This is a genomic window from Paraburkholderia sp. BR13444 (assembly GCF_040948755.1).
Taxonomy (GTDB): Bacteria; Pseudomonadota; Gammaproteobacteria; order Burkholderiales; family Burkholderiaceae; genus Paraburkholderia; species Paraburkholderia youngii.
Window position 1 is genome coordinate 282,748 of sequence record NZ_JBFPKM010000005.1, and the last position, 56,371, is coordinate 339,118.

Genomic DNA, 56,371 nt, shown 5'->3' on the forward strand with positions numbered 1-56,371 from the left:
ACGGTGCAGGTGCGTCTGCCGGACCGCGAAGACCGCGCGAAGATTTTCCGTTTCTACGCGCAGCGGCTGAAGTCGAAAGCGACGGATATCGACTACGACCAGCTCGCGCGTTTGACGACTGGACTGTCGCCGGCCACCGTCGCGATGGTCGTGAATCAGGCGGGGCTGATCGCGCGCAAGGCGGGCGATAACGAAATCTCCGCGAAGCACTTCATGGAAGCGATCAAGATCGCGCGCATCGGCGACGTGAGCGGCGCCGAGCGCGCGCTCACCGAGGACGAGCGCAAGCGCATCGCGGTGCATGAGGCGGGTCACGGTCTGGTCGCCGCGCTGCTGGGCACCGGCGTGCTCGAGGAGGTGACGATCCTGCCGCGCGGCGGCGCGCTCGGCGTCGCGCTGATCACGAAAGCGCAGGACAAGCACCTGTACCGCGAAACGGAGATCCGCAATGAAATCCAGGTGCTGCTCGGCGGACGCAACGCGGAGATTCTGATGTTCTCCGAAGCATCGAGCGGCGCCGCATCGGACTTGCAGGAGGCCTCGCGTATCAGCCTCGACATGGTGTCGAAGTTCGGCTTCAACAGCGACGGCGATCTGTTCAGTCTCGCGGCGCTGCCGTCGCAGTACGCGGGCCTGCAAATGAAGAGCGCAATCGAGCATGCGAACGTGCTGCTCAAGGAGCTCAACGAGCTTTGCTACAAGCTGTTGCACGCGTACGAGCCGGTACTGCGCGACATTTCAGAGCAGTTGCTCGAGCATGAGACCGTGCCCGGCGATACCGTCTATCGGCTCATTGCCGAGCACAAGAGCACGTTGAAGATCGTGCATGAGCCCGCGGCGGCTTGACGGTCGCTTCGAAGCGCTACGCGAGGTGGGACGGTCCCGCATCGGGCACGCCCGGCGGCGCATCGGTATCACCTGACGGGTCGCCGCCCCCTGGGCCGGATTTGTTCGGGTCGGGTTCGGGGGTTTCGCCTTTTTTCGGCAGAGGCTGGTCGAGGCCCGGTTCGACCGGAGTGGGGAGTGCATCGCCGATGGGCTTCGAGACCTCGGCGGGTGGACTGCCGGGATCGTCGTTCGCCGGGCGATCGGGCTCGCTCGGGGAGTTCGCGGTGTTCGACACGATGCTCTCCAGTTGCTGAAGATAAGCCCTCGGGCAGCAATGCGCGTGCCACGGTCCCGTGGCGGAAGTTTGAAGCAGGCGCGCTTCTATCGTTTGGCCGGTTCGGTCCCGCGCAGTGCCTCAGGTGAGGGGCGGCCGGATGGTGAGGCCGAACGATGGCGTGATCCGCGTAGCCGCAAAATCGGCGCCTCGATCAGCCGCCACGACAGCAACGCGATGCCTAGCGAAATCGCAAACGATGCGACGATGCCAAGCATATGTGCCCACATCGGCACGGTGCCGCCGAACAACGCTTCGGCGTGACGGTTGCGCGTCAGATCGGGGATCAGGTTGTGATACAGATAAAAGCCGTAACTGATGCGCCCAAGACCGGCGAGCCAACGCGTCTGCAGCAGACCCATCACGGCAGCATTGCGGCAACACGCAATCGAAGCCACTAGCGCCGCGATACCGATCCCGTACATTGCGCTGATCGCGGTAAACCGCAACGGATCGTCGAGCGTGCTCCATCCCGGTTCGGCCGCGCACAAACCGATCACGACGAGACTCAGCGCGAACAGCGTCAGGCCATGACCGAGCCAGGCACGCACGCGGCCGCGATCGTCCGCGATCACCAAGCCACCGATACCACCTAACGCGAGCAGCCAGACATTGCTCAACGGGTGCGTATAGATCGCGATCTCATCCCAATGCGCGGCACGCATCGCGAACAACCCAGCAAGGCCGAGGGCCACGATCGCCCAACATGCCGCTCGATGTCGCCGCGCGGCAAGCAGCAGCAAAAGCGGCGCAACCACGATATAGAACTGCTCCTCGATCGCGAGGCTCCACAAGTGCGAATAGCGGCCCGGCCAGTAGCGCAGCACCGAGCCGATCCAGAAGTTGGACAGATACGCAAAGTGAAACGGCATGCCGCTCGCGAGTTCCGGATTCGCGAGGCCGAATGCCATCAACCCGCACATCACGACGAGCATCAGGTAATAGATCGGAAAGATGCGCACCGTACGACGAAACAGAAAGCGTGCGAGTTCGACGCCGAAACGGCTGTCGCCCGATTCGATGCGCGCACGTTGCGACGACAGGATGCCGATGATCAGAAAGCCGCTCAGCGCGAAGAAGATCCACACGCCGAGATGCCCGATTTCGCCGATGCCGCCGAATAGACGATGCTGCAGAAACACCATGAGCACGGCGATCGCGCGCAGCCCATCGAATCCGGCAATTCTGTTTTTCATAAACCTCTATTCGCAAAACGGCTGAAAAGCACGAAAACATCGTACGGGGAAAAAATGCGAAAAAAATCGCAGCGCGCGTTCGATGATTTTTTTTCGAGGCTTGCGTTCGCCCATCAATGCGGGCGTCCCTGTTTCGTGCATCAAAAGCCGCAAAACTTTCCGCGCGTTCGTTAAAGACGCACCGAGTATTACCAGTCGCCAACGACTCGATTTCAGATAGGTGATGCGGGGAACGAATTAACCTTTTGCAGTTCGCACGGCATTGGCCGCTGACGCGTGGCCATTCACGTTCTTGCGTGCCGTCGGCGCGCGCATTCTTCGAGAAGACGAATGGAAACATCTGGCCGTGGTCGTGGACGATCGGTCGAAGTCGATTTCTTTCGCGGTATCGTGCTGATCGTCATCGTGCTCGATCACATTCCCGGCAGCACGCTATCGCATCTGATGCTGCACGCGTACGCGTTGTGCGATTCAGCCGAGGTGTTCGTGTTTCTCGGCGGCTATGCATCGGCGGCGGCGTATACGGCGGTGCTTTCGCATCGCGGCGAACACGCGGCGCAGCTGCGTTTCGTCAAACGCTGCTGGGAAATCTATCGCGCGTATCTATTGACGGCGATGCTGATGCTCGTGTCCGGCGCGGTTCTCGCGCGGCTCGATCTGAATCGGGCGATGGTAGAAATGACCGGCTGGCCACCTTTTGCGTTGCAGCCGTGGCGTGAGGCATTCGACATCGCGCTGCTACGACGGCAGCCGTATCTGTCGAGCGTGCTGCCGATGTATGTGCTGTTCGCGCTATGTGTGCCGGTGATGGTGCCGCTCGCGCGCCGCTCGGTATCGCTTGCGCTTGCCGTGAGCCTCGCGCTGTGGGCCGTCGCGCGGCCGCTTGCCGCGTTATTCAGCATTGACGATGTCGCCGGCTGGGCTTTTAATCCATTTGCGTGGCAGCTGATGTTCGTGCTCGGCATGCTGTGTCGTATGCAGCCGATCAGCGAACGTTTTCATGCGAGCTGCGCCGCCCGGTGGCTCACGCGCGTCGCGGTCGTTGCGGTGCTTGCCTTCGCGATCGTCAAACTTTTCGTGCTGACGCAGCCTTTGCCCGGCACGCACAAACAGAATCTTTCAGTGGAACGTGTGATCAATTTCATCGTCATCGCCTGGCTCGCCGCCCAGTTCGTGCGGACGGGCAGCATCGCGTGGCTCGCGAGGCGGCTGCCCGTCGTGGTGACGGTCGGGCGCGCCGGGCTCGTGTGCTTCGTCACCGGCACGCTGGTGTCGTTGATGATCGACACGGCGACACCGCACACCTTTCATGGTTTTCGCGCGGTGCTGGTCGGGCTCGGCGGCGACCTCGCGGCGATCGGCGCGCTGCTGACGATCGCGCGCGGGTGGAGCGGCTGGAAGGGGCAGCAGCCGCGCGCGCAAGCGAAAGGCGCGGGTTGCGGATGACACGACGCGAGCGCCGTGGGCGCGTCACGACTACGATGCGCACCACGCGCAAGCTCGTTGGACTCGCAACCGTGATGAGCGTCGTGGTGCTCGCGTGGCTTGCGATACATCGCACGGCCGCACAGGCCAAAGAAACACCGTTCGCGATGCACTGCGCGGAGTTCGCGGGCGCGGTGCTGTCGCCCGAACTGATCGAGATGCCAACGGCCGGCGCGCTGATCGAAAGTGCGGCGATGATCGGCGCGACCGCGCAGGGCAATCAGCAAGGCGGCGAGTATTGCCGCATCACGGGCCGCATCAAGGCACTGAATCCGACCACACCCGACATCCGCTTCGATCTGAATCTGCCGCGCCGCTGGAATGGCCGCGCGTTGCAGATCGGCGGTGGCGGGTACAACGGCGTGGTCGTCAGCGGCATTGGCGTGATGCCGTTCTCGCCGGATCGCGCGCCGCTCGCGCAAGGCTATGCGACGTTCGGCGACGACTCGGGGCATGTCGGCGATTCGTCGCTCGCGGAGTTCGGTCTCGTCGATGAAGCGGTGACCAACTTCGGCTACGCGCATCTGAAGAAAACCCACGACGTCGCGCTCGCGCTGATCGCGAACGCGTACGGCAGGCCGCCGCAGCGCATGTATTTTGCCGGCGGCTCGACGGGTGGCCGCGAAGGCTACACGGTGATGCAGCGCTTTCCCGACGACTACGACGGCGTGATCGCCAATTCGCCCGCGCTGAATTTTTCCGGCGTGCGGCTGCTCGGCGTGAAGCTCGGCCAGGCCGAATATGGCACGCCGGGTGGCTTCGTGCCAGAGGCGCTGCTCGAAGCCGTCCATCAACGCACGCTCGAGGTATGCGACCGGCTCGACGGCACGGAGGACGGCATCGTCAGTGATGTCGAAGCGTGCCGCGCGCACGAGGCGCAGATTATCGATTCGCTGCGCTGCGCGCTGCGCCCTTCATCGCACGATGCGTGTCTGACCGACGCGCAATTGGCCACCTTGCTGGTGATGCGAGATGGACTGTCGCTGCCGTATCGGCTCGCGTGGGGCGTGAGCGGCTATCGCGGCTACAACGTGTTCCAGGGCACGCAACTGACCGGCGCGCTCGGGCTCGCGCATCAACCGCGGCGTCAGCCGGTGCCGACGTTCCGCGCGAACGGATATCTGTTCGCGCAAGGCGACGGCTATCTGCGCTACTTCGTCGCGCGCGACGCGCAGTTCGATTCCTTGACGTTCGATCCGCAACGGCCCGGCAAATATCGCTCGCAACTGATCGCGCTGTCGGCCACGATCGGCTCGATGAACCCGGACCTGTCGCGCTATATCGCGCGCGGCGGCAAGCTCATCACGCTGCAAGGTCTCGCCGACGAAGTGATCAGCCCGAACCAGACGATCGCGTATCACGACGCGCTGATCGCGCGTTTCGGCAAGGACGAGGTCGATCGTTTCATGCGGCTCTACATGGTGCCGGGCTTCCAGCATGGCAACGGCGTGTTCGTTCCCTCGGTCGATCTGCTCGGCGCGCTCGACGCGTGGGTCACGCGCGGGGTCGCGCCGGAAACGCTGACGGCCACCGATCTCGCCGCGGCGACGAATGGACGTTCGCGGCCGCTGTGCCGCTATCCCGCGTTTCCGCGTTATATCGGCAAAGGCAATGTAAATCTGGCGAGTAGTTTTGTCTGTGCGCAGCCTTGAGGTATGAGTGGTCGCAGCGCCTGTGTGGACGAGCGGGCCGCACAGGAAAACGGCGACGCGGCCACTCGACGCCGCGTCGCCCGCTGAAGCTCAACGGCCGTTACTGCCCGTTCTGCATCCTGCCGTTGTTCATGTCGTTATCGTTGTTCATGTTGTTGCCGGTTCCGCTGCGCGTGCCGTTGTTCATGTTGTTGCCCATGCCGCCGGTCGCCGGGCTATTCGGGCTCGCGCCGGTACCGGTGCCCATCCCGCCGCCGGTGCCGGTCACACCCGGCGAACCATAGCCGGAGCCGGTGTTGCCCGGCGTGCGGACCGAGCCCGGGCCAACACCCGGAGTGGCCGTACCGCCCGCGCCGCCCGTCGTGCCGCCACCGGCGCCGATGCCGGTGCCCCCCGCGCCACCGCCACCGCCGCTCGTGCCGCCGGCAGCACCGCCGCCCGCGCCTCCTGCACTACCGCCGGCGCCCGCGCCGCCAGCACCGCCCGCCTGCGCGTATATGCCACCCGACAACGCCATCACGAGCGCGGAAGCAAAGATCGTCCTGGTCATGCGTTTCATGATTCACCTCCACGAAAAGGGTTGGTGTCATGTGAACCTCGCAAGGGGTGTGCCTCGGGGTTCATCGGCCGATGATCGACGAGACCGCCGCGATGGCGCGCTGCACGGTGCAACGCAATGGCCGCATCGGTCCGCGGCTCGCCTTCATCGAACGGGGTCCGGGAATTGCTGATCTTCAGGAGGCGTTGACCGACGGTTTCACGAGCCGCAACGGATTGGGCGTGGGTCTGGGCGGCGCGCGGGCATTCTCCTACGGACACGCCTTTTCATGACCGATGCAAACGCGAATCTGATCCTCAACGTCGACGATAACGAAGGCGCTCGTTACGCGAAAACGCGCATCCTGTCGCGCGCGGGCTTCGTCGTGATCGAGGCCGGCAACGGCGCGCAAGCGATCGAGCGCGCGCGCATTTCGCAGCCGGACCTCGTGCTGCTCGACGTCAATCTGCCCGATCTGAACGGCTTCGAAGTGTGCCGACGCATCAAGGCCGCCCCCGAGAGCTCGGGCGTGCTCGTGATCCACACGTCGGCGGCGGCGGTGCAGAGCATGGACCGGGTGCGCGGCCTCGAAGGCGGCGCGGACAGCTATTTGACCGAGCCGGTCGAGCCGGCCGAACTGATCGCGCAGGTGCGCGCGCTGCTGCGCGTGCGCCGCGCGGAGGGCGCGTTGCGCGAGAGCGAAGAACGCTTCCGGCAGATGGCCGAGAACATCGACGACGTGTTCTGGATGCTCGACCCGTCGAGCGCCCAACTGCTGTATGTGAGCCCCGCGTATCGACGTCTGTGGGGCGACGCGGCGCACGAGCCGACGCCGAGCGGGCGCCACTGGGCCAACCACATTCATCCGCAGGACGAGGCCGCGGTCGAGGCCGCGTATCGCGCGCTCGCGACCGGTGTCGCGTATGAGATTGAATACCGGATCGTGCGGCCCGACGGCGAGACGCGCTGGGCCGTCGAGCGCGGCTTTCCGGTGCGCGACGCGCGCGGGCGCATCTACCGGCTCGCCGGCATCGTCAACGATATTTCGGATCGCAAGGCCAACGAGATGGCGTTGCGCGACGCCGATCGCCGCAAGGACGAGTTCCTCGCGATGCTCGCGCACGAGCTGCGCAATCCGCTCGCGCCGATCCGCAACGCGATCGAACTGCTCGACCCGAGCCGTGCGCCGTCGCAGCAAAGCTTCGAGGCGATGCGCGCGGTGATTGGGCGCCAGGTCAAGCATCTGAGCCGGCTCGTCGACGATCTGCTGGACGTCGCGCGCATCAGGCAGGGCAAGATTACGCTGCGCCACGGGATCGTCGAGCTGGCCGCCGCGCTCGAAGCCGCGATCGAAACCGTGCGGCCCGCGTTGAATCGCAAGGGCCATACGCTCACCACCGATCTGCCCGGCGAGCCGCTGTTCGTCGTCGGCGACGGCGTGCGGATCGCGCAGGTGCTCGGCAATGTCCTGTCGAATGCGGCGAAGTACACGCCGCAGCGCGGCGACATCCGCATCGAAGTCCGCGAAGCGGGCGATGACGTGCTGATCAGCGTACGCGACAACGGCGTGGGCATCGGCGCCGAAACGATCCCTCACATCTTCGATCTGTTCGTGCAATCGGAAATCTCGATCGAACGCTCCGAAGGCGGCCTCGGCATCGGCCTGCCGCTCGCGCGTACGCTGGTCGAGTTGCACGGCGGCGGGATCGAGGCGTTCTCAGCGGGACTGGGGCGCGGTAGCGAGTTCGTCGTGCGTTTGCCGCTGACGCGGCTTGCCGACGCCGAGCAAGCGTCGACGGGGGCGCCCCAAGCCGTGCCGAATCACGGCGGCCAGGCGCTGCGCGTGCTGCTCGTCGACGACAGCGTCGATGCGGCGCTCGCGTTGTCGCTGGTGCTGCAGGCGGACGGGTACGAGGTGCGCGTCGGGCACGAAGCCAACACCGCGCTCAAACTGGCCGCGCACTTCCGGCCGCAGATCGTGCTGCTCGACCTCGGCCTGCCCGGCATGGACGGCTTCGAGCTCGCGCAGGAGATGCGCCGCCGTCCGGCCACCGCGGGCGCGCTGCTGATCGCAGTGACCGGCTATGGCCAGGCCACCGACCGGCAGCGCTCGCGCGAGGCCGGCTTTGATCATCATCTGGTGAAGCCGGTGTCGGTCGAGGAAATCCAGAATGTGATCGCAAGCCGCTTTCCGGGCCCGCAACACAGCGCGTCGGCGTAAAAGGCTGCCGGCGCGCGCGCCCGGATGGCCGCGCCGGGCCTCGGTCTGCGTCCGAACCCATCAGTAAGCCGAACTATCTCGCGCCGCGGCGAATCCGCGGCCGCGTGGTTCCGTGCTCTGCAGGCTTTCCCACTTTCCATTACATTGCGGATGCGGCGCGTCCGTTCACGCCGGTTTCCCTCATTCAACAGCGGTGTCTGCCATCATCGAGTCCATGCAGCCTATCGTTTCGGTCACGAATCTGTCGAAAACCTATGCCAGCGGTTTTCGGGCACTGAAGAACATCAATCTGGCAATCCACCGTGGAGAAATCTTCGCGCTGCTCGGGCCGAACGGCGCGGGCAAGACCACGCTGATCAGCATCGTCTGCGGTATCGTCAACGCGAGCGAAGGCAGCGTGACGGTGGACGGCCACGACATCGGCGCCAACTATCGTGCGGCCCGCTCGCTGATCGGCCTCGTGCCGCAGGAGCTGACCACCGACGCGTTCGAAACCGTCTGGGCCACCGTGTCGTTCAGCCGCGGCCTGTTCGGCAAGCCGAAGAACCCCGCTTACATCGAGAAAGTGCTGCGCGACCTGTCGCTCTGGGAGAAGCGCAACAACAAGATCATCACGCTGTCGGGCGGCATGAAGCGGCGTGTGCTGATCGCCAAGGCGCTGTCGCACGAGCCGCGCGTGCTGTTTCTCGACGAACCGACCGCCGGCGTCGACGTCGAGCTGCGGCGCGACATGTGGAAGCTCGTGCGCTCGCTCGCGGCGAGCGGCGTGACGATCATCCTGACCACGCATTACATCGACGAAGCCGAAGAGATGGCCGATCGCATCGGCGTGATCAATGCGGGCGAGATCATGCTGGTCGAAGAGAAGACCGAGCTGATGCGCAAGCTCGGCACCAAGCAGTTGACGCTGCAACTGGAGTACCCGCTCGACGATGTGCCGGCTGCGCTCGCCGGCTACGGGCTGGCGGTCGCGAACGGCGGCAACGAGCTGATCTATACCTATGAAGGCGAGGGCGGCCGCACCGACATCATCGCGCTGCTGAAGTCGCTCGACGATGCCGGCATCCGCTTCAAGGACCTGCACACTACGCAGAGTTCGCTTGAAGACATTTTCGTCAGCCTGCTGCGGGGGAACCCATGAACATCTACGCAATGCGCGCGATCTACAAGTTCGAAATGGCGCGCACGTGGCGCACGCTGATGCAAAGCATCATCGCGCCGGTCATTTCCACCTCGCTGTACTTCGTCGTGTTCGGCTCGGCGATCGGGTCGCGCATCAAGGAAGTGGAGGGCATCAGCTATGGCGCGTTCATCGTGCCGGGGCTGATCATGCTGTCGCTGCTGTCGCAAAGCATCGCGAACGCGTCGTTCGGGATTTACTTTCCACGTTTCACCGGCACGATCTACGAGCTGCTGTCGGCGCCCGTATCGTATCTGGAGATCGTCGTCAGCTATGTGGGCGCGGCGGCCACCAAGTCGATCCTGCTCGGACTCATCATTCTCGCGACCGCCGCGCTGTTCGTGCCGTTGCAGATCATGCATCCGTTCTGGATGGTGCTGTTTCTGGTTCTGACGGCGGTCACGTTCAGTCTGCTCGGCTTCATCATCGGCATCTGGGCGGACAGCTTCGAGAAGCTGCAACTGGTGCCGCTGTTGATCGTCACGCCGCTCACGTTCTTAGGCGGCGCCTTTTATTCGGTGGACATGCTGCCGCCGTTCTGGCATGCCGTCACGCTGTTCAACCCGATCGTCTATCTGGTCAGCGGGTTTCGCTGGAGTTTCTTCGAGTTGGGCGACGTCGGCGTCGGCCTGAGTCTCGGCATGACGCTGCTGTTTCTCGCGGTGTTCCTCGTGATCGTCGGCTGGATCTTCAGGACCGGCTACCGGTTGAAAAGTTGATAGACGAGAAGGCGCGACGGCGAAAAGCCGTCGCGCCCTCTTCATCGATACGCGGGGACGCCGACTACGACAGATACGCCTGCGCGACATTGATCAACTGCACGCGGTTGCGCACGTTGAACAACTGCCGCAAGCGCCGCAGATGATAGTCGACGTTATGCGGCGACAGCCCGAGGAAATACGCGATCTCCTTGTCCCGCTGCCCCTGCACGACCGCCTTCAGCACCGCATGCTGCAGCTTGCTCAGCGCGATGCGCTGCTGCTGCGCGGGCGCGATGCCGATCACGCTTTTCGCGTGCGTCCAGATGAACTCGTGAATCGAGTGCGCGAACATCAGCGTTTCCGCGACGATCGATTCGGTCATCCAGCGCGGGTTGCCAATCGCCGAGTTGAAGCACAGGATCGCGCTCAGCTCCGGCTCCGGCAGCGGCATCTGCGTGAGAATGCCGCTCTTGCGCCCGGCGGCTTCCAGCATGTCGATCAAAGCGCCGAGCCGCTCGCTGCGCAACTGCGCGCGCGGCAGATCGGCGCGCAGATCGGCGGTATTCCACAGAAACGGCATGCCGGTCGGCGACGCGTGCGCGACGCGCGGATCGAGCTCGAAATAGCGCTCGCGGAAATAGCGCGTGAGCCATGCCTGCGACTCGTAACTCGTCAATACGAACATCGTCTTGTGATGCGACGACGTGCGCGTGGCGGTATAGCTGAACGAGTCGAAGCCCAGCTGCCTGATGCGCTGGCGCACGAACTCCATGCGGTCCTGCGCGCTGCCGAACCGTCCGAGCGGACTGATCAGCGGCGCGGCGCGGCGCGCCGCGGGCGACGGCGTGCCGATCTCCTCCTCGGTAAACAGAGTCAGAAAGCCACTGCGCCCCGCGCCATTCACGGTGCGGGGAGACATCTTCACTGCTTCAGCCGCGTGGGCTGATTTCGCGGCGTGCCGCGCGCCGGCCGGGTAAGCCGGTTGGGCGGATGCCGCTCTCGGGTGTGCTGCCGACGCGTGCCCGGCTTCGCCTTGCGGCGAGCCGTTCAGCCATTGCGGCAGCGTATCGCATTCATGTTCCATGAAACGGTAGCTCCGGCGTTCTAAACGCGTGAAATACGACAACCTCAATGATTAGCGATTTCGTGAAATGTCGGTAGCCGGTTCCTTGCTATCATTTTTGTGATCTTGCGCTGACAGTGGACCGGCAATACGGGTACGGCGGCGCTTCTCCTTCCATACGGCACCTCCTTCGAAGGGATGTGATGGCACGAATTCCCAAGCTCACGACGACGCTCGCCTACGACCGCTATATGGCCGGCCAGCGGCTCGTGTCGAGCGTGGATCGCGAGTGGCGGCATCTGGTGCTGCGCTCGTATCTCGAACCGGTGCGGCAAGACCTGCTCGAAGCGCCCGGTTTGCGCGACTTCACGCTGATGACGCTCGCGAGCGGCGCCGAGCATCTCGAACGCAACCTCGGCGGAACTTGGGAAAGCGCCGATATGCGCGTGAACGACCTGTGGTTCGTGCCGCCCACGCCGATCTCGTGGCGCTGGCATTCGATCAGCGACGAGCCGTTGTCTACCTTGCACGTGCACATCGAGCGCCATTTAATCGACAGCGTCGCGCAACAGATGGGGCTCGACGCGTCGCGTGAACTGTCGCTCGGCGACGCGATGCGCTTCAACGATCCGCTGATCGCCGCGATGCTTGCCGCACTGCATCGCGCCGCCCGCGATCCCGCCGATTCGCGTCTGTATGTCGATACGCTGGTTCACGCGCTCGCCGCGCACCTGCTGCAGCACTATTCGAGCGGCAACGGCGCGCGCCGCGGCAGCGCGACGGGCCCCGAACGGCTGGTGCCGCGCCGCATCCGCCGGGTGATCGACTACATCCGCGCCAATCTCGCCGAAGATCTGGCAATCGCCGAACTGGCCGAGCAGGCCGGCCTAAGCAGTTTTCATTTTGCCCGGGTGTTTCGCCGCGAGACCGGGGAGACGCCACACCAGTTCGTCACGCGCTTACGGCTCGAGGAAGCGGCGAGGCTGCTGCGCGCCACGGATCGAACCGTGCTGCAAATCGCGCTCGAAGTCGGCTTCGAGAATGCCGGTCACTTCTCCGTGCAATTCAAGCGTGGCTATGGCGCGACGCCGCTCGCCTACCGGCTGCGCGGTTGAGATGGACGAGCCGCAACGGCTTGCTTTTTCTCCAGTCGGAATCACGCACCTGCGCAGTGTGCGTTGCATTGCGCGGCTTGCAAACTACGAACATTCGTGGCGGCGCGCGCTGCAAACTGGCATCGCGCGTCGCGCAAGGCTTTGCGGCTCGGCCCGCCACCCGCGATCGTATCTGGTCTAACTGGACTGACCGCGACGCGGACAAGTGTACCTGTCGAAACCTTGCATCGGACGACAGAATCGAAGTGCCTGTCAATTTCATACACCGGATAACGCGCCATGACCCGACTCAAGATGACCGCCTGCGGCCACACCTTCATCGCCGAAACGCATCCCGATGCGCCGCAGACCGTGGCCGCGTTCGTGAAGCTGCTGCCGTACCGGCAGAAGCTGGTCCACGTGCGCTGGAGCGGCGAGGGCTGCTGGGTGCCGCTCGGCGAATTCAAGCTCGAGAACGACGGGGTCGCGGTCGGCTTCGAGAATCACACGAGCCATCCGTCGGTCGGCGACATCCTGTTCTATCCGGGCGGCTATAGCGAGACCGAGATCATCCTTGCCTATGGCTCGTGCTGCTTCGCGAGCAAGATGGGGCAACTCGCGGGCAATCATTTTCTGACGATCGTCGAAGGCAAGGAGAAACTGCGCGAACTCGGCACGAAGGTGCTCTGGGAGGGTGCGCAGGAGGTGGTGTTCGAGAGGTTTTGAGCGGGCCGCACTTCCTCGCTGGGCATACGCGATGCTTGGCTGAAGAGCCGCGTGCGGTCGGGTACCGGCCGCGCACGTCAGGCACGCGGCACCGTCTGGCCCGCCCGGCGAGGAGGAGCAAATGCGAGGCATAAATGACAAGGTCCGCGCTGTAGTTTTTGCCATGTCGATCGTGCTGCTGTCGGCTTGCGGCGGGGGCGGCAGCGGCAGCGGCGGCTCGAGTAACGGCGGCGGCACGGCGACCGAGCCGGCCGGCGGCGTCAAGCTGCAGGTGGTGTCGTTCGGCGACAGCCTGTCGGACGTCGGGACCTATGCGCCCCTGGCGAGTGCGGTGGGCGGCGGGCGTTTCACTACCAACCCCGGCCAGGTATGGGCCCAGAACGTCGCGCAATACTACGGCGATACGCTGAGCGCCGCGTTCACGATCGATCTCACGCACAGGCTGAGTGCGCAGAGCGGCCTCGGTTATGCGGAAGGCGGCTCGACCGTGGCGACACCGGCGAACCAGTACGACTACCTGAGCGACGTCATCGGCAACATCGAAATGCCGGTCAATCAGCAACTGTCAAGCTATCTGGGCGCTCACGGCAGCTTCAACGCCAATCAGCTCGTGCTCGTGTGGGTGGGCTCGAACGATGTGCTGCGCGCCGGCAACCTGCCCGCCGCTGCGCCGGTCGTGCAGGCGGCGGCTACCACGCTCGCCCAGCTCGTCGGGCAGATCGTGCAGAACGGCGGCGTGCATGTGGTAGTGATCAATGTGCCAAATATCGGGCTGTCGCCGAAGGGGCTCGCTTCGGCCGATGGTGGCGCGAACCTCACGCAGTTGTCGCAGCTATTCAACGCTACGTTGAATAGCGCGCTGCAAACCGATGGACTGCAATCGAAGGTGATCGAGATCGATTCGTACACGTGGACGAATCAGGTGATCGGAAACTTTCAGGCGAACGGCTTTACCGTGTCGAACACGGGGCAGGCCTGCGACCCGAAGAAAACGCCCGATGACACCTCGCTTCTATGCTCGCCGGCGACCTATGTGAGCGCCAACGCGGATCGGACTTACATGTTCGCCGATGATCTGCATCCGACCACGCATATGCACGCATTGTTTGCGCAGTTCGTCGAGCAGCAGATCGCGCATAGCGGGTTGGGGCGGTGAGAGGTGCACCGCGGCGTGGCCTCTTTTCGGCACCCCGTCCTTCAACCAGGCCGGGGTGCGCACCACATCACATCGTCACTTGAACAACTTCGTCGCCTGCGTCAGCGTATTGATGACCCCCCACGCAAGCGGAATCATCACATACAGCCAGAACACCGCGAGCATCACCTTGTTGGTCGGATGTACGGTTTGAACGGTCGACATACGGATCTCCTCACGCGCCCTTGGCGACTTGTGCATCGGTCATGTGGTGCTTCTCGTCCACGCGCTTGACCAGCAGGTTGCAGATAAAGCCGATCACGAGCAGCACGGCCATGATGTGTACGGTCATCGTGTACGCGTCCGCTTTCGCCACGCCGTTCGCGACTTCATACGCGCGGATGTAGTTGACGAGCACCGGACCCGCGACGCCGGCCGCGGCCCACGCGGTCAACAGACGTCCATGAATGCCGCCGACGAACGTCGTGCCGAACATGTCGGCAAGATAGGCCGGCACCGTTGCGAAGCCGCCGCCGTACATCGACAGGATGATGCAGTACGTCAGCACGAACAGCGCGATCTGTCCGTTCGCGGCGAAGCTCGGCACGAGGTAGTAAAGCACCGCGCCGAACGCGAAGAAGATGTAGTAGGTGTTCTTGCGGCCGATCCAGTCCGACGCCGACGCCCACACGAAACGCCCACCCATGTTGAACAGCGACAGGAGCCCGACGAAGCCGGCCGCCGCGGCAGCCGTCACCGTGTTCTTGAAGCTCTCCTGGATCATCACCGAGGCCTGGCCGAGAATGCCGATGCCAGCCGTCACGTTCAGGAACAGCACGAGCCAGATCAGATAGAACTGCGGTGTCTTCAGCGCCTGGTCGATATGCACGTGATTGCTCGTGATCAGCCGGTGCTGCGTCGCTGCGGGCGGTGTCCAGCCGGCCGGTTTCCAGTCCGCCGGCGGCACGCGGATCGCGAGCGCGCCGATCGTCATCGAGATGAAATAGACGATGCCGAGCACGATGAAGGTCTCCGCGACGCCGATGCTCGTCGCGCTTTGAAAGTGCTTCATCAGCGCGACCGACAACGGCGCCGCGATCATCGCGCCGCCGCCGAAGCCCATGATCGCCATGCCGGTCGCCATGCCGCGGCGGTCCGGAAACCAGCGGATCAGCGTTGACACCGGCGACACATAACCGAGCCCCAGGCCGATCCCGCCGATCACGCCGTAGCCGAGATACAGCAGCACGATCTGATGCAGGTACACGCCGAGCGCGGACACGAGGAAGCCGCCGCCGAAACAGCAAGCGGCCGTGAACATCGTGCGGCGCGGACCGACGTGTTCGAGCCATTTGCCGGCGAACGCCGCCGACAAACCGAGGAACACGATCGCAAGCGAAAAGATCCAGCCGAGCGCGGTCAGCGACCAGTCATCGGGCGCGGACTGCGTGATGCCGATCACCTTGGTCAGCGGTCCGTTGAAGACCGAGAACGCGTAGGCCTGGCCGATGCACAGATGCACGGCCAAAGCGGCGGGAGGCACCATCCAGCGCGAGAAACCGGGCTGCGCGATGGTGGCCTGTTTCGAAAAGAATGGGGCTGAACCTTGTTGGCTGCCCGGCTCGCTGATGCTACTCATAAGTGGGTCTCCTTACAGTTGTTCTGTTTATCGGCGTTTCGTGCAATTACCTGAGGCGGCGGAGTGTAACTTGCGCAGGCGTTCCCGTCATCGCTATATGTACTTTTATTTCATATGACCGGTCCAACACACCCGAAAATCAGCCTGGCTCGACAATAGGACGTGGACGATGGCTTCGCAATATGAAGCGCGCGGACATAAGGTGTGATTCTGGTCAAACGCGACGACTCTTGACGCGATTCTGCAAATCGTGGGACGCGCCGAACAGGTCGCCCCGAACTTCCGACTAGAGGCACTATGCAAAGTGCGCGATAAGCGAGCCGCGCAGGTCGCCCGGCACAAAAAAGAAACGGGCCGGCGCGGCTTCTTTGCCACGTCGGCCCGTCGTGTATCGGCAGCGAGTTTCGCCGGTATCAATCGACCCCGCGGCCGGTCTTCATGCGCGCTGCAACGAGTACCGAAATCAGACAGCCGATCGCCAGATATGCGGCCACTGGATGCCACGAGCCGCCCGCGAAGCTGACCAGCGCGACCGCGATGAACGGCGTGAAGCCGCCGCCGACCACGCTTGCCACCTGATAGCCGACACCCGCGCCGCTATAGCGGTACTCGGTGCCGAACAGCTCGGTGAACATCGGCTGCTGCACGCTGACGACCATATCGTGCGCGATGTTGGCAAGCATCACCGCGAATACGACGATCCATACGGTCGAGCGCGCTTCGAGCGCGAGGAAGAACGGCACCGCGCTGAACACGCCGACCAGCGCGCCGATCATATAGATACGACGGCGGCCGAAGCGATCCGCGAGCCACGCGAAGCACGGAATCGTCACACAGCTGAGCGCGCCGACGACGAAGCCGATCGTCAGGAAGAATTCGCGCGGCATGTGCAGGTTCGTGGTCGAGTAGCTGAGCGCGAACGCGGTGACGATGTACATCGTGAACAGCTCGGCGAGCCGCAGCGCGATGATCAGCAGAAAGGCCTTCGGATGGCGCAGCAGCGCCTCGACGATCGGCAGGCGCACGCGGCGCTCGCCATGCCGGCCGACTTTCTCGACGAACTCCTGCGACTCCTCCATGCTCGAGCGGATCCACAACGCGATCAGCACCAGCACGACGCTGAACAGGAACGGCAGACGCCAGCCCCAGCTGAGGAATGCGGCGTTGTCCATCGAGCGGCTGATCAGCGCGACGAGACCCGTCGACAGCACGAGCCCGACGCCGTAGCCGACCTGCACGCCGCTGCTGTAGAAGGCCTTCTTTTTCTCGGGCGCGCTTTCGACGGCCATCAGCGCCGCGCCGCCCCATTCGCCGCCGACCGCGAAGCCCTGGATCGCGCGCAGCGTGACGAGCAGCACCGGCGCCAGCCAGCCGATCGTCGAAAACGCCGGCAGCAGACCGATCGCGGCTGTCGACAGACCCATCATCATCACGGTGAGCACGAGCATGCGCTTGCGTCCGAGCCGGTCGCCGTAGTGGCCGAACACGAAGCCGCCGAGCGGGCGGAACAGGAAGCCGACGCCGAAGGTCGCGAACGCGGCGAGCGTGCCCATCGCCGGGCCGACGTTCGGGAAGAACTCGGCGTTGAACACGAGCGCGGCGACGATGCCGTACAGCAGGAAGTCGTACCAGTCGACCACGGCGCCGACAAAGCTGCCGAGCGCGGCATTGCGAGCCTGATTGCGCGCTTTGCGGTGAGTGGCCACTGCGGCCTGCGGGTGGGTGGTGCTCATCGGGTCTCCTTCAACGTGACATGGGCTTGAGTCGATCGCGCCGCGCCGGTAGGGCATTCGACGCGATCGCTGCGCGGCAGGATGTCCGGAAGGTTAATGACGCGACCCGCAATCCACAATCCGCGCAGTGCGTGTTTACACCAAGCGCCAAGGAGCCCATCGCGGGCAATGATGGGCGAGCCACGGAGCCCTACGGCGTGCTAACGTGGGGCATCTTAAAAACAACAGGTATTGATATACTACATACCGAATATTGAAAAATGCGGCGTTGCAGCATATGATTGAGGAATCATCTTTCTCAATCTTCGGAGTTGCACGTGGAATTCGTACCTCTCGCGCTGTTCGCCGTCGCTGTCGTAGGGTTGGGCTGTGCCGCCACCGTTTTGCTGACCGACTGGATTCCCGACTCGATCGGAGCGCGTGCATCGCAGCATGGCCGCTTCGTGGGGCTCGGCGAGCAGCGCGGCAAAGCGGCGGCGCCGAATCGCGCGCGTGTTCAAGCAGAGGCGATGAATGTCGTCAGAACTTCCAACTGAAACAGTGGCCACCCCGTTGACCCTCTCCTTGCAGCCTATCGGCGCGAGCGCGAGCTTGCGCGATCAGGCGTATGCGATGCTGCGTCAGGCAATCGCCGACGCGGATATCTACCAGAATCGCGAAGAAATCCGTCTCGACGAGCGCGTGCTCAGCGAATCGCTCGGCGTGAGCCGCACGCCGGTGCGCGAGGCGATGACACTGCTCGAGCAGGAGGGCTTTCTGCGCATGGTGCCGCGGCGCGGCATCTACATCGTGCGCAAGAGCAAGCGCGAAATCGTCGAGATGATCCAGATGTGGGCCGCGCTCGAAAGCATGGCCGCGCGTCTTGCCACGCTGCATGCGACCGACGAGGAAATCGGCCGCCTGCGTCATATGTTCGACAATTTCCGCGACACGACGCCGGCCGAGCATATCGCCGAGTATTCGGACGCGAACATCGCGTTTCACCAGGCGATCGTCGAGTTGTCGAAGTCGCAGATCATTCTCGACACCATCAAAAACATCTTCATCCACGTGCGCGCGATCCGGCGCATGACCATCTCGCAGAGCGACCGGGCCGCGCGCTCGATCGTCGATCATCTGCGCATCATCGAGGCGCTGGAGAAGCGCGATACCGAACTGGCCGAGCGGCTCACGCGTCAGCATTCGCTCGATCTCGCGGCGTTCGTCGAAGCCAATTGCGATTTTCTCGATTGATGGCGGCGTAAACGCCTGATTGCCTGCTGGTGTCGAAAGCCCGCGGTGTGCAAGCAACGCGGGCTTTTTGCGTTCGCGAGCTTCGAGCGAGCACCCCGCTGCGGGATAAATCGTGCTTGACGGTCTTAAAAATATGGTATGTGATATATCAACAACGACAGCCGCCATTCGCGACTCGGTGTTTTCCCTTGAAACAACCGCCGCAAAGCCTTGCAGATTCAGCGCAAAGCTGCGCCTGGCAAGCTTGAGCAGCAAGAACCTCGCGCCGTTTCTGTCTCGAAAATTGGCTTGAACCAATGTGATATATCACATACGGTATCTTCGAAGCCGTGAGACGTCGGTGCAGCCGGACGTATATCGAAGCGGACGCGTCCGTCGATAACCGTTGCACATCCGATAGATGAGGAGATGACCATGTCTGCAGTTGTTTCATCCCTGAGTCCGGCCACGGCCACCACGACCGCCGACGACACGCTCAAGCAGAAGACCCGCGACGCGGGCATCGTGTCGGGCGGCCATCTGGTTGCGAAGGCGCTGAAAAACGAGGGGATCGACACGATCTTCACCCTGTGCGGCGGCCACATCATCGATATCTACGACGGCTGCGTCGACGAAGGCATCCGCATCATCGACGTGCGCCATGAGCAGGTCGCCGCGCACGCAGCCGACGGCTACGCGCGCCAGACCGGCAAGCTCGGCTGCGTGGTGACCACCGCCGGCCCCGGCTGCACGAACGCGGTGACCGGCATCGCCACCGCGTTCCGCTCGGAAAGCCCGATCCTGCACATCGGCGGGCAGGGCGCGCTGACCCAGCACAAGATGGGCTCGCTGCAGGACCTGCCGCACGTCGACATCATGGCGCCGATCACGAAGTTCGCCGCGAGCGTATCGAGCACCGAGCGCGTCGCCGACATGATCTCGATGGCCGCTCGCGAATGCTTCAACGGCGCGCCCGGTCCCGCCTACCTGGAAATTCCGCGCGACGTGCTCGACCGCGAAGTCGACGCGACGCGCGCGATCGTGCCGCGGCCGGGCCGCTATCGCGCGTCGACGAAATCGATCGGCGATCCGCGCGACATCGAAAAACTCGCGGATATCCTCGTCAACGCCGAACGCCCCGCGATCCTGTACGGTCAGCAGGTGTGGACCGCGCGCGGTCACGAGGAAGCGATCGCGCTGCTGCGCGGCATCGAGATTCCCGGCTACTTCAACGGCGCGAGCCGCGGACTGCTGCCGCCCGGCGATCCGCATCACTTCGATCGCACGCGTTCGCAGGCGTTTGCGAATGCCGACGTGCTGATCGTGGTCGGCACGCCGTTCGATTTCCGCATGGGCTACGGTCGACGCATCAGCAAGGAATTGACGCTGGTGCAGATCGATATGGACTACCGAACCGTCGGCAAGAATCGCGATATCGATCTGGGCCTCGTCGGCGATCCGGGCGCGATTCTCGCTGCCGTGCTGCAAGCCGCGAGCGGTCGTATCAAGGACGACAGGCGTCAGGCGCGCCGCAAATGGATGGCGCAGTTGCGTGACGCCGAAGCGACCGCGACCGAAAAACTGCTGCCGCTGTTCCGCTCGAATAGCACGCCGATTCATCCGTACCGCGTCGCGTACGAACTCAACGAATTCCTGTCCGACGACACCATCTATATCGGCGACGGCGGCGACGTCGTGACGATCTCCGCGCAAGCGGTGCGGCCGCGCCGACCGGGGCAGTGGATGGACCCCGGCGCGCTCGGCTCGCTCGGCGTCGGCACCGGCTTCGCGCTCGCGGCGAAGCTCGCGCATCCGCACAAGGAAGTGCTCTGCTATTACGGCGACGGCTCGTTCGGCATGACCGCGTTCGACATGGAAACCGCGAACCGCTTCGGCGCGCCGTATCTCGCGGTGGTTGGCAACAACTCGGCGATGAACCAGATCCGCTACGGCCAGCTCGCCAAATATGGCGACGAACGCGGCAACGTCGGCAATCTGCTCGGCGACGTGCCGTTCAGCAAATTCGCCGAAATGCTCGGCGGCTATGGCGAGGAAGTGCGCGATCCCGCGCAGATCGCGAGCGCGCTACAGCGTGCGCGCGAAGCGATTCATCGCACGGGCCGCTCGGCGGTGGTCAACATCTGGGTCGACCCGCGTGAATACGCACCGGGCACGAAGAACCAGACCATGTACAAATAACCTTCATCGTTCAGGAGACACGACATGGCCAAGGCACTCGACGGTGTGCGCATCCTCGATTTCACGCATGTGCAATCGGGACCGACCTGCACGCAATTGCTCGCATGGTTCGGCGCGGACGTGATCAAGGTGGAACGGGCAGGCGCGGGCGACATCACGCGCGAGCAACTGCGTGATATTCCCGACGTGGATAGCCTTTACTTCACGATGCTCAATCACAACAAGCGCTCGGTCACGATCGACACCAAGCATCCGGAAGGCAAGCAGGTGCTCGAAGCGCTGATCCAGAAATGCGACGTACTGGTCGAAAACTTCGCACCGGGCGCACTCGACAGGATGGGCTTCACGTGGGAGCGGATTCAGGAACTGAATCCGCGCATGATCGTCGCATCGGTGAAGGGCTTCGGTCCCGGTCCTTACGAGGACTGCAAAGTCTATGAGAACGTCGCGCAATGCGCGGGCGGCGCGGCGTCGACCACCGGCTTCGACGACGGGCCGCCGGTCGTGACCGGCGCGCAGATCGGCGATAGCGGCACAGGGCTGCATCTCGCGCTCGGCATCGTCACCGCGCTCTATCAACGCACGCATACCGGACGCGGCCAGCGCGTGCTCGCCGCGATGCAGGACGGCGTGCTCAATCTGTGCCGCGTCAAACTGCGCGATCAGCAGCGGCTCGACCGCACCGGCGTGTTGAAAGAGTATCCGCAATATCCGAACGGCACGTTCGGCGACGCGGTGCCGCGCGCGGGCAATGCGTCGGGCGGCGGGCAGCCGGGCTGGATTCTGAAGTGCAAGGGGTGGGAGACGGACCCCAACGCATATATCTACTTCATCACGCAGGCGCCCGTGTGGGCGAAGATCTGCAACGTGATCGGCAAGGAAGAGTGGGCCACGGACCCCGACTACGCGACAGCGCCCGCGCGCCTGCCGCGGCTGAAGGAGATCTTCGCCGAAATCGAACGCTGGACGATGACGAAGACCAAGTTCGAGGCGATGCAGATCCTGAACAAATACGACATTCCGTGCGGGCCGATTCTGTCGATGAAGGAAATTGCCGAGGAGCCGTCGCTGCGCAAAACCGGCACGATCGTCGAAGTCGATCATCCGCAGCGCGGCAAGTATCTGACCGTCGGCAATCCGATCAAGCTGTCCGACAGCCCGACCGACGTCAAACGCTCGCCGTTGCTTGGCGAACATACCGATGAAGTGATGGCCGAGCTCGGTTATTCGGCCGAGCAGATCATGGCGCTGCGCACGGCTGGCGCGATCTAGGAGCGAGGCATGCAGACGTGGATGCGGTTCATGTCGGGCGACGGCGGCATCGTGTTCGGTCGTGTCGAAGGCGCCTACCTGCACGAGTACGAAAGTCTCGCGCAGCCGGTGCCGACCGGCGCGGTTCTGTCGCTGCGCGCACTGACGCCGCTGGCGCCGTGCGCGCCGGGCAAGATCGTCGCACTGTGGAATAACTATCACGCGCTCGCGGCGAAGCTCGACAAACCCGTGCCTACCCATCCGCTGTTTCTGATGAAGCCGGCGGCGTCGGTAATCGGCACGGGCGAGCCGATCCGCCGGCCGCGGCATTATGCGGGCAAGATCGTCTACGAGGGCGAACTCGGTATCGTGATCGGCCAGCGTTGCCGCGATCTGGATGTGCAGCAGGCGGAGGCGGCGATTTTCGGCTTCACGCTCGTCAACGACGTCACCGCCGCCGATCTGCTCAACGAGAATCCGCATTTTCCGCAGTGGTGCCGCGCGAAAAGCTTCGATACTTTCTGTTGTCTGGGTCCGGCCATCGTCTCCGGTTTCGACTGGCGGGCCGCGCGCCTGCTGACGACGCTCGACGGGGTCGAGCGTCAGAACTATCCGCTCGCCGATATGGTCTTTTCGCCGGCCGAGCAGGTGAGCCTGATTTCGCAGGATCTGACGCTCGAGCCCGGCGACGTGATCGCGTGTGGCACTTCGTTGGGCGTGGGTTCGATCAGGGACGGTGCAACGGTGTCGATCACGATCGATGGGATCGGCACGCTGAGCAATACCTTGAGCGCGGCGCCGCGCGACGAGCCACGGCGCTTGGGCGATACCGCGAACGCCGGTTGACGAGGGCAGGGACCTCGGGCTCTTGCCTTTTCATCGCATCACGGAGGATCACGCATGCCGCAAGCCTGTGGGAGTGCCGTGTTGATGGACCTGTTGCTGCTGCTTGCGGTGGCCGTCGCGATGGCGTTGGTCACCGTGCTGACGGTGGCAGTGACCGCGCTCACGCGACGACAGTTCGGCGGGCGTTCGGCGCATCGGCACACATGCGTGCGCGAACGAGATCCGACACACAGGGCCCGGATGCTTGCATTGCTTGGCGGCGGCATTGGTTTGGCGGTCGCGTCGATAGGCTTGATGGGTTACCTGTTGGCCGCGACGCGCGAGAACACCGAACGCATCGAACTATTTTCAGCCGTATTGATCGGCGCGCTGATCTTCGCGACCTGTGCGATCGCGTTCTGCAAAATGCGCGGCGTATTGCAACGCGACGCGGCCGCGCTGCCGGGCCATCACGTCGTCAATCTGTTTGCGCTGCTGTTATGCGGCTGGCTCGGTTACAGCTTCGTCACCGAACAGGCACAGCCATTCGGACTCGCGGCATTGCTCGCCACGGGCGCGCTGGCAATGGCGATGGGCGTGCATCTGATGCTGAGCCGCGAGTACTCGGCCGACCCCGCTCACGCGGCGCATCACGACGGTTGCGCACCGCGCATGCGTGCGGTCGCCGCGCGCAGCGAGGGCCTGGCGATCGGCAAGCCGGGCCTGCTCGCGAACCTCGAGTGGCATGGTGGAGAAGAGCAGACGTGGGCGCTTCGCGATGTCGCGCCGGCGATGATGCGCTTGAGCGCCTGGGCAGATCGTCGGAATGCGCGTGACGGTAGACGAAGCAATGGGCGCCAGCGCGACGGCTCACGCAAATGTACGCACAAGCGGCCGGTTCATTTCACTACGCGCCGCTAATCGACGATGCATACGCCCCTGACAAACCTGATTGCCAATAGCGAAGACGGCGGGATGATGATCCCGCCGCCCGAGTCTTGTTCAATGCTTCTAGTCACCAACTGCCGCGGCGAATTCGCTGTAGTACTGCGTCTTCCTGTGCAGAATGAGTTGCGCGAGAAAGTCGGCATCGTACGCGCGATGCAGATGGCTGTGATAGCGCTCGATATAAGCGGTGATTCGCGCCAACTCGCCATTGAACTCTTTCAGCATGTCGAGTGTCGCGCGGTCCCAGCGAAACCGCAGCCCGAGATCGCTGAACGCGGCATTGTAGGCGCTCAGATGCGCATCGTCGGGATGGTCCTGGTAATCCGCCGCCGCTGTGCGAGCGTTGCGCGTACTAATACGGGATTCAACCGGAGTGTGGTTCATGATCGGCCTCCTCGGCTCGCAAGTGAGAGAACTCGTTTGCAGCATAGAAGTCGCGATCGATTTGTAATAGTTAAAGTTTTATTGGCTTTCCATAGCTTAAGGCTTATGCACGCTCAGTTCCTTCGCGCGCGTGATCTTTTCGATCAGATTGGCGCCTTCCTCCACGAGGAAGCGTTTGAAGGCGACGGCGACCGGCGGCAGACGTTTGTTCTTCCGATGCACGACGTACCAATTGAGCATGACCGGAAAGCTCTCGACGTCGAGCACGACCAGATGACCCAGTTGCAATTCGAGGCTGATCGTATGGGCGGACAGAAACGCGATGCCCATTCCGGCAATGACCGCCTGCTTGATCGTCTCGGTGCTCTTGATCTCCATCGCGATCTTCAGATTGGACAGTCGGCCGGCAAAACCCTCTTCCATCGAATTCCACGTATCGGAGCCGCGTTCGCGCACGATGAACGCCTCGTTCGCGAGTTGACTGAAGCGGATATTGCGCTTGTGCGCAAGCGGATGAGTGGGCGCCGCGACGATCACGTACGGATGCGGCGCGAACGGTTCATTGGTTGCGTCGGTTTCGTGCGGCGGACGCACCATCACCGCGAGGTCGGTCTGATTGGTCGCCAACTGATGCAGCAGTTCTTCGCGGTTGTGCACCGCGAGATTCAGATCGACACCCGAATAGCGACGCGTGAATTCGGCGAGAAGGCGCGGAAAGAAGTAGTCGCCTGCGCTGATCACGGCGACATTCAGCTTGCCGCCGGAGACGCCCTTCAACTGGCTCATCGCTTCGTCGACTTCATGGAACTGCTGCATGATCGCGCGACTGTAGTGAAGCATTTCGGTGCCGGCCGGCGTCAGATAGATCTTTTTGCCGAGTTGCTCGAACAGAGGCAGCCCCGCATGTTCTTCGAGTTGCCGGACCTGGGTGGAAACGGCTGGCTGAGTCAGATGCAATTCCTCCGCGGCGCGCGAAAAACTCAGGTGGCGCGCCACCGTTTCAAAGACCTTCAGTTGCCGCAGAGTTGCATTGCGCATCGTCATGGTCGATGTATAAGGAAACGTGAATCGACATAATAACAAACTTTAATTATGAGTAATTCAGCAATGACCCTAGCATGAAACCAATAACAAGCCCAATAGCCACTGTAATACGCGGGTTAACGCATAGATATGTGGTGCGGCGGACCCAATAAGCGGGGAATAAGCTGCAATGCTTACCGGCCGAAGCGTGGTTCTGGTCGGAATAAAGCAAGAACTATCATCGAAACGCGGGTTCGGGGGATTGGCGGAAAAGCATGAAAGCATCGACTTCGAGGTTTCCCGAATAGCGAAGTTCTCGGGCCATAACGATAAGGCGGGACGCATCCAGCGCGGCGCGTAAGCCGGCTGCACTAAATAAATAGTGGAGACAAGGCTCATGGACAATCTCACCCAGCAATCGACGACGGGTATGTCATGGCGTAACCGATGGTCGCAATTGGTCATCGGCATGATATGCATGGCGCTGGTGGCGAATCTGCAATATGCGTGGACGTTATTCGTGGCTCCGATGCATGCGCGGCATAACTGGAGCGAGGCGTCGATCCAGCTCGCGTTCTCGATCTTCATTCTGACCGAGACGTGGCTCGTGCCGTTCGAGGGCTGGCTCGTCGATCGATTCGGGCCGCGCCCGGTTGTGGCAGGCGGCGCGCTATGCGCGGGTTTGTCGTGGATTCTCAATTCGTATGCGACGACGCTCGGCATGTTGTATTTCGCCGCGGTGATTGGCGGCATAGGCGCGGGCGGCGTGTACGGAACATGTGTCGGCAATGCGCTCAAATGGTTTCCCGACCGGCGCGGTCTCGCCGCTGGTTTGACGGCCGCGGGCTTTGGCGCGGGTGCGGCGCTGACGGTGATTCCGATTGCAAACATGATTACGCGCCGCGGCTATGAAGAGACGTTCCTGTTCTTCGGCATCGTGCAAGGCGTCAGCATTCTGCTGCTCGCGATGCTCCTGACGCGGCCGATCTTGCGTCAGGCAGGGGTACGCAAGAGCCGCTTCGCGGTGTCGAAAGTCGATTTCACGTCGCGACAGATGATCAAAACGCCAGTGTTCTGGGTGATCTACGCGTCCTTCGTCGCGGTCGCGGCGGGTGGTTTGATGGCGACCGCACAGATCGGCCCGATCGCGAAAGACTGGGGCATAGCGCGCATTCCGATGTCGGCCTTCGGCCTGACGTTGCCGCTGCTGACTCTCACGCTGTCGATCGACAATATCTTCAACGGCTTGACGCGTCCGCTGTGCGGCTTCATTTCCGACAAGATCGGCCGTGAAAACACGATGTTCGTGATCTTCATCGGCGAGGGACTCGCGTTGCTCGGCATGATGCAGTTCGGCAGCAATCCATATGCCTTCATGGTCTTTGCCGCGCTGATCTTCCTGTTCTGGGGCGAGATCTTCTCGATCTTCCCGGCGACGTGCGCGGATACGTTCGGCAGCAAGTATGCGGCCGCCAATGCAGGCACGCTGTACACCGCGAAGGGTACGGCCTCGTTGCTGGTGCCGATCGCGTCGGTACTCGCGGCGACGGGCGGCTGGAACCTCGTCTTCATCGTTTCCGCCGTCATCACGATCGCAGCGGGCATTTCCGCGAAGTTCATCCTCGAGCCGATGCGCACGCGCTGGATCGAATCGCACGATGAACCTCAGGGCGCGCTGGCCGTCGCAGGTCATGGCAATGGCAATGGCAATGGCAATGCGTCGAGAATGAGTCACTGGCCGGAACAATCCGGCGAATGACGTGAGCGTCGCGCGCCCGGAACCGACGCCATGAATGTTTCGTTGCAGCAGCTCAAGGTATTCGTCGCGGTCGCGCGCGAGCGCAGTTTCACGCGCGCGGCGCGCGAGTTCGATCTGACGCAGTCGGCCATCAGCCGTTGTGTGCGTGAACTGGAAGACGCAGTTGAATTGAAGCTATTCGATCGCACGACACGCCAGGTCGAACTGACGAATGCGGGTGCGAGTCTCGAGAGAAGAATCGCCCGGCTGCTCGAAGAAATCGAATTGACGCTGCTCGAAGAGCGCGCTGCTTACGACGGACACACGGGCGTCGTGTTATTCGCGAGTAATCCGGTGTTGTCGACGGGCTGGGTGCCGCGTGCTTTGGCGCAGTGCGCGTCGGTTTATCCCGAACTGGTCGTGTCGGTCAAGGATCAGCCTCAATGCAGCGTACTGGCCAGTGTCGAGCAGGGTGAAGTGGATTTCGGCGCAATCTGCGTGACCGCACCCGTCGATAGTCCTCTCTTACATGCTCAGGTACTTTTCACTACGCCACTGCATGCGGTGCTTCCATCCGTACATCCGCTAGCCCAGAACGACAGCATCGAATGGCACGCGTTGCGCGATTGTCCGCTGATCACGCTGAATGCCGATACCGGCGTGCGTGCCGCGCTCGAACCCGTACTCGCCGCGAACGAATTGAAGCGCCGGCCGATGCAGGAACTCGGACACGTCGCGGCGGTAGCGCGCATGGTCGAATTGGGACTGGGTGTCGGCGTATTGCCTGTCGATGCGCATTGGCCTTCGCCGGGCGCTTCGTTGGTGAGTCGTCCGCTGGTTCCCGAAACGACATTGACGACGGTACTCATGCACCGCAGAAACCGCTCGCTTCGTCCCAATGCGGCTGCTGCGTGGGCGCAGTTCGTCGCATCGACGACCGGTCACGCGGAGGAAGTGCCTGCCGCGGCATTCGATCGATGCGCCGCCAGTCAGCCACATAACGTCCTACTCAAGGAGCTTCATGATGGATATCCAGTCCGACCTCAGGCAACATGATCTGTTGATCGACGGCAAGCGCATGCCGCCAGGCACCGGCGAATATTCCGTCGATATCAACCCCGCGACCGAAGAACCGATCGCGCTGGTCGCGCAAGGCAGCGCCGCCGACGTCGATGCCGCGGTGCGCGCGGCGCGCAGCGCATTGAAGGTATGGAACTCGATTCGCGCCGCCGAACGCGGCCGCATCCTGCAACGGCTCGCGGGTCTGATGCGCGAGAACATGGAAGAACTCACCGCGCTCGAAAGTCTCGACTGCGGCAAGCCGATTGCCGCGGTGATGCGTCAGGACGTGCCCGCCGCGATCGATACCGTCGAATACTACGCAGGCTGGTGCGACAAGATCAACGGCCAGGTGGTGCCGACGCGTCCCGATGCATTGACCTATACGCTGCGCGAACCGGTCGGCGTGGTCGCTGCAATCGTGCCATGGAATTTTCCGCTGATGATCGGCATGTGGAAGATCGCGCCCGCGCTCGCATGCGGTTGCACGCTGATCGTCAAGCCTGCCGAGATCACGCCGCTCACCGCGTTGCGCATCGGCGAGCTGGCGCTCGAAGCGGGCGTGCCGCCGGGCGTGCTCAATATCGTCACCGGCAAGGGTAGTGTGGTGGGCGACGCGCTGGTGTCGCATCCCGGTATCGACAAGGTCACGTTCACCGGTTCGCCTTCGGTCGGACGAGGCATCCTGCAGGGCGCGGCGGGCAACTTCAAACGCGTGACGCTGGAGCTCGGCGGCAAGTCGGCCAACGTGATCTTTGCCGACGCGAATCTCGACAATGCGGTGCGTGCCGCAGCGTCGGGCGTGTTCTTCAATACGGGGCAAGTGTGCTCCGCTGGGTCGCGGATACTCGCGCATCGTGACGTGTATGACGAAGTGGTCGAGCGTCTGGCTACGCGCGCGAAGTCGATCAAGGTCGGCGATCCGTCGCTGCGCGAAACGTCGATGGGACCGCTGATTTCGGCCGCGCAGATGAAAACCGTATTGAGCTATGTCGACACAGGTCGCTCGGAAGGCGCGTCGCTCGTGACGGGTGGCGCGCGCGTCGGCAATCGCGGCTTTTTCGTCGAGCCCACCGTGTTCGCGAATGTCGAGCACGAGATGCGCATTTCGCAGGAAGAAATCTTTGGGCCCGTGGCAAGCGTGATTCGGTTCGATGACGAAGCGGACGCGGTCCGCATCGCCAATGGCACATCGTATAGTCTCGCGGCCGGCGTATGGAGCGCTGACCTGAGCCGCGTGCATCGCGTGGCGCGCGACCTGAAGGCGGGCACGGTGTGGATCAATACTTACGGCTATACGGATGTGCGTTTGCCGTGGGGTGGTGCCGGCGATTCGGGCTTCGGTCGCGAGCACGGCGATGTCGCGATCGAGAATTTCACTGAACCGAAAGCGGTGTGGGTGGCGATCGATCAATAGCGGCGAATGTGAAAAAGGATCGGATGCATGGCATCCGATCCTTTGAGTCGTGGTGCAAGACGAAAATGAGTATCTGGTCAATTACCCTGTAATGCCATCTTCTCGCGCAATTTGATCAGTGCGAGTACGACGTCGATGGTGGGTGTCGGTTCGGCAACGAGTCGGCCCATTTCCTGCACGACGGTCAGCAAAGGATCGATTTCCATCGGCCTGCGGTTCTCGAGATCGACGAGCGTCGACGTCTTGTGCGCACCGACCGCGCCCGCGCCATCAATACGCCTTTCCACGTCGACACGAAAGTGCACGCCGAACTGTTCCGCGATTCGCTTCGCTTCGAGCATCATCGTGCGTGAAACCGCCCGCGTGCCCGGGTCGCTCGTGAGGACATCGAGCGTTGCATGCGTCAATGCGCTAATCGGGTTGAAGCACAGATTGCCCCACAGCTTGAGCCAGATCTCGTCGCGAATGTTGTCGCGAATCGGCGCTTCGAAGCCGGCTGCCTGCATGATTTCGTGCAATTGCTGAATGCGCGGGGTGCGTTCGCCACTCGGTTCGCCGATCGGGAACTTCTTGCCGTACACGTGCTTGATCACCCCCGGTTCGACGATTTCCGCCGCCGGATAGAGTACGCAGCCAATCGCGCGCTCGGGTCCGAGCTTGGTCCATTGCGAACCGTCGGGGTCGACGCTCGCAAGGCGAGTCCCGGCAAAGCGTCCGCCATGCTGATAGAAGTACCAATAGGGAATGCCGTTGACGCCGGTAACGATCGCCGTGTGCTTGCCGAGCAGTGGCTGCATCGAATCGACCACGCCCGGCAGCGAATGCGCCTTCAGCGTGACGATGACCACGTCCTGAACGCCGAGTTCGCTTGGATCTGAAGTGCAGCGCACCGGCGCGCTGAATGTTTCGCCATCCATGATGAGGCGCGCGCCGTGCTCACGCATGGCCGCCAGATGCGGGCCGCGCGCAATGAAGCTGACGTCCGCGCCGGCGCGCGCCAATTGCACGCCCATTAAACCGCCAATCGCTCCCGCTCCGAAGATGCAGATCTTCATGATGTCGCTCCGTGACGATGAAAAAGCCGTTCGCCCAATGCCGCATTGCACCACTTCGCGGCCGGTCACGGTTCGAGCATAAGGTGGAGCAACGAAAGCTGATAGTTAAAGTTTCTCCGCCGATGTATTAGCTATTCGTTATGAAAAGGCCCCGCCTCAGGCGCGCCGAACCAGCAGAAAACTCACGCCGATCGCAGCGAGAAAGCCGCCGCAGCAGCGATTGAACCAGCGGCGGATCTTCGCGCGCATCAGCCACTTGCCGAGATACATACCGGCCCACGAATACAGGGCGATCGCGACCCATTCGAGTACCAGGAAGCTCGCGCCGAGCGCGGCGAATTGCGGCAGTATCGGTTGCGCGACGTCGACGAATTGCGGCAGAAACGCGGTAAAAACCAGAATTGCCTTCGGATTGCCGGCCGCGACGAAGAACTCGTGCCGCGCAATGCGCGTGAGCGCGGCTTCCTGGGGTTGCGATGTATCGATGGCGGGCGCGTCGCTGCGCCACAACTGGACCGCGAGCCAGATCAGATAAGCGGCGCCCGCGAGTTTGATCGTCAGAAAGATCCACTCGGACGCATGCAGCACGACGGCGAGACCGGTCGCGGCGAGCGCCAGCATCATCGCGAAGGCGAGCAGCCGGCCGCTGCCGCCGACGAATGCCTTGATGAAGCCATGCCGTGCGGCGACGTTGATCGAAAGCAGGTTATTGGGCCCGGGTGCGAGGTTGATGGCAAAGCAGGCGGGCAAGAAGAATAGCCAGGCGGTAAGGGACATGACGGCTGCATTCCGAACGGGAGATCACGATGCATCGCGCGGAGGATCGCGCGCGATGCGTTACCGGGATTGTAGCGAAACCGCGCCGCGCTTCCGCCGGCCGCGTGTTCAGTTCACCGCCTTGATAAAGCCAGGGTCGCCGATCAATGTATCGACGCTGAGCTTGACCGTGTCTTCGATCGCGATCGTGTTGCTGGTGAATTTCGGCGACTTCTGCTTCACGGTGCGCGTGGTCGTGTACATGACTTTCTGGGTCGCCGCATCGACGACCACGTAGTGCATCTTCAGTGTCCACAGCGCCGGCGAGCGCTTATCGTCCACCGTGAAGGCTTCGATGCTGCCGCTGAGCACGCGCTTGTTGTCGTCGATCCGGAAACCGGCCACTCGCAGACTGTTCGCGACGCCATTGCGCACGACCAGGCTGACCTCGTCCTTCAAGACGAGCCCGGTCATCCCGGTGTTTTCGATGCGGTTCGGGGAGACATGACCGTCGCGCGCGGGCAGATACGCGAAGTCGCTTGCAGGGGCGACGCTGAGCGAGCCCGTGCCGTGGGTCTTCGGGTGCGTCGCGCTGGCGCTGCTGTTCAGGCCGAACCATGACCACGAGCACGCGGACAACAGCGTGGGCAGCAGCACGGCGCCGCAGCCCTTGAGCACGACGGATCTCAACGGCGAACGCGCAGCAGCCATGCGGGAGAAAGCGGCGGTCGAAGTCAGAGGAGTTGCCCTTTTAAGTAAAGTCAGCCCGGTGAAGAACAGCATGGTAGCAGCGAACCTTGCGTCTGGCTGGCTAGCCCGGCCATCATAACGGGCCGCAATTGCGATGGACATCGGGACAACGCCCGAAGGGCGTTCGACCGCTGCCGCTCAGAAAAAGCCCGCCTTTCCCTGCGTGATATCGGTCAACGTTGCCTTGGCGCCGTCGAGCGCATTGGCGGGCAGGCGCATCGTCATCTTCACCAGCATGCCGTAGGCGCTGTCCACCAGTGCATAGCCTTCGGCGTCCATCCAACGACGGACTTTGGCTTCGTCCGCATAACTGACTTCGACGCTCAGCGAAACCTGGGCAATCCTCTCGACGCGCGGCGCGTCGAGCAGCGCGGACGCGATCGCATCGGTGTACGCGCGCACCAGACCGCCCGCGCCGAGCTTCACACCGCCGTAATAGCGCACGACGGCCGCGAGCACGCCATCCAGATCGTGATGCCGCAGCACTTCGAGAATCGGCCGACCGGCGGTGCCGGACGGTTCGCCGTCGTCGGACATGCCGGATTGGCCGCCCGCGAGCAGCGCCCAGCATACATGCCTCGCGGCCGGATGTTCGTCGCGCAGACGCTGCAATTCGGCCATCGCGGCATCGCGATCGGCGACCGGGAGCGCATACGCGATGAAGCGGCTCTTGCGAATCTCGAGTTCCGCGCTCAGCGGCGCGGGCAGGGTATAGGTCGGCAAGGCGGAAACGTCGGTGGATGAAAGAAAGCACGCGGTACGCGCCGCGATGTCCGACATGGTAACGGATCGTCCATGCGAGCGAGGCGCCGAGGGCAGGTTCGCGGGTTCGACTACAATGGTCCGCTGAACGCGCGCCCATCATTTCGATGCTGCGCATCGCGAGGAGACGACATGCTCGACCTATCCACGTTGGGGACTTTCGTTGCCGTCGTGCTCGGGCTCTTTCTGATTCCTGGCCCGGCCGTGCTGCTGGTTTTGACGCGCACCATGCACGGTGGACGCAAGGCCGGCATTCTGACCGGTCTCGGCATCGCAGCCGGCGATTTCGTGCACACGCTGGGCGCCGCGGTTGGCCTCTCCGCGCTGCTGATGACGTCCGCGCTCGCGTTCAATGCGGTGAAATTCGTCGGTGCCGCGTATCTCGTCTATCTGGGCATTCGCGCGTTGCGCGAAAAGCAGGCGAGTGCGCATCTGCCGGTCGTCGCGCCGGTGTCGGGTTCGAAGGCGTTCTTGCAGGCGATTCCCGCCGAAGTGCTGAACCCGAAGACCGCGCTGTTTTTCCTCGCGTTTCTGCCGCAATTCGTACGGCCCGAGCATGGCTCGACGTTCCTGCAGTTCGCGACGCTCGGGCTGATTTTCGTTGCCATGAGCGCGCTTTACACGACGCTGATCGTCCTGACGATGCGGCCATTGGGCAAACTCGTGAAGCGTTTGACGTGGTTGACGCGCTGGCAGAACAAGCTCATCGGCGTACTGTTCATTTCGCTCGGCCTGCGCGTGGCGGTGCAAACACGCTGAGTGCGGATGCGCGACTGGCACGCGCGATTCAGGAGACCGCGATGAATGAAGGCTCAACCTCGACGGCGCGCGCGATCGAGTTCTGGTTCGACTTCGGCAGCAACTACAGCTATCTGAGCATGATGCGGGTCGAAGCGTTGGCGGCCGCGCGCAACGTGACGATCGTCTGGCGGCCGTTTCTGCTCGGCCCGGTATTTCGCCAGCTTGGGTTCGAGAACTCGCCCTTCGTATTGCAGAAAGAAAAAGGCGCATACGTGTGGAAAGACATGGAGCGTCAATGCCGCAAATACGGCCTTGCGCTCACGCGTCCCAGCACGTTTCCGCGCGCGGCGCTTCTCGCGATGCGCATCGCGCTGCTGGGTGCGAACGAGCCGTGGATCGGCGCCTGGTGCCGCCAGGTCATGCAGTTGAATTTCGTCGGCGACCGCGACATCGGCTCGATCGACGTCGTCAGCGAAGCGCTCGACTCGCTTGGCTTACCCGTGCAGAGCGTGATCGACGCCGCGCAAAGCGACGCGAACAAGCTCCGTTTGCGCGAGCAGACCGAACGGGCCATCAGCAAGGGCATCTTCGGTGCGCCGACGTTTTTTGTCGGCGGCGAGATGTTCTGGGGAAACGACAGGCTGGAGGACGCGTTGGACTACTGCGACACGATCGCGGCGCGCCAATGAACGTCGAACGGAGCGCTCAATCAGCCTGCTGACAGAAGCGCCGGCCCGGGACATGAGAGACCACGGCCTGGGCAATTTCGAGTGGAGTACTTTCGGCGGGAACGACGCGGCGGCTCGATTCGGGCTCGTGCTTCATCGTCCATTCGACGAGCCGGTATGAACGGCCCCAAGGCTGTTGCAGCGGATCGGAGACCTTGCAGGAATGAATCTGGCGAGTCCATTGATGGCCGGGCATCGCACGCAGGTGTTCGACTACCATCTCTTCAACCATGATTTACCTCCTTCTTCTTGTGCGCGGGACCATGCTCGGCCGCGTCTTCGGCACCCTTCAAGAAAAAACGCCGCCGATGTTCTGGCGGCTCAACAGGGGATGAAGTACATACTTGCAGCGAACAATTAAGCGAAACTTAAGAACCGCAATCATTACGCAAACGGATCTCGCAGCGTGTAAGCGAGTGCAAGCGAATGCAAGCGAGCGTTGACAACGGTGGGCGCGCACGCTCGCATGCCGGCCGACGCGTCGCGAGCCTGCCCTCAAGACCCCGGCGGATCGGCCGTTATCAGTAGAGTTGGGGCGTCGACCCCGTTCGCCTTCAGGGCCGCCTTGCCGATACCGTGACGAAACTCGCCCAAACGCCGCTTTCCGAGCGCCTTCGCTCGCTCGTCGACACCGTGCAGCACAACGAGCGCACGTTGCGGCGCTTCCAGAACGTCGAGTTGCATTTGATCGGCGCGCAGGATTTCGCGTCGTTTCTCGATACCTTGTTCAGCCATCTGCCGCGCGAGTTCGCTCTCGCGAACGTGGTGCTGTGGCTCGACGACCGCGCGCCGATGCTGCTCGAACTGCTCGAGCCGGGCAACCTGCAAGCGCTCGGTCATGCGCAGCTGAAGACCTCGCGCGAGGGTGGTCTCATCGCGCGGTCTTTGTGCGAACACGATCGGCCGTGGCTCGGCCGCCCTGGCGAGCTCGACGGCGACGCGCGCCGCGCGTTCTTCGGCGCCGTGCCGGCCCTGGTGCCGGCCAGCGCGATCCTGCTGCCGCTCGCCGCGGACAAGAACGTCAGCGGCTATCTATGCCTCGGCAGCGACGACCCCGCGCGCTTCGGCGCGGGCATGGCCACCGACATCCTGGAGCGCTTCGCGAGCATCGTCGCCGCGAGTCTCGACAACGTCGCGCATCGCGAGCGGCTCAAGCAACTCGGCATGACCGATGCGCTGACCGGCCTCGCGAATCGCCGCTATTTCGACGAGCGGCTGCGCGAGGAGTTGATGCGCGCGGTCCGTTATCGCGCGCCGGTCGCGTGTCTGTTCATCGATATCGACGGTTTCAAACGCATCAACGATAGCCACGGCCATCAGATCGGCGACCGCGCGCTCGCGGCGGTGGCGGCCTGCGTGCGACAGCAGGTGCGCCTTGGCGACACCGTCGCGCGCTATGGCGGCGAGGAGTTCGCCGCGCTGCTGCAAGGCGATCGCAGCGACGCGCTGACCGTCGCCGAGCGCGTGCGGCGGGCAGTCGAGAATCTCGACGTGCGCGGCGTGCACGGCGAGCGCATCGCGTTGTCGGTGTCGATCGGCGTGGCTGCACGCGTGGTCGCGGGCAGCCCGGCCGACGCGATGTCGCTGGGTCAGGCGATGATGGACGAGGCCGATCGCGCGATGTATCAGGCCAAGCGCAACGGCCGCAATCGCATCGAGACGCACGCTGATGCGCTCGATGAGCAGGGCTGAGCGAGCGGCGCCAACCCCAACACAAACTGCGCGTCACACTCCGGCCGCATCCGGCGGCACCCCGAGCAGCTGCAATGCGCCGCCCATCACGCCGCTGAACACCGGTCCGGCGACCGTACCGCCATAGAACGCCTTGCCGGCCGGGTCGTCGATCATCACGGCGACGATCAGGTGCGGATCGCTCATCGGCGCCATACCGACGAACAGCGCGCGGTAGCGATTCGGCGCGTAGCCCGCGCCGATCTGCTTGCGCGCGGTGCCGGTCTTGCCGCCGACGCGATAACCCGCCACGCTCGCGGCGCGTCCGGTGCCGCCATCGCCCGTTGCCATTTCGAGCATGTTGCGGATCGCGCGCGCGGTGCCGGGCGTCGTGACCGGTTCGCTGCGAGCGGCGAACGACGTCGGCTCATCCGCATCGCGCGGCTCGCGCAGCAGGCTCACGCGCCGCAGCGTGCCGTCGCCGGCATAGGCGGTGTAGACCTGCGCGATTTGCAGCAGCGATACCGACAGCCCGTAGCCATACGCCATCGTGGCCTGCTCGATCGGGCGCCAGCGGCCATATGGCCGCAGCTTGCCGGCGGCCACGCCGGGGAAGGGCAGCTCGGGCTTCATGCCGAGCCCGTATTGCTGGTACTTGGTCCAGATCGTTTCGGCCGGCAGGTTCAGCGCGAGTTTCGCGAGCGCGATATTGCTCGACTTCTGCACCGCCTCGGCGACTGTCATCGCGCCGTGATTCGACGTGTCGTGAATCACGGCCGGGCCGATCCGATACCAGCCTGGCGCGGTATCGATGATGCTTTGCGGCCGCACCTTGCCTTCGTCGATCGATAGCGCGACGACGAGCGGCTTGATCGTCGAGCCCGGCTCGAACGTGTCGATCACCGCGCGGTTGCGCAGTTGCCGGCCGGACAGGTGCGTGCGGTCGTTCGGATCGAAGCTCGGGTAGTTGGCGAGCGCGAGGATCTCGCCGTTGCGCGCATCGAGCACGACCACGCTGCCCGCTTCGGCGCGGTGCTCCGCGATCGCGGCTTTGAGTTGCGTATACGCGAGTTGCTGGATGCGCCGGTCGATCGTCAGCTGGATCGTCGCGCCGTTGCGCGCGGGCACGAGCGGCCGCGTCTCCGAGATCACGCGGCCGAGCCGGTCGCGAATCACCTCGCGCTGGCCCGGCACACCTTGCAGCTGCGCGTTGGCGGCGAGCTCGACGCCTTCCTGGCCGTTGTCCTCGATGTCGGTAAAGCCGACCACGTGCGCGGCCGACTCGCCCTCGGGATAAAAGCGTTTGGTGTCGGCGACCTGCGTGATGCCGGCGAGCCCGAGTCGGGACAGATGCTCGGCGGTGTCGGCATCGAGCTGGCGCTTGAGCAGCACGAAGCTGCGCTCGCCGTTCAGACGCCTGCGCAGTTCCGCGGGCGGCAGATCGAGCAGCCTGGCGAGCGGCGCGAACGCGCTTTCGTCGACGAGCTTCGGCGTGGCCCAGATTTCGTACGTCGCGAGACTGACCGCGAGCATCGAACCATTGCGATCGACGATCCGGCCGCGCGTCGCATCGAGTTCGAGCAGGCGCTGATAGCGCTTCTGCCCCTGGTCGACGTAGAAGTCCTGATTCACGACCTGCACCCAGAACGCACGGGCGGCGAGCGTCGCGAACGCGGCGAACACGAGCAGCACGATGAACTTCGAGCGCCACGCGGGCAGCCGCGCATCGAGCAGCGGGTTCTTCGCGGCTAACGCATAAGGATCGGGTGACGGAGGTTTTTTCTGGCGGATCATGGCGGCGGGCAGCGGACGTTACGTACCTTCGATTGAACAGGGCCGCCAAGACCACGTGGCCTGGCGGCAAGGACTTTCGCTGGGCCGAGTGTAAACAAAACGTAATTTAAATGCGAGGAGTGTGAAAGGCGAAGTGTTTGTCTTCGAGCAACCGCTAGCCGAGCCGAAGCTCAAAAACGAAAAGCCGCGCGGACTTGCAAATTCCGCGCGGCTGATTCGTTCGATTGATGCGTCGACTCCGACGCGGCGTGTTGATGAGGCGCTCCCTGCCTGTGGAGCGCCTTCTTTTTATGCGCGCCCGTCGCGGGCGCGGCGCAGAAGCGTCAAGCCGGCAACGCGAAACTCGCAATCGCGTCGCGCAACACGCCGACCTGATCCTTGAGCGAATGCGCGGCGGCCGCGGCCTCTTCGACCAGTGCCGCGTTCTGCTGCGTGACCTGGTCCATCTCGCCGACCGCGCGATTGACCTGCTCGATGCCCGCGCTCTGCTCGCGCGACGCGTGGCTGATCTCTTCGAGAATTTCGTTGACGCGCCGCACCGACTGCACGATCTCGCCCATCGTCGCGCCCGCGTTGGCGACCAGCGACGCGCCGGTCTCGACGGTATCGGTCGAGGTTTCGATCAGCGCCTTGATCTCCTTGGCGGCCGTCGCCGAGCGCTGCGCGAGGCTGCGCACTTCGGCCGCGACCACCGCGAAGCCGCGGCCCTGTTCGCCGGCGCGGGCCGCTTCGACGGCCGCGTTCAGCGCGAGGATATTGGTCTGGAACGCAATGCCGTCGATCACGCCGATGATGTCGCCGATCTGCCGCGAGCTTGCGGTAATCTCGCCCATCGTGCGCACCACGTCGTCGACCACGCGGCTGCCGCGCGTCGCGACGTTCGCGGCGTCGCTCGCGAGTTGCGCGGCCTGGCTCGCGCTGTCCGCGTTCTGCTTCACGTTGACCGTCATCTGATCCATGCTCGACGCGGTTTGCACGAGCGCCGCCGCCTGCTCCTCGGTGCGCTGCGACAGGTTGGTGTTGCCCGCGGCGATTTCGTTCGCGCCGACGTTGATGTTCTCGGTGCCCTGGCGCACGCGCGAGACCGTGTCGACGAGTCCCGCCTGCATCGTGCGCAGCGCATGCAGCAGGCTGCTGTTGTCGTGCGGCGCGATCGACACCGGCGTCGCGAGATTGCCCTGCGCCATCAGCCGCGCATGCTTGACCGCCGCTTCGAGTTCGCCGCCGAGCGAGCGGCGGATGCTGCGCAGCACGACCAGCATCACGACCGTGGAGAGCGCGCCGAGTGCGACCGTGATCGCCAGCCAGCGCAGCAGGTTGCGGTAGAACGCGCTTTGCACGTCGTCCATATACATGCCGGTCACGAGGTACCAGTCCCATGGCGCGAAGTGCATCGAGTAGCTGGTCTTCGCGACCGGCTGCTCGCTGCCCGGTTTGGCCCACAGATAGTCGACGAAGCCGCCGCCGTCGTGATTGCCTGCGTTGACGATATCGACGAACAGATGATTGCCGGCCGGATCGGCGAACTGTGCGAGGTTCTTGCCGATCAGTTCGGGCTTGAACGGATGCATCAGCATGACCGGCTGAGAGTCGTTGATGGACAGGTAGCCGTCCTTGCCGTAGCGCATCGCGCCGAGCGTCGCGAGCGCCTGTTTTTTCGCGTCGTCCTCGGACAGCGCGTGCTGCTGCGCGAGCGCGTAGTAATGGGCGGTGACGTGGTTGGCCTCTTCGATCAGCGAGCGCAATTGCTCGCGTCGGTCCGCGATCATCGACGCGCGGTTCTGCCACGCGCCGAACGCGCCGATCAGGATCAGGCCAACCCACAGCACGGCGATCATCGACGTCAGTTTTCGGTTCAGAGTCATAGCGAGGGGAATGGGATTTCTGGCCTTAGGGTCTAGTGGTTTGCGGTCGGATGCCGCTCGCTGTGTTAACGGCGGGAAATGGTGTTGGTCGAGGCAGGGGAAACCCTCTGTTTTACATCGCCATTCATCTGATTAATAAGCGGATTTATTGAGCGTTTTAGCGGCGCTGGTATGCGCGCAATTCGAAAAAAGGCATTTGCGAAGTATTCGCGAATCTGAATTAACTGGCGATTTGCGATAAAGCGCAGGGCATTGAAAAATGCGCACGAAAATCGACATAAAAACGGCCAGCACGAAGGGCCGAATAAACCGCCGAGCCAAACCCTGCAAGGTTCGCATCGACATCCACAAAACGCCAATATCCCATTAAATGATAGAGTATCCAAAAAACGACACATTTTTCCACTTAAGAGCAACCACGAAAAATCGCTGCGGCATTCCAAAAGACTCGCCATAAAAAATTCCGCTATAGTCGCCCTTTTCCGATTGCCAGCCGGGCATAGAAGAACGTCAATCCGCCCGCCACCAGGAGTCCCGAAGAATGAATGCACGCGAACCCGCTTTCGTCTCCCAGTCCCGCAGTGCGCGCCTGCGCCAGATGCTCGTCAGCAGTGAACTCGAATTCATGATGGAGGCGCATAACGGCCTGTCCGCGCGCATCGTTCGCGAAGCCGGGTTCAAGGCGATCTGGGGCTCGGGCCTCGCGATCTCCGCGCAGTTCGGCGTGCGCGACAACAACGAGGCGAGCTGGACGCAGGTGGTCGATACGCTGGAATTCATGGCCGACGCGAGCGATCTGCCGATCCTGCTCGACGGCGATACCGGCTACGGCAACTTCAACAATGTGCGCCGCCTCGTGCGCAAGCTCGAACAGCGCGGCATCGCCGGCGTGTGCATCGAGGACAAGCAGTTTCCGAAGACCAACAGCTTCATTAATGGCGAGGCGCAGCCGCTTGCCGATATCGACGAATTCTGCGGCAAGATCAAGGCCGGCAAGGACTCGCAGAACGACGAGCATTTCTCGATCGTCGCGCGCGTCGAGGCGCTGATCGCGGGCTGGGGCATGGACGAAGCGCTGCGCCGCGCGGAAGCGTATCGACGGGCAGGCGCCGATGCGATCCTGATTCACAGCAAGCTGTCGCGCCCCGACGAGATTCTCGAATTCGCGCGCGAATGGGCCGGCCGCGCGCCGCTCGTGATCGTGCCGACCAAGTACTACAGCACGCCGACCGAGGTGTTCCGCGAAGCGGGCATCAGCACCGTGATCTGGGCGAACCATCTGATCCGCGCGGCGACCTCGGCGATGCAGGCGGTCGCGAAGGAAATCCATGCGAGCGAGACGCTCGTCAATGTCGAGGACAGCATCGCGGCGGTCAACGAAATCTTCCGTTTGCAGGACGCCGACGAATATTCGGAGGCCGAAGACCGCTATCTGTCGGGCGGCCGCGCGGCCGGCTCGGCCGTCGTGCTCGCCGCGAGCCGCGGCAAGGGCCTTGAAGCGGTGACCGGGGAGCGTCCGAAGGTGATGCTGCCGATCGCCGGCAAACCGCTGCTGCGCTGGCTCGTCGACGCGTTCAAGAAGCAGGGCGTCAACGACATCACCGTGGTCGGCGGCTATCGCGCCGACGCGATCGATACCGCGGGCATTCGCCTCGTCGTCAACGAGCAGCATGCGCAGACCGGTGAACTCGCGTCGCTCGCATGCGCACTCGATAAACTGAGCGGCGACACCGTCATTTCGTACGGCGACCTGCTGTTTCGCAGCTACATCCTGCGCGATCTGGTGGAAAGCGAGGCCGCCTTCAGCGTGGTCGTCGATTCGTCGCTGACCGATACGGAGAACGCGAGCGTGCGCGATTTCGCTTGGTGCTCGGCCGCCGACGACCGCGGTCTGTTCGGCAACAAGGTCGTGCTGCGACATGTCGCGAGCGGGCGGGAGCAGTCGTCGGCGGCGAGCGCCGCGCAGGTGCCGCATGGTCGCTGGGTGGGGCTGCTGAACGTGCGCGGCGCGGGCCTTGAACGCCTGCAAGCGGTGATGCGCGGGTTGCGGACGCGCGACGATTTCGCGTCGCTCGACATGCCCGCGCTGCTGAACGCGCTGATCGAAGCGGGCGAGTCGATCGAGGTGCAATACGTGCACGGGCACTGGCGCGGCGTCAACGATCTCGACGATTTCCGCCGCGCGGGCGACTTCGCGCACGCGCAGGCTCCGTTCGCGTCGGCCGTCTGCGGCGCAACGGCGCACGATGCACACGGAGGTGCGCAATGATCGAAGCAGCACAGTTCGTCGAGGCGGCGCGCGAGCGCGGTTTCGACTGGTATGCGGGCGTGCCGTGCTCGTATCTGACGCCGTTCATCAACTACGTGCTGCAGGACGAATCGCTGCACTACGTGTCGGCGGCCAACGAGGGCGACGCGGTCGCGCTGATCGCGGGCGTCACGCTCGGCGCGAAGAACGGCCGGCGCGGCATCACGATGATGCAGAACTCCGGGCTCGGCAATGCGGTCAGCCCGCTGACCTCGCTGACCTGGACTTTCCGCCTGCCGCAACTGCTGATCGTCACGTGGCGCGGCCAGCCGGGGGTTGCCGACGAGCCGCAACACGCGCTGATGGGCCCGATCACGCCGGCGATCCTCGACACAATGGAAATTCCGTGGGAGACGTTCCCGACCGAGGCGGACGCGATCGGCCCGGCGCTCGATCGCGCGATCGCGCATATGGACGCCACCGGCCGTCCGTACGCGCTCGTGATGCAGAAGGGCAGCGTCGCACCGTATGAACTGAAGGACGGCGGCGCGCCCGCGCGGCGGGCGCCGGTCGAGGCTCGTGCGCAGTTCGGCGATATCGCCGCGAACGAACTCGCAACGCGTCACGACGCGCTGCAAAAAGTCATCGCGCATACGCCGCTCGACTCGACGGTGGTGCTCGCGTCGACCGGTTTTTGCGGCCGCGAACTCTATGCGATCGACGATCGCGCGAACCAGCTATACATGGTCGGCTCGATGGGCTGCGTGACGCCGTTCGCGCTCGGCCTCGCGCTCGCGCGCCCGGACCTGCACGTGGTCGCGCTCGACGGCGACGGCGCCGCGCTGATGCGCATGGGCGCGTTCGCGACGCTCGGCGCGTACGGTCCGTCGAACCTCACGCACGTACTGCTCGATAACGGCGCGCACGATTCGACCGGCGGCCAGGCGACAGTGTCGCCGCAAGTGTCGTTCGCGGGTGTCGCGGCCGCGTGCGGTTACGCGTCGGCGGTCGAGAGCGACGATCCGGCAGTCATCGACGAACTGTTCGCGGCGCCGCCGCTCGACGGGCCGCGCTTCGCACGCCTGACGATCCGCCGCGGCACGCCCGACGGCCTGCCGCGCCCGACCATTACGCCGCCCGATGTGAAGACGCGCCTGATGCGCCACATCGGCGCGATCTGAACCCTATGCCAACAGGAGCGCTAATGCTGCTGCTCAATCCCGGCCCGGTGACGCTCACCGAACGTGTCCGCAACAGCCTGTTGCAGACGGACTTGTGCCATCGCGAGAGCGAATTTTTCGACCTGCAGGAAGAGGCGCGCACGCGTCTCGTCGACGTGTACGGGCTCGATCCGAACGAATGGCAGGCAGTGCTGATGACCGGTTCCGGCACGGCCGCCGTCGAAAGCATGACGGCCGCGCTGGTGCCGCAAAACGGCAAGCTGCTCGTCGTCGAAAACGGCGTGTATGGCGAGCGCATCGCGCAGATCGCCGCGCAATACGGCATCGCGCACGAAGCGCTGAAGCACGACTGGATGGCCGCGCCCGATCTCGCGAAGATCGCCGACCGGCTCGACGCCGACAAGTCGTTCACGCACGTCGCGGTGATTCATCACGAAACGACCACGGGCCGTCTGAACGACATCGTGGCGCTCGGCGCATTGTGCCGCGAGCGCGGCCTGCGTCTGCTGGTGGACGGTGTCAGCAGCTTCGGCGCCGAAGCGATCGATTTCTCGGACGCGAGCCTCGACGCGCTCGCGGCGACCGCCAACAAGTGCCTGCATGGCGTGCCGGGCGCGTCGTTCGTACTGGTGCGGCGCGCGGCGCTCGCACGCGCGGCGAGCCGCACGTACTACCTCGATCTCGCGCGGCTCGCGCGTTTGCAGGATCAGCGCAACACGCCGTTTACGCCGTCGGTGCACGCGTACTACGCGCTGGTCGAGGCGCTGCGTGAACTCGCCGACGAAGGCGGCTGGCGCGCGCGTCATGCGTGCTATGCGGCGCTTGCCGGGCAGGTGCGCGCGGGCCTGGCCGCGCGCGGCATCGGCAGTGTGTTGCCGGCCGGGGAGTCGTCGGTTGTGTTGCGCGCGTACCGCTTGCCCAACGGTATCGCGTATCCGCAACTGCACGACGCGTTGAAGGCGCGCGGCTTCGTTATCTATGCGGGGCAGGGCGGGCTGTCGGCGGAGCTGTTCCGCATCTCGACGATGGGCAACATTCACGCGGCCGATATCGACCGCCTGCTGCAGGGCTTCAGCGACTTGACAGGCTGACGCCGCGTCGAGCGCGGCTCCCTTTACACCGGGTCCTTGTCCGGCGGCCCGTCAGGCCGCTGCGGCTCCTCGACATGATGCCCCGGCGACGGCGGCACCAGCGGGTCGGCTTCCGGGTCGCGGTTCGGATCGGCGTTCGGGTCGGGAATCGGGCTGGTGTGCATGTCGTAGCTCATTGCGTCACCCTTGCGGTTGAAATGCGCGGGTCCGGCGTGGGCGGTTGTTACCGTCGATGCCCGCCGCCGCGTCGGTTATCTGTCTTCAAGCGTAGGCGCTCGCCGCGCTTCCTGCTCACTCCTTTTTTGCTATTTTCTCGCGCGTTTGCGGCCGACGCTGAGCTGCCAGTAGCGCTCGGTCGCGAACACGTCTTCGTAATTGCCGGGGCCGAACGCCCGCAACTGGCTCGCGTACGCGTTGACCGCTTCGCGTTTCAGATGCGCGCGGCGCTGCATGTCGATCGTGTGGCCCGCGCTCGGCGTTGCCGGCGTCGCGACGATGCCGCGCTGCGCGAGATCGGCGAGCCGCGCCTGCACCGCGCCCGGCGTGAGCCGGTGAATCGCTTCCTCGTAACCGAACCAGTCCAGATGCGTGAGGCGCGGCAGGATTTCGCAGCACGCTTCGAATACCCGCGCATGATCCTCGTGATGCAGGCCGAGCGGCATCAGCAGCGTGTTGGCGGTCGTGCGGTAAATCGTTTCCTCCAGCGCCGCCGCCATCTGGCTGATCGACGGCGAGTCGGCGTACTGGCTGTCGCGAAACGGCATGCGCAGCGGAATGGCGTCGAGCACTTCGAGCGCGCGGTTGTCTTCGACCGTGCGTTCGCGCACCGCTTCATGAGCGTTCGCGAAGCCCGCTTTCTGGTCCCACTCCGTATGCATGTCGTGTTCGGGCGGCGCGGCGAATACGGTGCAGACGGCAGCGTCAGGATGGGCGGCGAGCAAGGCGCCGCAACTGAACACGGCGTCGTCGAAATGGGGCGAGACGATGAAAAGGCGTGGACTGGTTTCGCTCATGGGCTTGCGTCTGGGGGTTCGATGCGGGGCGGATGAGGCGTCGAGGCCGTCGGTCGTCAAGGCGCCGCATGTGAAAAAAACATGGCGTCACCTCAGCTTAGGCGTAATCGGCACGGCTTGCGCGCGAAACTTGCAGCGCGCAACTCGCGTGCCTGGAAGGCCGCGGATCGAGCGCTCAATCTGTCCATCCAGCGACGGTCGCGGCTTTTCGGCTCGTCGAGCGTCGCTGTCGTGGCCCTGGGAGCGCACGTGTTTTGTGTAGTTCGCGAATTCTCCGAAGACTGTCCGCCAGATCAGCAAAAGCAGTACGCAGTTGAGATCGAAAGGCGTCAGCAGCCCGTCGCGGCTAGGCTGAGATTGACCGCCTGCTAGAGCGTGCGCAAATCATCCGGCGTATCCACGTCGCGCAGAATGCCGGGATCGTCGACGTCGATGCGCGTCAGCGCTCGTGACTTGAGCAGCGCCTTCGCGCCGGTGTCGCCGTCCAGCGCGAGCAGCGCGTCGCGGCACTCGCTGCCGAAGCCGACCGGATGGCCGCGCTGGCCGTCGTAGAACGGCGCGACGAGCGGCGCGCCGTTGTCGAGTGCGCGGGCTACCGCTTCGATCGTCGGAATGGCGATGCGCGGCATATCGGCGAGCGCGACGATCCAGCCTTCGGCGTCGTCGCACGCTTCGATGCCGGCGGCGAGGCTCGCGCCCATGCCGCGCTCGGCGTTGGCCGCGAACACGACATCACAGCCGGCATCGTTCAGCACGCGGGCGAGCGCGTCGGAGCCCGGCCGCACGACGGCGAGCACTCGCGTGACGACCTGCAGCAGCCGATGCGCGGCTTCATGCGCGACCAGGGTGCCGTCGGGCATGCGTGCGAGCAGTTTGTTGTGCAGCCCGCTCGGATCGAAGCGCGAGCCGGAACCGGCGGCGAGCAACACGCCAGTGGCGAGCGAGGCATAGGCCATCGGCGGATACCGGTAGAGAGGAGTGCCCCGATTGTGCGATGCAACGGGGCGGGAGGCAAGCGCGGCAGGACAAGCCCGATGCCAGCCGCCCGCCGCTCCGGCTTTCGGTGTTGCATCGTTTCCGCCGCTACCGCCGGTTCAGGTCCGCACCACCTTGTCCAGCGTGATCGGCAGATCGCGCACCCGCACGCCGGTCGCGTTGTACACCGCGTTCGCGATCGCGGCCACCACGGCCGTGATGCCGATCTCGCCGATCCCGCGCACGCCCAGCGAGTTGATGTACGGATCGGGCCGGTCGATGAACGCAATGTCGATCGTGCCGATATCGGCGTTCACCGGCACGTGATACTCGGCGAGGTTCGCGTTGGTGAAGCGTCCGAAGCGCTCATCGAGCGTGCTTTCTTCCTGCATCGCCGCGCCGATGCCCCACACGATGCCGCCCATCATCTGGCTGCGCGCGGTCTTCTGATTCAGCACGCGGCCGACGTCGTACACCGCGACCACGCGCGGCACGCGGATCGTGCCCAACTCGGCATCGACGTGGACCTCGACGAACACCGCGCCGAACGAGTGAAACGAGTACTTCTGCTTCTCGTCGCCTGGCTTCACGGTGGCGGTCGCCTCGATCGGCTTGCCGCCCGCGCGCGCGATGATCGCCGCGGCCGGATCACGCTTGTCGGGTTGCGAGCGGCTCACGACCCAGCCGCTTGCGACGGTGACGTCGTCGAGCGGCAAGCCATGCACGGGCGAGGCCGCATCGGCGAGCGCCAGCGCGATCAGCTGGCTGCGCGCCTGGCTCGCCGCGTCGCGCACCGCGGGCGACACGCTGGCCGCCGACTGCGAGCCGCCCGACACCGGCGCGCGCGGCAGCGACGAATCACCGAGCGCGAAGTGGATCTGCTCGGGCGTGAAGCCGAGCGCATCGGCGGCGACCTGGGTCATCACCGTGTAGGTGCCGGTGCCGATGTCCTGCGTGCCCGAGGCGACCACCGCGGTGCCGTCCGGCAGAATCTGCGCGAGCGCCGACGCCTCGCTGCGGTTGGCTGGATAGGTCGCGGTCGCCATGCCCATGCCGATCAGCGTGTTGCCGTTGCGCATCGAACGTGGCGTGTGCGAGCGGCGCGACCAGCCGAACTTCTCGGCGCCGATCTGATAGCACTCGCGCAGCGACTTGCCCGACCACGGCTTGTGCTCCTGCGGATCGCTGTCCGCGTAGTTCTTCAGGCGCAGCGCGAGCGGGTCCATCTCCAGCGCGACCGCGAGTTCGTCCATCGCCGATTCGAGCGCGAACGAGCCGGTGGTCTCGCCCGGCGCGCGCATGAAGGTCGGCGTGCCGACATTGAGCTGCACGAGCCGGTGCGTCGTCACCTGGTTGGGCACCGCGTACAGCATGCGCGTGACCATGCAGCAGGTCTCGGTCCAGTCTTCGATCATCGACGTGTTCGAGATGCTGTCGTGGCGCATCGCGGTCAGCGTGCCGTCATGCCGCGCGGCGATCACGAAGTGCTGCTCGGTGCGCGGCCGCGCGCCGACCGGGCCGAACATCTGCGGCCGTTCGAGCACGAGCCGCACGGGCCGCCCGGTTTGCCGCGCGGCCATCGCGCACAGCGACACGTGCGACCACGACGAGCCCTTGCAGCCGAAGCCGCCGCCGATCAGCGGCGAAATCACGCGCACGTCGGACACGGGGATCGCGAACGTCTTCGCGAGCACCTGCGCGGTGCCGCTCACGCCCTGGGTCGAGTCGTAGACCGTCAGCTGCGGGCCGTCCCAGTGCGCCATCGTCGCGTGCGGCTCCATCGGGTTGTGATGCTCGATCGGCGTCGTGTAGGTGGCCTCGATATGCACGTCGCCGCTTTGCATGCCGTCTTCGAAGCTGCCGCGCTGCGTATCGGTCTGCCGGCCCTGCGGCTTGTCCGGCGCATGCGCGTGCGCTTTCGCCTGCTCGAAGTCGAGCGCCGCGGTGCCCGGCTGATAGACGATGCGCAGCTGGCGCGCGGCATCGGTTGCATGCTCGAGCGTATCGGCGACGACTACCGCGACCGGCTCGTTGCTGTAGTGCACCTGGTTGTCTTGCAGAAGCGACAGGTACCGGCCGGCCGGAGGCGAGAACGCGGACTTGCCTCCGTTCGGCAGACGCGGCGCGTTCTGGTAGGTCATCACGAGCAGCACGCCGGGCCCGGCCTCGGCGCGACTCGCATCGATCGACGAAATCGTGCCGGCCGGGATCGTGCTCGTCACGAGCACCCCATGCGCGAGGCGCGCCCCGGGGAATTCGGCTGCATAACGCGCGTCGCCGGTCACCTTCAGCAGACCGTCGACGCGATCGAGCGGTTGTCCGATCAGATTCATGCGACACCTCCCGCATTGCCGGCGGCCTGGTTGACCGCGCGCACGATCGCGCGCTGCGCGAGCTGGACCTTGAAGGCGTTGTCGTGACGCGGCTGCGCGCCGCTCAACGCGGCCGCGGCGGCGTTTTTCAACGTGGCCTGGCTGAGCGGCTGGCCGCTCAGCATGTGTTCGGCCACGTTCGCGCGCCACGGTTTGTGCGCGACGCCGCCGAGCGCGATGCGCGCGCTCTGCACGCGCTCGCCGTCCATCTGCAACGCGGCCGCGACCGATACGAGCGCGAATGCATAGCTCGCGCGGTCACGCACCTTCAGATAGTGCGAATGCGCGATGAACAGCGGCGGCGGCAGATCGACCGCGGTGATCAGCTCGCCGGGCTGCAACGTGGTATCGACGTCGGGCCGGTCGCCCGGCAGGCGATGGAAGTCGGCGAACGCGATCGTGCGCTCGCCACCGGGGCCGCTCACGCGCACCAGCGCATCGAGCGCGGCCAGCGCGACGCTCATGTCCGATGGGTTGACCGCGATGCATTGCGGGCTCGCGCCGAGGATCGCGTGTCCGCGGTTATGGCCGTCGAGCGCCGCGCAGCCGCTGCCGGGCAGGCGCTTGTTGCAATGCGTGAAAGCGGTGTCGTAGAAGTAGCCGCAGCGGGTGCGTTGCAGCAGATTGCCGCCGACCGTCGCCATGTTGCGCAACTGCGGCGACGCGCCCGCGAGCAGCGCTTGCGACAGCAGCGGGTACTGCTCGCGCACCAGCGCGTGATTGGCCGCGTCGCTATTGCGCACCAGCGCGCCGATGCGCAGGCCGCCGCCCGGCAGCGTCGTCACCGAGTCGAGGCCGCCGATGTGTGTGATATCGATGAGCCGCACCGGCCGCGCGACGCCGCCCTTCATCAGATCGAGCAGATTCGTGCCGCCGCCGATGAACACCGCGCCGGGCTGTTGCGCGGCGCGTACCGCACTGGCGACGTCGCTGGCGCGTTCGTAGGAGATCGCATCCATGTCGGTCTCCGTCAGGCTTGCTCGTGCGCGGCGCGCACCGCGGCGACGATGTTCACGTACGCGCCGCAGCGGCAGATGTTGCCGCTCATGCGTTCGCGGATTTCGTCGTCGGTGAGCGCGGCGGGACGCCAGCGCACGTCGGCGGTCACGGTGCTCGCCGTGCCGCTGCGGAATTCGCCGAGCAGGGCGGTCGCCGAGCACAACTGCCCGGGCGTACAGTAGCCGCACTGGAACGCATCGTGTTCGATGAACGCGGCCTGCACAGGACTCAATGTGCCGTTGCTCGCGAGTCCTTCGACGGTCGTGATGTTCTCGCCTTCATGCATGACCGCGAGCGTTAGGCACGAGTTGATGCGGCGGCCGTCGGCGAGCACCGTGCAGGCGCCGCATTGACCACGGTCGCAGCCTTTCTTCGTGCCCATCAGACCGGCGTATTCGCGCAACGCGTCGAGCAGCGTCACGCGCGGTTCGAGCTGTAGCGCGTATGCGCGGCCGTTGACGGTCAATGTAACGGGGTGCGGCGGCACCACGGGGTTGCTTTGCGGCGCGGGTGCGGCGGGTGCCTGCGCTTGCGCGCGCAGATTCGGCGCCGCGCCGATCGTCGCGGCGGCCGCCGCCGATTGCAGGAAGCGGCGGCGTGACGGTTGGGAAGGTGTGATGGTTTGCTCGGCGGCCGACTCTGAAGCGGGGGTGTCCCCGCAATGCTGACATTCTGTAGGCGTGGTGGTCATGACGATCTGTTGACTCCATTGAAAGGTCAATGCAGGCTGACGACGCGTCGATGTCCAACGCATCGCGTTGACACAAACCATTGAGCAGCAATTTAAGTGCCGTTGCAGGTGCAGCTACAACGGTATTAAAGACGCGCTGCAAACGCAAAGCCGATCCGCGCAATAAACGCAGGCCAATATGCGCAATGATCAGGATGGAGCCCGTGTGGAGTCGCGCAAAACGGGCAAAGTTGCACGTTTTGCACTGGGGAAAACGACCTGCGGCTCAACGCGCCCGGCAGGCTGTGAGGATGCCTCGCAGCAAATCGATCGGCGGCGGCGGACATCCGGGGATCGTCACGTCGACCGGCAAGATCGACGAAACCGGGCCGCACACCGCGTAACTATTGGCAAAAATGCCGCCCGTGCATGCGCACTCGCCGGCGGCAACGACGAGTTTCGGAGCGGGGGTCGCGTCGTACGCGGCGAGCAGGGCCGCGCACATATTCAGCGTCACCGGCCCGGTCACGAGCAGCAGGTCCGCATGCCGCGGACTCGCGACGAATTTGATGCCAAGCCCTTCGATGTTGTAGTACGGGTTGTTCAGCGCGTGAATCTCCAGCTCGCAACCGTTGCATGAACCCGCATCGATCTGCCGGATGCACAGCGCCCGCCCGAGCAGATCGAGTATGTCCCCACGAATGCGTCGCTCCTCGTGAAGCCATGCGTCTTCCGCCGCCGGCGCGGGTTCGTCGGGGAAATCGGTGCGCGCGAATTGCCGGATCAGTTGCCACATCAGAGATCGTGCCCCGCGTAGTTCAGGTTGAACGACTTGTTGATCAGCGGGAAATCGGGAACGATGTTGCCGATGATCGCGTGCTCGAGCGCCGGCCAGTTCTGCCATGACGGATCGTGGCAATGGCATCGGCCGATGACGTCGCCCGGGGCGAGATCGAGGGCGACGAATACGTCCCCTCGCCAGCCTTCCACCCAGCCTACGCCTTGCGCGTGCGCCGTTGCAGGCGTCATGGCGACGACCGCGGGACCGTCATCGGGAAGATTGGTCAGCAGCGTGCGGATCAGGCGCAGGGATTCATCGATTTCGGCGAAGCGCACGGCGACGCGTGCGGCAACGTCGCCGCGCGCATCGCTGACCGCATTGACCGCCATGTCGTCATACGGAGCAGCGCGCAAGTTCGCGCGAACGTCGAAGGTTCGGCCGCTGGCGCGGGCGGCCATGCCACGCACGCCGAAATGCTCGACGACAGCGGGCGTCAATCGTCCCGTGCCGAGGAACCGATCCTGCAGCCCGGACTGGTCTTCGTAGACTTTGCGCATCACGTGAACCTCGCGTTCGATGCGTTCGCATTGCTCGGTCACCACCGCCGCGTCGTCGGGGCGAACATCGACCGATACACCGCCCGGCACGATCCGATCCATCAGGTACCGATGTCCGAATAGGCGGGCGTTCGTGCGTATCCAGTCCTCCTTGAGCCGCGAGAATTGCGCGAGTGCGAAGCCGAACCCAGCGTCGTTCCCGAGCGCGCCGAGGTCACCAAGGTGGTTGGCCACGCGTTCGCGTTCGAGCAGAAGCGCACGCAGATGCAGGGCGCGCTTCGACAGTTGCGTGCCGCTGGCTTGCTCGAGCGCCATGCAAAAGGCCCACGAGAACGCGACGGTCGAGTCGCCCGCAATCCTCGCGGCAACCCGATGACCGTGCGATGCGGGAGTACGTTCAAACAGACGCTCGACGCCGCGGTGCACATAGCCGAGACGTTCTTCGAGGCGCAGCACCTTCTCGCCGACGACCGAGAAGCGGAAATGCCCCGGCTCGATGGTGCCGGCATGAATCGGCCCGACAGCGATCTCGTGTACGCCATCGCCCGCAACCTGCACGAACGGGTAGTCCGCCTCGCTCGATTCGAAAGCTTCGACACCGGTCGCCTGCCTTTGCAGCGGGAAATAATCATCGGGCCAGTTGCCGTGATTGAGCCACGCGCGCGTGTCCTGGGCGCCACGCGCGCGCAGGCCGATCAGATCGAAGATCGCTCGTTGCATGCGAGTCGCGCACGGGAAAACGGTGGCGAGATCGGGATAGTCTCCACCGGCATTCTGCTGACGCCCGATCGGCAGGCGCACCCACGCTATGCCGTCATCGCATTCGTACGCGGCGTTCACCGAGAAACCGTGTTCGACTGCTTCGCTGCCCCACATTGCAACGAGGCGCCGCTGCTCCGCTCCCGCGGTGCGCGCAAGCTCGAGCCACGCTGATTCATCAGCACTCACCACTGCTGCTGGAATCTGGCCCGCACGATGTGTGAGGCGGGTGGCGGCAAGTTGCATCCATTCGAGTCGCATCCGTCACCCCGCCAACATCGTTGCGGCCTGGCGATACCACGTTGCCAGATACGGTGGCACATAGAGCCCCAGCATCAGCCCCAAGCCGAGATGCACGAATACCGGCAGCGGTGCGGGGCGATGCTCGAGCGGCTTGGCCGTCGTAGTTTCGCCGAACACCATTCGCTGCACGCGCGCGAAGATCGCCGCGAACGCAACGGCGAGGCCCAGCAGCAACAGCGGCGCTGTCCACGGTAGCGTGTTCATCGCGGTCGTCAGAATCAGAAATTCGCTTGCGAACACGCCGAACGGCGGCAGTCCGAGAATCGCGAGCGCGCCGAGCATCATGCCCCAGCCAACCGTCGGGCTGACCTGCAGCAGCCCGCGAATGCCTTCGATCGCCTGGGTCCCCGCCTTTTGCGCCGCGTGGCCGACCGCAAAGAAGATCGCCGACTTGACGAGGGAATGGACGGTCATATGCAGCAGACCGGCGAACGTCGCGACCGGGCCGCCGAGGCCGAACGCGAACGTCATCAGTCCCATGTGCTCGATCGACGAATACGAAAACAGCCGCTTGACGTCCTTCTGCCGAAACAGCGAGAACGACGCGATCAGCACCGACACGAGCCCGAACCCGACCAGCAATCGTCCCGGCAGGCCATTGCCGAGCGCGCCGTCCGCCAGCACCTTGCAGCGCAGCACCGCGTACAGCGCGACGTTCAGCAGCAGCCCGGACAGCACCGCTGAGATCGGTGTCGGGCCTTCGGCATGCGCGTCCGGCAGCCAGTGGTGCATCGGCACGAGTCCGACCTTCGTGCCGTAGCCGACCAGTAGAAACACGAAGGCGATCGACACGATGGACGGGTCCAGGTGCGTCTTGGCGGCTGCAAGGCTCGTCCACAGCAGCGCATCGCCGTCGCTCAGTTGCCGGCTCGCGGCGAGGTACAGCAGGATCGTGCCGAACAAGGCCTGCGCGATGCCGACACCGCACAGGATGAAGTACTTCCAGGCGGCCTCGAGGCTCGCGGCGGTCCGATACACGCTGACGAGCAGCACGGTGGCGAGCGTGGCGCCCTCCATCGCGACCCATAGCACGCCCAGGTTATTGGTCAGCAGCGCGAGCAGCATCGCGAACATGAACAACTGGTACATGCTGTGATAGAGGCGCATCCGCGTGGCCGTCATCCGCCCGCGCGCCTCTTCGATCTGCATGTATGGCCGCGAGAACAGCGACGTCGTCCAGCCGACGAATGCAGTCAGCGCGACGAGGTACACGTTCAGGGGATCGACGAAGAATGCACGGTCGAACGCGAACGACGGTCCGCGTTCGACGGTGCGCGCGGCGAGCACCAGCGTCGCCGCGAACGTCACGAAGCTGAAGCCGGCGTTCAGGTTGCGCGCGACCGGAGCGGGGCGCACGCCCGCGAGACATGCGGCCGCCAAGAGCGGAATGCCGAGCACGGCGAGCACGACGTGGGCGTCATTCATCTTTGAGTTTCTCGAGGTGATGGATGTCCAGGCTGTCGAACTGCTCGCGAATCTGGAACATGAAGACGCCCAGAATCAGAATCCCGACCAGCACGTCGAGTCCGATGCCGAGTTCCACGATCATCGGCATGCCGTTGGTCGCGGCCGTGGCCGCAAAGAACAGCCCGTTTTCCATCGACAGGAAGCCGATCACCTGGGGAACCGCCTTCGCGCGCGTGATCATCGCCATGAACGACAACAGCACGCACGCAAGCGCGATCCCGAGCGTGCCGCGCGCGGCCGACGTCGCGAGCTGGCTGATCGGCGACGCGACGTTGAACGCGATGATCACGAGCACGATGCCGATCAGCAGCGTGGTCGGAATGTTGATCAGCGGTTCGACGTCGGCCTGAATGTCGAGCCTGCGCACGAGCCGATACAGAATCCACGGAATCACGCCGACCTTCAGCAGGAGCGTCAGTCCGGCCGACACGTACAGATGCGCATCATCCGTCACGAAACCGAGGATCAGGATTGCCAGCACCAGCGCCACACCCTGCAACGTATAGAGATGGATCAGCGACAGGATGCGGCGCTGGCTCAGCATCGCGAACGACAGCATCAGCAGCACGGCCGCGAGGAAATTGATCAGTTGCGTCGCGTACGCGTGCATTCAGGCTCCCAGCAGCAGATGGACGAGCATGCCGATCACGGCGAGCAGGAAGGCGGTCGCAAGGAACTCCGGAACCCGGAAAATCCGCATCTTCGCGTTGGCGGTCTCGACCACCGCCAGCGCGGCGCCGCCGACCATCAGCTTGACGAACAGTGCCGGCACCGCGAACAGCAGCGCGAGCGGATTACCCGCCGCGGCGATCCCCCACGGCATGAACAGCGCAATACCGATGCACGAGTAGGCGAACAGTTTGAGGCTGGCTGCCCATTCCATCAGCGCGAGGTGCCGCCCCGAATATTCGAGGATCAGCGCCTCGTGGATCATCGTCAGCTCGAGGTGAGTGGTTGGATTGTCGACGGGCAGTCGCGCATTCTCGGCGAGCGACACCAGCGTGAACGCTATGCCGGCGAACGCCAGGCTCGGGTAGATGGTCAGCTCGCTGTGGCCGAGCGTCGCGACGATGCTCGTGAGCAGGGTCGACTGCGTGATCAGCGAGGCCGACAGCAGCACCATCAGCAGGGCCGGTTCCGCGAGGAAACCGACCAGCATCTCGCGGCGCGCGCCGAGCGTGCCGAATGCCGTGCCGACATCCATTGCCGCTAGCGACAGCGCGACGCGCGCGAACGCGAACAGGCCGACGAGCGCGATCGCATCCGCGGCGGGAGACAGCGGCAATTCGGTCGACAGCGTCGGCACGACTGCGCAGGCGAGCGTCATCGCGGCCCACACGACATAGGGCGCGCCACGGAACACCGGACTCGCGCCACGAGCGACGACCGACTCCTTGTTGAACAGCTTGTGGAGCATCCGGTAAGGCTGCCAGATGCTGGGCGCGCGCCGGTTCTGCAGCCACGCGCGGCACTGGTTGACCCAGCCCGTGAGCAGTGGCGCCGCGGCAAGCGCCACGATGATCTCGAGGCTTTGCGACAGCACGCCGGATACAGTCACCATCGTCTCACCAGCATCAGCAGGAGGATCAGCACGGCGAAGCTGTAGGTCAGGTACACGGCGATCCGGCCCGTCTGCAGCCGACCCGCCCATTCCGCCGCGCGTTGCGTGAGTGCCGCGATACGCTCGTACAGAATCGACCACGTGCGGTCGGCGACCGAGACCCGGTAGGCCGGCTGCGCGTCGAATGGCGACGGCAATTGCCGCTCGATGCGCAGCAGCGGCGCGAAAATCTCGCGGATCGGTTGCCCGAAGCCTTCCGCCGTGTCCTGCATCCGCGCAGTCGTGAACGGGAAGCCGCAACTCCACGGCGCGGCCCGTCGCAGCCGACCGTGGTAGAAGCGCCGCACCAGCACCCACGCAAGGCCGCAGCAGGCGACGAAAAACAGCATGAACACGACGGGCATATAGCTCGCCCGCGCGGTCGATACCGGCACGAAGATCAGCCAGCCATGATTCTCCGCGCCGATTCCGGCGCCGACGAGCACGCGCGTGACCCGGTCCAGCACCTTGACGAACTGCGTGGGCATCAGTCCGAGCAGCACACCGGCCACCGCGAACCAGCAGAACGCGAGCCGTTCCCATCTGTTCGCGTCGTGTGCGCGACTCAGTTTCGCTTCTCTCGGCTGCCCGAGGAAGACGATGCCGAAGAACTTGACCATCGTGTAACCGGCCAGCGCTGCCGTCATCGCGA

General features: G+C 64.2%; 52 protein-coding genes and 1 pseudogene (2 of these 53 running past the window's edge). 25 read left to right on the forward strand and 28 right to left on the reverse strand.

What is annotated here, in order from left to right; all coding sequences use genetic code 11:
• Positions 1-846, forward strand: the 3' portion of a protein-coding gene (locus AB3X95_RS17120) for an ATP-dependent metallopeptidase FtsH/Yme1/Tma family protein (protein WP_368621988.1). Its footprint begins 1,053 nt before the window's first position; the window shows 846 of its 1,899 coding nt (coding positions 1,054-1,899); its start codon lies off the left edge, out of view; it ends in the stop codon at positions 844-846.
• 16 nt (positions 847-862) lie between these two features.
• On the opposite strand, the gene AB3X95_RS17125 is transcribed toward AB3X95_RS17120, so the two are convergent.
• Both AB3X95_RS17125 and AB3X95_RS17130 read right to left on the reverse strand, forming a co-directional pair.
• Entirely contained in the window at positions 863-1,123 is a 261-nt protein-coding gene (locus tag AB3X95_RS17125; RefSeq protein ID WP_184228562.1) for a hypothetical protein, read from the reverse strand.
• An 86-nt stretch (positions 1,124-1,209) separates the two neighbouring features.
• Positions 1,210-2,358, reverse strand: coding sequence for an acyltransferase (locus AB3X95_RS17130; protein WP_184228561.1), 1,149 nt, complete (start codon positions 2,356-2,358; stop codon positions 1,210-1,212).
• A 330-nt stretch (positions 2,359-2,688) separates the two neighbouring features.
• On the opposite strand from AB3X95_RS17130, the gene AB3X95_RS17135 reads away from it, so the two are divergent.
• Positions 2,689-3,804: an OpgC domain-containing protein gene (locus AB3X95_RS17135; protein ID WP_368621989.1), complete on the forward strand. Its 1,116-nt coding sequence runs from the start codon at positions 2,689-2,691 to the stop codon at positions 3,802-3,804.
• Positions 3,801-5,495: a tannase/feruloyl esterase family alpha/beta hydrolase gene (locus AB3X95_RS17140; RefSeq protein WP_368621990.1), complete on the forward strand. Its 1,695-nt coding sequence runs from the start codon at positions 3,801-3,803 to the stop codon at positions 5,493-5,495. Before AB3X95_RS17135 ends, AB3X95_RS17140 begins: the two co-directional genes overlap by 4 nt.
• A 100-nt stretch (positions 5,496-5,595) precedes the next feature.
• Here the strand turns inward: AB3X95_RS17140 and AB3X95_RS17145 are convergent, their stop codons facing one another.
• A complete protein-coding gene (locus AB3X95_RS17145; RefSeq protein WP_176120694.1) occupies positions 5,596-6,054 on the reverse strand; it encodes a hypothetical protein in 459 nt (152 codons plus the stop codon).
• A 107-nt stretch (positions 6,055-6,161) separates the two neighbouring features.
• On the opposite strand from AB3X95_RS17145, the pseudogene AB3X95_RS17150 reads away from it, so the two are divergent.
• The 4 genes and pseudogenes from AB3X95_RS17150 to AB3X95_RS17165 form a co-directional block, all read left to right on the forward strand.
• Positions 6,162-6,296, forward strand: a pseudogene (locus tag AB3X95_RS17150) (anti-sigma regulatory factor); the annotation flags it as partial.
• A gap of 26 nt (positions 6,297-6,322) precedes the next feature.
• Complete coding sequence (locus tag AB3X95_RS17155; protein ID WP_368621991.1) at positions 6,323-8,254, forward strand: response regulator; 1,932 nt, start codon at positions 6,323-6,325, stop codon at positions 8,252-8,254.
• A gap of 214 nt (positions 8,255-8,468) precedes the next feature.
• On the forward strand, positions 8,469-9,395 hold the full coding sequence (locus tag AB3X95_RS17160; RefSeq protein WP_018437181.1) for an ABC transporter ATP-binding protein: 927 nt from the start codon (positions 8,469-8,471) through the stop codon (positions 9,393-9,395).
• Positions 9,392-10,153 (forward strand): ABC transporter permease, encoded by a 762-nt coding sequence (locus AB3X95_RS17165; protein ID WP_176107643.1) that lies wholly within the window; start codon positions 9,392-9,394, stop codon positions 10,151-10,153. The genes AB3X95_RS17160 and AB3X95_RS17165 overlap by 4 nt, the downstream gene beginning before the upstream one ends.
• Positions 10,154-10,217: 64 nt before the next feature.
• Here the strand turns inward: AB3X95_RS17165 and AB3X95_RS17170 are convergent, their stop codons facing one another.
• Complete coding sequence (locus tag AB3X95_RS17170) at positions 10,218-11,219, reverse strand: LuxR family transcriptional regulator (protein WP_176120697.1); 1,002 nt, start codon at positions 11,217-11,219, stop codon at positions 10,218-10,220.
• Between the two features lie 182 nt (positions 11,220-11,401).
• Here AB3X95_RS17170 and AB3X95_RS17175 point away from each other — a divergent pair, with 182 nt between their 5' ends.
• The 3 genes from AB3X95_RS17175 (at position 11,402) to AB3X95_RS17185 (ending at position 14,174) form a co-directional block, all read left to right on the forward strand.
• Positions 11,402-12,313, forward strand: coding sequence for a helix-turn-helix domain-containing protein (locus AB3X95_RS17175; protein WP_176120698.1), 912 nt, complete (start codon positions 11,402-11,404; stop codon positions 12,311-12,313).
• A gap of 279 nt (positions 12,314-12,592) precedes the next feature.
• Positions 12,593-13,018, forward strand: coding sequence for a DUF3830 family protein (locus AB3X95_RS17180; protein WP_368621992.1), 426 nt, complete (start codon positions 12,593-12,595; stop codon positions 13,016-13,018).
• Positions 13,019-13,139: 121 nt separating this feature from the next.
• Complete coding sequence (locus AB3X95_RS17185) at positions 13,140-14,174, forward strand: SGNH/GDSL hydrolase family protein (protein ID WP_368621993.1); 1,035 nt, start codon at positions 13,140-13,142, stop codon at positions 14,172-14,174.
• Between the two features lie 75 nt (positions 14,175-14,249).
• Here the strand turns inward: AB3X95_RS17185 and AB3X95_RS17190 are convergent, their stop codons facing one another.
• The 3 genes from AB3X95_RS17190 to shiA form a co-directional block, all read right to left on the reverse strand.
• Positions 14,250-14,378 carry a hypothetical protein gene (locus AB3X95_RS17190; protein WP_018437177.1) on the reverse strand — a complete coding sequence of 43 codons (129 nt, stop codon included), beginning with the start codon at positions 14,376-14,378 and terminating at the stop codon, positions 14,250-14,252.
• A 10-nt stretch (positions 14,379-14,388) separates the two neighbouring features.
• A complete protein-coding gene (locus tag AB3X95_RS17195; protein ID WP_368621994.1) occupies positions 14,389-15,792 on the reverse strand; it encodes an OFA family MFS transporter in 1,404 nt (467 codons plus the stop codon).
• Between the two features lie 413 nt (positions 15,793-16,205).
• A complete protein-coding gene (shiA, locus tag AB3X95_RS17200; protein ID WP_368621995.1) occupies positions 16,206-17,525 on the reverse strand; it encodes a shikimate transporter in 1,320 nt (439 codons plus the stop codon).
• 317 nt (positions 17,526-17,842) lie between these two features.
• Between shiA and AB3X95_RS17205 the strand changes: the two genes are divergently transcribed.
• From AB3X95_RS17205 to AB3X95_RS17230, 6 genes are all read left to right on the forward strand, one after another.
• Entirely contained in the window at positions 17,843-18,061 is a 219-nt protein-coding gene (locus AB3X95_RS17205; RefSeq protein ID WP_176120702.1) for a hypothetical protein, read from the forward strand.
• Positions 18,039-18,758, forward strand: coding sequence for a GntR family transcriptional regulator (locus AB3X95_RS17210; protein ID WP_013091210.1), 720 nt, complete (start codon positions 18,039-18,041; stop codon positions 18,756-18,758). Before AB3X95_RS17205 ends, AB3X95_RS17210 begins: the two co-directional genes overlap by 23 nt.
• A gap of 414 nt (positions 18,759-19,172) precedes the next feature.
• Entirely contained in the window at positions 19,173-20,936 is a 1,764-nt protein-coding gene (locus tag AB3X95_RS17215) for a thiamine pyrophosphate-binding protein (RefSeq protein WP_176120703.1), read from the forward strand.
• 24 nt (positions 20,937-20,960) lie between these two features.
• Positions 20,961-22,208: a formyl-CoA transferase gene (gene frc, locus AB3X95_RS17220; RefSeq protein ID WP_176368373.1), complete on the forward strand. Its 1,248-nt coding sequence runs from the start codon at positions 20,961-20,963 to the stop codon at positions 22,206-22,208.
• 9 nt (positions 22,209-22,217) lie between these two features.
• On the forward strand, positions 22,218-23,033 hold the full coding sequence (locus tag AB3X95_RS17225) for a fumarylacetoacetate hydrolase family protein (RefSeq protein WP_176368374.1): 816 nt from the start codon (positions 22,218-22,220) through the stop codon (positions 23,031-23,033).
• Positions 23,034-23,087: 54 nt separating this feature from the next.
• Complete coding sequence (locus AB3X95_RS17230; RefSeq protein ID WP_368621996.1) at positions 23,088-23,933, forward strand: NAD(P)(+) transhydrogenase (Re/Si-specific) subunit beta; 846 nt, start codon at positions 23,088-23,090, stop codon at positions 23,931-23,933.
• Positions 23,934-24,023: 90 nt separating this feature from the next.
• On the opposite strand, the gene AB3X95_RS17235 is transcribed toward AB3X95_RS17230, so the two are convergent.
• On the reverse strand, positions 24,024-24,344 hold the full coding sequence (locus AB3X95_RS17235) for a hypothetical protein (RefSeq protein WP_184228549.1): 321 nt from the start codon (positions 24,342-24,344) through the stop codon (positions 24,024-24,026).
• Positions 24,345-24,440: 96 nt separating this feature from the next.
• Positions 24,441-25,388 carry a LysR family transcriptional regulator gene (locus AB3X95_RS17240; RefSeq protein WP_184228548.1) on the reverse strand — a complete coding sequence of 316 codons (948 nt, stop codon included), beginning with the start codon at positions 25,386-25,388 and terminating at the stop codon, positions 24,441-24,443.
• A 376-nt stretch (positions 25,389-25,764) separates the two neighbouring features.
• Between AB3X95_RS17240 and oxlT the strand changes: the two genes are divergently transcribed.
• Genes oxlT through AB3X95_RS17255 form a run of 3 tightly spaced genes read left to right on the forward strand, consistent with a single transcriptional unit; the run spans position 25,765 to position 29,581 of the window.
• Positions 25,765-27,126: an oxalate/formate MFS antiporter gene (gene oxlT, locus AB3X95_RS17245; protein WP_368621997.1), complete on the forward strand. Its 1,362-nt coding sequence runs from the start codon at positions 25,765-25,767 to the stop codon at positions 27,124-27,126.
• A gap of 30 nt (positions 27,127-27,156) precedes the next feature.
• Positions 27,157-28,161 (forward strand): LysR family transcriptional regulator, encoded by a 1,005-nt coding sequence (locus AB3X95_RS17250; protein ID WP_368621998.1) that lies wholly within the window; start codon positions 27,157-27,159, stop codon positions 28,159-28,161.
• Positions 28,130-29,581, forward strand: coding sequence for an aldehyde dehydrogenase family protein (locus AB3X95_RS17255; RefSeq protein ID WP_176120708.1), 1,452 nt, complete (start codon positions 28,130-28,132; stop codon positions 29,579-29,581). Before AB3X95_RS17250 ends, AB3X95_RS17255 begins: the two co-directional genes overlap by 32 nt.
• Before the next feature lie 77 nt (positions 29,582-29,658).
• Here AB3X95_RS17255 and AB3X95_RS17260 read toward each other — a convergent pair whose 3' ends face one another.
• The 4 genes from AB3X95_RS17260 to AB3X95_RS17275 form a co-directional block, all read right to left on the reverse strand.
• Entirely contained in the window at positions 29,659-30,636 is a 978-nt protein-coding gene (locus AB3X95_RS17260; RefSeq protein WP_176107661.1) for a 2-dehydropantoate 2-reductase, read from the reverse strand.
• A 156-nt stretch (positions 30,637-30,792) separates the two neighbouring features.
• Positions 30,793-31,413 (reverse strand): LysE family translocator, encoded by a 621-nt coding sequence (locus AB3X95_RS17265; protein WP_176107662.1) that lies wholly within the window; start codon positions 31,411-31,413, stop codon positions 30,793-30,795.
• 108 nt (positions 31,414-31,521) lie between these two features.
• Positions 31,522-32,103: a hypothetical protein gene (locus AB3X95_RS17270; protein WP_176120709.1), complete on the reverse strand. Its 582-nt coding sequence runs from the start codon at positions 32,101-32,103 to the stop codon at positions 31,522-31,524.
• Between the two features lie 177 nt (positions 32,104-32,280).
• Positions 32,281-32,922, reverse strand: coding sequence for a YigZ family protein (locus AB3X95_RS17275; protein ID WP_368621999.1), 642 nt, complete (start codon positions 32,920-32,922; stop codon positions 32,281-32,283).
• 114 nt (positions 32,923-33,036) lie between these two features.
• On the opposite strand from AB3X95_RS17275, the gene AB3X95_RS17280 reads away from it, so the two are divergent.
• Positions 33,037-33,663, forward strand: coding sequence for a LysE family translocator (locus AB3X95_RS17280; RefSeq protein ID WP_013091224.1), 627 nt, complete (start codon positions 33,037-33,039; stop codon positions 33,661-33,663).
• Positions 33,664-33,704: 41 nt separating this feature from the next.
• Complete coding sequence (locus AB3X95_RS17285; protein ID WP_368622000.1) at positions 33,705-34,334, forward strand: 2-hydroxychromene-2-carboxylate isomerase; 630 nt, start codon at positions 33,705-33,707, stop codon at positions 34,332-34,334.
• 16 nt (positions 34,335-34,350) lie between these two features.
• Here AB3X95_RS17285 and AB3X95_RS17290 read toward each other — a convergent pair whose 3' ends face one another.
• Positions 34,351-34,605 carry a DUF2866 domain-containing protein gene (locus AB3X95_RS17290; RefSeq protein ID WP_013091226.1) on the reverse strand — a complete coding sequence of 85 codons (255 nt, stop codon included), beginning with the start codon at positions 34,603-34,605 and terminating at the stop codon, positions 34,351-34,353.
• A 344-nt stretch (positions 34,606-34,949) separates the two neighbouring features.
• On the opposite strand from AB3X95_RS17290, the gene AB3X95_RS17295 reads away from it, so the two are divergent.
• Positions 34,950-36,065 (forward strand): DUF484 family protein, encoded by a 1,116-nt coding sequence (locus AB3X95_RS17295; protein ID WP_368622001.1) that lies wholly within the window; start codon positions 34,950-34,952, stop codon positions 36,063-36,065.
• A gap of 33 nt (positions 36,066-36,098) precedes the next feature.
• Here AB3X95_RS17295 and AB3X95_RS17300 read toward each other — a convergent pair whose 3' ends face one another.
• Together AB3X95_RS17300 and AB3X95_RS17305 are read right to left on the reverse strand one after the other, a co-directional pair.
• Positions 36,099-37,838, reverse strand: coding sequence for a peptidoglycan D,D-transpeptidase FtsI family protein (locus AB3X95_RS17300; RefSeq protein ID WP_368622002.1), 1,740 nt, complete (start codon positions 37,836-37,838; stop codon positions 36,099-36,101).
• Between the two features lie 323 nt (positions 37,839-38,161).
• Complete coding sequence (locus tag AB3X95_RS17305; RefSeq protein WP_368622003.1) at positions 38,162-39,703, reverse strand: methyl-accepting chemotaxis protein; 1,542 nt, start codon at positions 39,701-39,703, stop codon at positions 38,162-38,164.
• 541 nt (positions 39,704-40,244) lie between these two features.
• On the opposite strand from AB3X95_RS17305, the gene aepX reads away from it, so the two are divergent.
• The 3 genes from aepX to AB3X95_RS17320 are packed head-to-tail and all read left to right on the forward strand — an operon-like array spanning position 40,245 to position 44,223.
• Complete coding sequence (gene aepX, locus AB3X95_RS17310; RefSeq protein WP_368622004.1) at positions 40,245-41,972, forward strand: phosphoenolpyruvate mutase; 1,728 nt, start codon at positions 40,245-40,247, stop codon at positions 41,970-41,972.
• Positions 41,969-43,132 carry a phosphonopyruvate decarboxylase gene (aepY, locus tag AB3X95_RS17315; protein WP_368622005.1) on the forward strand — a complete coding sequence of 388 codons (1,164 nt, stop codon included), beginning with the start codon at positions 41,969-41,971 and terminating at the stop codon, positions 43,130-43,132. Before aepX ends, aepY begins: the two co-directional genes overlap by 4 nt.
• Positions 43,133-43,155: 23 nt before the next feature.
• The gene (locus AB3X95_RS17320; protein ID WP_368622006.1) at positions 43,156-44,223 is read left to right on the forward strand and encodes a 2-aminoethylphosphonate aminotransferase; all 1,068 of its coding nucleotides are present in this window, start codon (positions 43,156-43,158) and stop codon (positions 44,221-44,223) included.
• A gap of 23 nt (positions 44,224-44,246) precedes the next feature.
• On the opposite strand, the gene AB3X95_RS17325 is transcribed toward AB3X95_RS17320, so the two are convergent.
• The 12 genes from AB3X95_RS17325 to hyfB all read right to left on the reverse strand — a co-directional run.
• Positions 44,247-44,399 carry a hypothetical protein gene (locus AB3X95_RS17325; protein ID WP_008921009.1) on the reverse strand — a complete coding sequence of 51 codons (153 nt, stop codon included), beginning with the start codon at positions 44,397-44,399 and terminating at the stop codon, positions 44,247-44,249.
• A gap of 129 nt (positions 44,400-44,528) precedes the next feature.
• A complete protein-coding gene (locus AB3X95_RS17330) occupies positions 44,529-45,236 on the reverse strand; it encodes a PIG-L family deacetylase (protein WP_176120719.1) in 708 nt (235 codons plus the stop codon).
• Positions 45,237-45,604: 368 nt separating this feature from the next.
• Complete coding sequence (locus AB3X95_RS17335) at positions 45,605-46,192, reverse strand: NTP transferase domain-containing protein (RefSeq protein ID WP_368622007.1); 588 nt, start codon at positions 46,190-46,192, stop codon at positions 45,605-45,607.
• Between the two features lie 138 nt (positions 46,193-46,330).
• Positions 46,331-48,544, reverse strand: coding sequence for a xanthine dehydrogenase family protein molybdopterin-binding subunit (locus AB3X95_RS17340; RefSeq protein ID WP_368622008.1), 2,214 nt, complete (start codon positions 48,542-48,544; stop codon positions 46,331-46,333).
• Positions 48,541-49,542 carry a xanthine dehydrogenase family protein subunit M gene (locus AB3X95_RS17345; protein ID WP_368622009.1) on the reverse strand — a complete coding sequence of 334 codons (1,002 nt, stop codon included), beginning with the start codon at positions 49,540-49,542 and terminating at the stop codon, positions 48,541-48,543. Before AB3X95_RS17345 ends, AB3X95_RS17340 begins: the two co-directional genes overlap by 4 nt.
• 11 nt (positions 49,543-49,553) lie before the next feature.
• Positions 49,554-50,273: a (2Fe-2S)-binding protein gene (locus tag AB3X95_RS17350; RefSeq protein ID WP_368622010.1), complete on the reverse strand. Its 720-nt coding sequence runs from the start codon at positions 50,271-50,273 to the stop codon at positions 49,554-49,556.
• Positions 50,274-50,538: 265 nt separating this feature from the next.
• Positions 50,539-51,048 carry an NADH-quinone oxidoreductase subunit B family protein gene (locus AB3X95_RS17355; protein ID WP_368622011.1) on the reverse strand — a complete coding sequence of 170 codons (510 nt, stop codon included), beginning with the start codon at positions 51,046-51,048 and terminating at the stop codon, positions 50,539-50,541.
• Positions 51,048-52,610, reverse strand: a complete 1,563-nt coding sequence (locus AB3X95_RS17360; RefSeq protein WP_368622012.1) for an NADH-quinone oxidoreductase subunit C — start codon at positions 52,608-52,610, stop codon at positions 51,048-51,050. The genes AB3X95_RS17355 and AB3X95_RS17360 overlap by 1 nt, the downstream gene beginning before the upstream one ends.
• 3 nt (positions 52,611-52,613) lie before the next feature.
• Positions 52,614-54,077, reverse strand: coding sequence for a hydrogenase 4 subunit F (locus tag AB3X95_RS17365; protein WP_368622013.1), 1,464 nt, complete (start codon positions 54,075-54,077; stop codon positions 52,614-52,616).
• Positions 54,070-54,729: a formate hydrogenlyase gene (locus AB3X95_RS17370; RefSeq protein ID WP_368622014.1), complete on the reverse strand. Its 660-nt coding sequence runs from the start codon at positions 54,727-54,729 to the stop codon at positions 54,070-54,072. The genes AB3X95_RS17365 and AB3X95_RS17370 overlap by 8 nt, the downstream gene beginning before the upstream one ends.
• Entirely contained in the window at positions 54,730-55,680 is a 951-nt protein-coding gene (locus AB3X95_RS17375) for a respiratory chain complex I subunit 1 family protein (protein ID WP_368622015.1), read from the reverse strand.
• A protein-coding gene (hyfB, locus tag AB3X95_RS17380) for a hydrogenase 4 subunit B (protein ID WP_368622016.1) crosses the window boundary here: on the reverse strand, positions 55,674-56,371 show its 3' end. 1,309 nt of this gene lie beyond the right edge of the window; only the last 698 of its 2,007 coding nucleotides appear in the window; the start codon falls outside the window, past its right edge — the gene reads right to left on this strand; its stop codon occupies positions 55,674-55,676. The genes AB3X95_RS17375 and hyfB overlap by 7 nt, the downstream gene beginning before the upstream one ends.

What these genes read in the sequence shown, in the direction of transcription:
- AB3X95_RS17130 (WP_184228561.1), bottom strand. Translation starts at nt 2,358, where the DNA reads ATGAAAAACAGAATTGCCGGATTCGATGGGCTGCGCGCGATCGCCGTG.
- AB3X95_RS17135 (WP_368621989.1), top strand. Translation starts at nt 2,689, where the DNA reads ATGGAAACATCTGGCCGTGGTCGTGGACGATCGGTCGAAGTCGATTTC.
- AB3X95_RS17140 (WP_368621990.1), top strand. Translation starts at nt 3,801, where the DNA reads ATGACACGACGCGAGCGCCGTGGGCGCGTCACGACTACGATGCGCACC.
- AB3X95_RS17145 (WP_176120694.1), bottom strand. Translation starts at nt 6,054, where the DNA reads ATGAAACGCATGACCAGGACGATCTTTGCTTCCGCGCTCGTGATGGCG.
- AB3X95_RS17155 (WP_368621991.1), top strand. Translation starts at nt 6,323, where the DNA reads ATGACCGATGCAAACGCGAATCTGATCCTCAACGTCGACGATAACGAA.
- AB3X95_RS17160 (WP_018437181.1), top strand. Translation starts at nt 8,469, where the DNA reads ATGCAGCCTATCGTTTCGGTCACGAATCTGTCGAAAACCTATGCCAGC.
- AB3X95_RS17165 (WP_176107643.1), top strand. Translation starts at nt 9,392, where the DNA reads ATGAACATCTACGCAATGCGCGCGATCTACAAGTTCGAAATGGCGCGC.
- AB3X95_RS17170 (WP_176120697.1), bottom strand. Translation starts at nt 11,219, where the DNA reads ATGGAACATGAATGCGATACGCTGCCGCAATGGCTGAACGGCTCGCCG.
- AB3X95_RS17175 (WP_176120698.1), top strand. Translation starts at nt 11,402, where the DNA reads ATGGCACGAATTCCCAAGCTCACGACGACGCTCGCCTACGACCGCTAT.
- AB3X95_RS17180 (WP_368621992.1), top strand. Translation starts at nt 12,593, where the DNA reads ATGACCCGACTCAAGATGACCGCCTGCGGCCACACCTTCATCGCCGAA.
- AB3X95_RS17185 (WP_368621993.1), top strand. Translation starts at nt 13,140, where the DNA reads ATGCGAGGCATAAATGACAAGGTCCGCGCTGTAGTTTTTGCCATGTCG.
- AB3X95_RS17190 (WP_018437177.1), bottom strand. Translation starts at nt 14,378, where the DNA reads ATGTCGACCGTTCAAACCGTACATCCGACCAACAAGGTGATGCTCGCG.
- AB3X95_RS17195 (WP_368621994.1), bottom strand. Translation starts at nt 15,792, where the DNA reads ATGAGTAGCATCAGCGAGCCGGGCAGCCAACAAGGTTCAGCCCCATTC.
- shiA (WP_368621995.1), bottom strand. Translation starts at nt 17,525, where the DNA reads ATGAGCACCACCCACCCGCAGGCCGCAGTGGCCACTCACCGCAAAGCG.
- AB3X95_RS17210 (WP_013091210.1), top strand. Translation starts at nt 18,039, where the DNA reads ATGTCGTCAGAACTTCCAACTGAAACAGTGGCCACCCCGTTGACCCTC.
- AB3X95_RS17215 (WP_176120703.1), top strand. Translation starts at nt 19,173, where the DNA reads ATGTCTGCAGTTGTTTCATCCCTGAGTCCGGCCACGGCCACCACGACC.
- frc (WP_176368373.1), top strand. Translation starts at nt 20,961, where the DNA reads ATGGCCAAGGCACTCGACGGTGTGCGCATCCTCGATTTCACGCATGTG.
- AB3X95_RS17225 (WP_176368374.1), top strand. Translation starts at nt 22,218, where the DNA reads ATGCAGACGTGGATGCGGTTCATGTCGGGCGACGGCGGCATCGTGTTC.
- AB3X95_RS17230 (WP_368621996.1), top strand. Translation starts at nt 23,088, where the DNA reads ATGCCGCAAGCCTGTGGGAGTGCCGTGTTGATGGACCTGTTGCTGCTG.
- AB3X95_RS17235 (WP_184228549.1), bottom strand. Translation starts at nt 24,344, where the DNA reads ATGAACCACACTCCGGTTGAATCCCGTATTAGTACGCGCAACGCTCGC.
- AB3X95_RS17240 (WP_184228548.1), bottom strand. Translation starts at nt 25,388, where the DNA reads ATGACGATGCGCAATGCAACTCTGCGGCAACTGAAGGTCTTTGAAACG.
- oxlT (WP_368621997.1), top strand. Translation starts at nt 25,765, where the DNA reads ATGGACAATCTCACCCAGCAATCGACGACGGGTATGTCATGGCGTAAC.
- AB3X95_RS17250 (WP_368621998.1), top strand. Translation starts at nt 27,157, where the DNA reads ATGAATGTTTCGTTGCAGCAGCTCAAGGTATTCGTCGCGGTCGCGCGC.
- AB3X95_RS17255 (WP_176120708.1), top strand. Translation starts at nt 28,130, where the DNA reads ATGGATATCCAGTCCGACCTCAGGCAACATGATCTGTTGATCGACGGC.
- AB3X95_RS17260 (WP_176107661.1), bottom strand. Translation starts at nt 30,636, where the DNA reads ATGAAGATCTGCATCTTCGGAGCGGGAGCGATTGGCGGTTTAATGGGC.
- AB3X95_RS17265 (WP_176107662.1), bottom strand. Translation starts at nt 31,413, where the DNA reads ATGTCCCTTACCGCCTGGCTATTCTTCTTGCCCGCCTGCTTTGCCATC.
- AB3X95_RS17270 (WP_176120709.1), bottom strand. Translation starts at nt 32,103, where the DNA reads ATGGCTGCTGCGCGTTCGCCGTTGAGATCCGTCGTGCTCAAGGGCTGC.
- AB3X95_RS17275 (WP_368621999.1), bottom strand. Translation starts at nt 32,922, where the DNA reads ATGTCGGACATCGCGGCGCGTACCGCGTGCTTTCTTTCATCCACCGAC.
- AB3X95_RS17280 (WP_013091224.1), top strand. Translation starts at nt 33,037, where the DNA reads ATGCTCGACCTATCCACGTTGGGGACTTTCGTTGCCGTCGTGCTCGGG.
- AB3X95_RS17285 (WP_368622000.1), top strand. Translation starts at nt 33,705, where the DNA reads ATGAATGAAGGCTCAACCTCGACGGCGCGCGCGATCGAGTTCTGGTTC.
- AB3X95_RS17290 (WP_013091226.1), bottom strand. Translation starts at nt 34,605, where the DNA reads ATGGTTGAAGAGATGGTAGTCGAACACCTGCGTGCGATGCCCGGCCAT.
- AB3X95_RS17300 (WP_368622002.1), bottom strand. Translation starts at nt 37,838, where the DNA reads ATGATCCGCCAGAAAAAACCTCCGTCACCCGATCCTTATGCGTTAGCC.
- AB3X95_RS17305 (WP_368622003.1), bottom strand. Translation starts at nt 39,703, where the DNA reads ATGACTCTGAACCGAAAACTGACGTCGATGATCGCCGTGCTGTGGGTT.
- aepX (WP_368622004.1), top strand. Translation starts at nt 40,245, where the DNA reads ATGAATGCACGCGAACCCGCTTTCGTCTCCCAGTCCCGCAGTGCGCGC.
- aepY (WP_368622005.1), top strand. Translation starts at nt 41,969, where the DNA reads ATGATCGAAGCAGCACAGTTCGTCGAGGCGGCGCGCGAGCGCGGTTTC.
- AB3X95_RS17320 (WP_368622006.1), top strand. Translation starts at nt 43,156, where the DNA reads ATGCTGCTGCTCAATCCCGGCCCGGTGACGCTCACCGAACGTGTCCGC.
- AB3X95_RS17325 (WP_008921009.1), bottom strand. Translation starts at nt 44,399, where the DNA reads ATGAGCTACGACATGCACACCAGCCCGATTCCCGACCCGAACGCCGAT.
- AB3X95_RS17330 (WP_176120719.1), bottom strand. Translation starts at nt 45,236, where the DNA reads ATGAGCGAAACCAGTCCACGCCTTTTCATCGTCTCGCCCCATTTCGAC.
- AB3X95_RS17335 (WP_368622007.1), bottom strand. Translation starts at nt 46,192, where the DNA reads ATGGCCTATGCCTCGCTCGCCACTGGCGTGTTGCTCGCCGCCGGTTCC.
- AB3X95_RS17340 (WP_368622008.1), bottom strand. Translation starts at nt 48,544, where the DNA reads ATGAATCTGATCGGACAACCGCTCGATCGCGTCGACGGTCTGCTGAAG.
- AB3X95_RS17345 (WP_368622009.1), bottom strand. Translation starts at nt 49,542, where the DNA reads ATGGATGCGATCTCCTACGAACGCGCCAGCGACGTCGCCAGTGCGGTA.
- AB3X95_RS17350 (WP_368622010.1), bottom strand. Translation starts at nt 50,273, where the DNA reads ATGACCACCACGCCTACAGAATGTCAGCATTGCGGGGACACCCCCGCT.
- AB3X95_RS17355 (WP_368622011.1), bottom strand. Translation starts at nt 51,048, where the DNA reads ATGTGGCAACTGATCCGGCAATTCGCGCGCACCGATTTCCCCGACGAA.
- AB3X95_RS17360 (WP_368622012.1), bottom strand. Translation starts at nt 52,610, where the DNA reads ATGCGACTCGAATGGATGCAACTTGCCGCCACCCGCCTCACACATCGT.
- AB3X95_RS17365 (WP_368622013.1), bottom strand. Translation starts at nt 54,077, where the DNA reads ATGAATGACGCCCACGTCGTGCTCGCCGTGCTCGGCATTCCGCTCTTG.
- AB3X95_RS17370 (WP_368622014.1), bottom strand. Translation starts at nt 54,729, where the DNA reads ATGCACGCGTACGCGACGCAACTGATCAATTTCCTCGCGGCCGTGCTG.
- AB3X95_RS17375 (WP_368622015.1), bottom strand. Translation starts at nt 55,680, where the DNA reads ATGGTGACTGTATCCGGCGTGCTGTCGCAAAGCCTCGAGATCATCGTG.